The 57,671-nt window shown below is 46.7% G+C and carries 55 protein-coding genes, 2 tRNA genes, 1 rRNA gene and 1 pseudogene (1 of these 59 running past the window's edge); 14 read left to right on the top strand and 45 right to left on the bottom strand.

Annotation, left to right across the window (positions count from 1 at the left end; translation table 11 throughout):
• On the top strand, positions 1–721 hold the end of the coding sequence (locus ACVA6Q_RS15355) for an alanine/glycine:cation symporter family protein (protein ID WP_446648093.1). 827 nt of this gene lie to the left of the window's left edge; only the last 721 of its 1,548 coding nucleotides appear in the window; the start codon falls outside the window, past its left edge; its stop codon occupies positions 719–721.
• Positions 722–859: 138 nt separating this feature from the next.
• Here the strand turns inward: ACVA6Q_RS15355 and ACVA6Q_RS15350 are convergent, their stop codons facing one another.
• The 3 genes from ACVA6Q_RS15350 to guaB all read right to left on the bottom strand — a co-directional run bounded on the left by ACVA6Q_RS15350 (position 860) and on the right by guaB (position 4,832).
• Positions 860–1,453 (bottom strand): acetate uptake transporter, encoded by a 594-nt coding sequence (locus ACVA6Q_RS15350; protein ID WP_112460970.1) that lies wholly within the window; start codon positions 1,451–1,453, stop codon positions 860–862.
• A 209-nt stretch (positions 1,454–1,662) separates the two neighbouring features.
• Positions 1,663–3,216 carry a glutamine-hydrolyzing GMP synthase gene (gene guaA, locus ACVA6Q_RS15345; protein ID WP_418641729.1) on the bottom strand — a complete coding sequence of 518 codons (1,554 nt, stop codon included), beginning with the start codon at positions 3,214–3,216 and terminating at the stop codon, positions 1,663–1,665.
• 152 nt (positions 3,217–3,368) lie between these two features.
• Positions 3,369–4,832, bottom strand: a complete 1,464-nt coding sequence (guaB, locus tag ACVA6Q_RS15340) for an IMP dehydrogenase (protein WP_446648092.1) — start codon at positions 4,830–4,832, stop codon at positions 3,369–3,371.
• A 208-nt stretch (positions 4,833–5,040) separates the two neighbouring features.
• On the opposite strand from guaB, the gene xseA reads away from it, so the two are divergent.
• Positions 5,041–6,417: an exodeoxyribonuclease VII large subunit gene (xseA, locus tag ACVA6Q_RS15335; protein WP_446648091.1), complete on the top strand. Its 1,377-nt coding sequence runs from the start codon at positions 5,041–5,043 to the stop codon at positions 6,415–6,417.
• 15 nt (positions 6,418–6,432) lie between these two features.
• Here xseA and ACVA6Q_RS15330 read toward each other — a convergent pair whose 3' ends face one another.
• From ACVA6Q_RS15330 to trmJ, 21 genes are all read right to left on the bottom strand, one after another.
• Positions 6,433–6,663, bottom strand: coding sequence for a zinc ribbon domain-containing protein (locus ACVA6Q_RS15330; RefSeq protein WP_446648090.1), 231 nt, complete (start codon positions 6,661–6,663; stop codon positions 6,433–6,435).
• Positions 6,664–6,795: 132 nt separating this feature from the next.
• Positions 6,796–7,794 carry a sensor domain-containing diguanylate cyclase gene (locus ACVA6Q_RS15325; protein ID WP_446648167.1) on the bottom strand — a complete coding sequence of 333 codons (999 nt, stop codon included), beginning with the start codon at positions 7,792–7,794 and terminating at the stop codon, positions 6,796–6,798.
• A gap of 407 nt (positions 7,795–8,201) precedes the next feature.
• Positions 8,202–9,068: an alanyl-tRNA editing protein gene (locus tag ACVA6Q_RS15320; RefSeq protein WP_446648089.1), complete on the bottom strand. Its 867-nt coding sequence runs from the start codon at positions 9,066–9,068 to the stop codon at positions 8,202–8,204.
• 77 nt (positions 9,069–9,145) lie between these two features.
• Positions 9,146–10,630: a ribosome biogenesis GTPase Der gene (gene der / locus ACVA6Q_RS15315; protein ID WP_353497940.1), complete on the bottom strand. Its 1,485-nt coding sequence runs from the start codon at positions 10,628–10,630 to the stop codon at positions 9,146–9,148.
• Positions 10,631–10,805: 175 nt separating this feature from the next.
• Entirely contained in the window at positions 10,806–11,963 is a 1,158-nt protein-coding gene (gene bamB, locus ACVA6Q_RS15310; protein ID WP_353497939.1) for an outer membrane protein assembly factor BamB, read from the bottom strand.
• Positions 11,964–11,975: 12 nt separating this feature from the next.
• Complete coding sequence (locus tag ACVA6Q_RS15305; RefSeq protein WP_446648088.1) at positions 11,976–12,590, bottom strand: YfgM family protein; 615 nt, start codon at positions 12,588–12,590, stop codon at positions 11,976–11,978.
• Positions 12,591–12,669: 79 nt separating this feature from the next.
• Positions 12,670–13,938, bottom strand: coding sequence for a histidine--tRNA ligase (gene hisS, locus ACVA6Q_RS15300; protein ID WP_353497937.1), 1,269 nt, complete (start codon positions 13,936–13,938; stop codon positions 12,670–12,672).
• A 26-nt stretch (positions 13,939–13,964) separates the two neighbouring features.
• The gene (gene ispG / locus ACVA6Q_RS15295) at positions 13,965–15,089 is read right to left on the bottom strand and encodes a flavodoxin-dependent (E)-4-hydroxy-3-methylbut-2-enyl-diphosphate synthase (protein ID WP_353497936.1); all 1,125 of its coding nucleotides are present in this window, start codon (positions 15,087–15,089) and stop codon (positions 13,965–13,967) included.
• An 8-nt stretch (positions 15,090–15,097) separates the two neighbouring features.
• The gene (rodZ, locus tag ACVA6Q_RS15290; protein WP_446648087.1) at positions 15,098–16,039 is read right to left on the bottom strand and encodes a cytoskeleton protein RodZ; all 942 of its coding nucleotides are present in this window, start codon (positions 16,037–16,039) and stop codon (positions 15,098–15,100) included.
• A 514-nt stretch (positions 16,040–16,553) separates the two neighbouring features.
• Positions 16,554–17,681, bottom strand: coding sequence for a bifunctional tRNA (adenosine(37)-C2)-methyltransferase TrmG/ribosomal RNA large subunit methyltransferase RlmN (locus tag ACVA6Q_RS15285; protein ID WP_353497935.1), 1,128 nt, complete (start codon positions 17,679–17,681; stop codon positions 16,554–16,556).
• Between the two features lie 189 nt (positions 17,682–17,870).
• Positions 17,871–18,296, bottom strand: a complete 426-nt coding sequence (gene ndk, locus ACVA6Q_RS15280; RefSeq protein ID WP_042476257.1) for a nucleoside-diphosphate kinase — start codon at positions 18,294–18,296, stop codon at positions 17,871–17,873.
• Between the two features lie 52 nt (positions 18,297–18,348).
• Positions 18,349–19,644: an aminopeptidase PepB gene (gene pepB, locus ACVA6Q_RS15275; protein ID WP_353497934.1), complete on the bottom strand. Its 1,296-nt coding sequence runs from the start codon at positions 19,642–19,644 to the stop codon at positions 18,349–18,351.
• Positions 19,645–19,846: 202 nt separating this feature from the next.
• Positions 19,847–20,047 (bottom strand): Fe-S cluster assembly protein IscX, encoded by a 201-nt coding sequence (iscX, locus tag ACVA6Q_RS15270; protein WP_042476251.1) that lies wholly within the window; start codon positions 20,045–20,047, stop codon positions 19,847–19,849.
• Positions 20,048–20,062: 15 nt separating this feature from the next.
• The gene (gene fdx, locus ACVA6Q_RS15265; protein WP_006072576.1) at positions 20,063–20,401 is read right to left on the bottom strand and encodes an ISC system 2Fe-2S type ferredoxin; all 339 of its coding nucleotides are present in this window, start codon (positions 20,399–20,401) and stop codon (positions 20,063–20,065) included.
• 18 nt (positions 20,402–20,419) lie between these two features.
• On the bottom strand, positions 20,420–22,270 hold the full coding sequence (hscA, locus tag ACVA6Q_RS15260; RefSeq protein ID WP_446648086.1) for a Fe-S protein assembly chaperone HscA: 1,851 nt from the start codon (positions 22,268–22,270) through the stop codon (positions 20,420–20,422).
• Positions 22,271–22,293: 23 nt separating this feature from the next.
• Positions 22,294–22,809, bottom strand: coding sequence for a co-chaperone HscB (hscB, locus tag ACVA6Q_RS15255; RefSeq protein WP_446648085.1), 516 nt, complete (start codon positions 22,807–22,809; stop codon positions 22,294–22,296).
• A 56-nt stretch (positions 22,810–22,865) separates the two neighbouring features.
• Complete coding sequence (iscA, locus tag ACVA6Q_RS15250; protein WP_042476242.1) at positions 22,866–23,189, bottom strand: iron-sulfur cluster assembly protein IscA; 324 nt, start codon at positions 23,187–23,189, stop codon at positions 22,866–22,868.
• 73 nt (positions 23,190–23,262) lie between these two features.
• Positions 23,263–23,643 carry a Fe-S cluster assembly scaffold IscU gene (gene iscU / locus ACVA6Q_RS15245; RefSeq protein ID WP_042476238.1) on the bottom strand — a complete coding sequence of 127 codons (381 nt, stop codon included), beginning with the start codon at positions 23,641–23,643 and terminating at the stop codon, positions 23,263–23,265.
• 33 nt (positions 23,644–23,676) lie between these two features.
• The gene (locus ACVA6Q_RS15240; RefSeq protein ID WP_353497931.1) at positions 23,677–24,891 is read right to left on the bottom strand and encodes an IscS subfamily cysteine desulfurase; all 1,215 of its coding nucleotides are present in this window, start codon (positions 24,889–24,891) and stop codon (positions 23,677–23,679) included.
• Between the two features lie 28 nt (positions 24,892–24,919).
• Complete coding sequence (iscR, locus tag ACVA6Q_RS15235) at positions 24,920–25,426, bottom strand: Fe-S cluster assembly transcriptional regulator IscR (RefSeq protein ID WP_042476234.1); 507 nt, start codon at positions 25,424–25,426, stop codon at positions 24,920–24,922.
• A gap of 111 nt (positions 25,427–25,537) precedes the next feature.
• Positions 25,538–26,269: a tRNA (cytosine(32)/uridine(32)-2'-O)-methyltransferase TrmJ gene (gene trmJ / locus ACVA6Q_RS15230; protein WP_353498660.1), complete on the bottom strand. Its 732-nt coding sequence runs from the start codon at positions 26,267–26,269 to the stop codon at positions 25,538–25,540.
• A gap of 177 nt (positions 26,270–26,446) precedes the next feature.
• Here trmJ and suhB point away from each other — a divergent pair, with 177 nt between their 5' ends.
• Complete coding sequence (gene suhB, locus ACVA6Q_RS15225; protein ID WP_353497930.1) at positions 26,447–27,250, top strand: inositol-1-monophosphatase; 804 nt, start codon at positions 26,447–26,449, stop codon at positions 27,248–27,250.
• A 312-nt stretch (positions 27,251–27,562) separates the two neighbouring features.
• Here the strand turns inward: suhB and ACVA6Q_RS15220 are convergent.
• From ACVA6Q_RS15220 to queA, 8 genes and pseudogenes are all read right to left on the bottom strand, one after another.
• A pseudogene (locus ACVA6Q_RS15220) lies at positions 27,563–27,655 on the bottom strand (protein translocase subunit SecF); the annotation flags it as partial.
• A gap of 37 nt (positions 27,656–27,692) precedes the next feature.
• On the bottom strand, positions 27,693–28,034 hold the full coding sequence (locus ACVA6Q_RS15215; RefSeq protein ID WP_446648084.1) for a hypothetical protein: 342 nt from the start codon (positions 28,032–28,034) through the stop codon (positions 27,693–27,695).
• Positions 28,031–28,423 (bottom strand): DUF6973 domain-containing protein, encoded by a 393-nt coding sequence (locus ACVA6Q_RS15210; RefSeq protein ID WP_446648083.1) that lies wholly within the window; start codon positions 28,421–28,423, stop codon positions 28,031–28,033. Before ACVA6Q_RS15210 ends, ACVA6Q_RS15215 begins: the two co-directional genes overlap by 4 nt.
• 193 nt (positions 28,424–28,616) lie before the next feature.
• Positions 28,617–29,564 (bottom strand): protein translocase subunit SecF, encoded by a 948-nt coding sequence (secF, locus tag ACVA6Q_RS15205; protein WP_338163610.1) that lies wholly within the window; start codon positions 29,562–29,564, stop codon positions 28,617–28,619.
• A 9-nt stretch (positions 29,565–29,573) separates the two neighbouring features.
• Positions 29,574–31,430: a protein translocase subunit SecD gene (secD, locus tag ACVA6Q_RS15200; protein WP_353497926.1), complete on the bottom strand. Its 1,857-nt coding sequence runs from the start codon at positions 31,428–31,430 to the stop codon at positions 29,574–29,576.
• Positions 31,431–31,450: 20 nt separating this feature from the next.
• A complete protein-coding gene (yajC, locus tag ACVA6Q_RS15195; protein ID WP_353497925.1) occupies positions 31,451–31,780 on the bottom strand; it encodes a preprotein translocase subunit YajC in 330 nt (109 codons plus the stop codon).
• Between the two features lie 169 nt (positions 31,781–31,949).
• Entirely contained in the window at positions 31,950–33,095 is a 1,146-nt protein-coding gene (gene tgt / locus ACVA6Q_RS15190) for a tRNA guanosine(34) transglycosylase Tgt (RefSeq protein ID WP_353497924.1), read from the bottom strand.
• Positions 33,096–33,278: 183 nt separating this feature from the next.
• Positions 33,279–34,331, bottom strand: coding sequence for a tRNA preQ1(34) S-adenosylmethionine ribosyltransferase-isomerase QueA (queA, locus tag ACVA6Q_RS15185; protein WP_353498659.1), 1,053 nt, complete (start codon positions 34,329–34,331; stop codon positions 33,279–33,281).
• 255 nt (positions 34,332–34,586) lie between these two features.
• Here queA and ACVA6Q_RS15180 point away from each other — a divergent pair, with 255 nt between their 5' ends.
• Positions 34,587–35,057: a CBS domain-containing protein gene (locus tag ACVA6Q_RS15180; RefSeq protein ID WP_446648082.1), complete on the top strand. Its 471-nt coding sequence runs from the start codon at positions 34,587–34,589 to the stop codon at positions 35,055–35,057.
• Positions 35,058–35,725: 668 nt separating this feature from the next.
• Here the strand turns inward: ACVA6Q_RS15180 and ACVA6Q_RS15175 are convergent.
• Complete coding sequence (locus ACVA6Q_RS15175) at positions 35,726–36,631, bottom strand: hydrogen peroxide-inducible genes activator (RefSeq protein ID WP_418641732.1); 906 nt, start codon at positions 36,629–36,631, stop codon at positions 35,726–35,728.
• 187 nt (positions 36,632–36,818) lie between these two features.
• Here ACVA6Q_RS15175 and ACVA6Q_RS15170 point away from each other — a divergent pair, with 187 nt between their 5' ends.
• The 5 genes from ACVA6Q_RS15170 to ACVA6Q_RS15150 all read left to right on the top strand — a co-directional run bounded on the left by ACVA6Q_RS15170 (position 36,819) and on the right by ACVA6Q_RS15150 (position 40,714).
• Positions 36,819–37,427 (top strand): peroxiredoxin, encoded by a 609-nt coding sequence (locus ACVA6Q_RS15170; protein WP_042476179.1) that lies wholly within the window; start codon positions 36,819–36,821, stop codon positions 37,425–37,427.
• A 192-nt stretch (positions 37,428–37,619) separates the two neighbouring features.
• Complete coding sequence (locus ACVA6Q_RS15165; protein ID WP_446648081.1) at positions 37,620–38,369, top strand: copper homeostasis protein CutC; 750 nt, start codon at positions 37,620–37,622, stop codon at positions 38,367–38,369.
• 33 nt (positions 38,370–38,402) lie between these two features.
• Positions 38,403–39,191 (top strand): polyphosphate kinase 2, encoded by a 789-nt coding sequence (ppk2, locus tag ACVA6Q_RS15160; RefSeq protein ID WP_446648080.1) that lies wholly within the window; start codon positions 38,403–38,405, stop codon positions 39,189–39,191.
• Positions 39,184–40,125: a LysR substrate-binding domain-containing protein gene (locus ACVA6Q_RS15155; RefSeq protein ID WP_446648079.1), complete on the top strand. Its 942-nt coding sequence runs from the start codon at positions 39,184–39,186 to the stop codon at positions 40,123–40,125. The genes ppk2 and ACVA6Q_RS15155 overlap by 8 nt, the downstream gene beginning before the upstream one ends.
• 85 nt (positions 40,126–40,210) lie before the next feature.
• Positions 40,211–40,714: a hypothetical protein gene (locus ACVA6Q_RS15150; protein ID WP_446648078.1), complete on the top strand. Its 504-nt coding sequence runs from the start codon at positions 40,211–40,213 to the stop codon at positions 40,712–40,714.
• 20 nt (positions 40,715–40,734) lie between these two features.
• On the opposite strand, the gene phoU is transcribed toward ACVA6Q_RS15150, so the two are convergent.
• Genes phoU through ACVA6Q_RS15130 form a run of 4 tightly spaced genes read right to left on the bottom strand, consistent with a single transcriptional unit; the run spans position 40,735 to position 46,161 of the window.
• A complete protein-coding gene (gene phoU / locus ACVA6Q_RS15145; RefSeq protein ID WP_338163601.1) occupies positions 40,735–41,430 on the bottom strand; it encodes a phosphate signaling complex protein PhoU in 696 nt (231 codons plus the stop codon).
• A gap of 38 nt (positions 41,431–41,468) precedes the next feature.
• Positions 41,469–42,287, bottom strand: a complete 819-nt coding sequence (gene pstB / locus ACVA6Q_RS15140; protein WP_353497917.1) for a phosphate ABC transporter ATP-binding protein PstB — start codon at positions 42,285–42,287, stop codon at positions 41,469–41,471.
• A gap of 2 nt (positions 42,288–42,289) precedes the next feature.
• Complete coding sequence (gene pstA / locus ACVA6Q_RS15135; RefSeq protein WP_446648077.1) at positions 42,290–43,936, bottom strand: phosphate ABC transporter permease PstA; 1,647 nt, start codon at positions 43,934–43,936, stop codon at positions 42,290–42,292.
• A 20-nt stretch (positions 43,937–43,956) separates the two neighbouring features.
• Positions 43,957–46,161, bottom strand: coding sequence for an ABC transporter permease subunit (locus ACVA6Q_RS15130; protein ID WP_446648076.1), 2,205 nt, complete (start codon positions 46,159–46,161; stop codon positions 43,957–43,959).
• A 287-nt stretch (positions 46,162–46,448) separates the two neighbouring features.
• Here ACVA6Q_RS15130 and ppk1 point away from each other — a divergent pair, with 287 nt between their 5' ends.
• Together ppk1 and ppx are read left to right on the top strand one after the other, a co-directional pair.
• Positions 46,449–48,563: a polyphosphate kinase 1 gene (ppk1, locus tag ACVA6Q_RS15125; protein ID WP_446648075.1), complete on the top strand. Its 2,115-nt coding sequence runs from the start codon at positions 46,449–46,451 to the stop codon at positions 48,561–48,563.
• The gene (ppx, locus tag ACVA6Q_RS15120; protein WP_446648074.1) at positions 48,535–50,067 is read left to right on the top strand and encodes an exopolyphosphatase; all 1,533 of its coding nucleotides are present in this window, start codon (positions 48,535–48,537) and stop codon (positions 50,065–50,067) included. The genes ppk1 and ppx overlap by 29 nt, the downstream gene beginning before the upstream one ends.
• 80 nt (positions 50,068–50,147) lie before the next feature.
• Here the strand turns inward: ppx and ACVA6Q_RS15115 are convergent, their stop codons facing one another.
• The 3 genes from ACVA6Q_RS15115 to phoB are packed head-to-tail and all read right to left on the bottom strand — an operon-like array spanning position 50,148 to position 53,123.
• A complete protein-coding gene (locus ACVA6Q_RS15115) occupies positions 50,148–51,116 on the bottom strand; it encodes a PstS family phosphate ABC transporter substrate-binding protein (protein ID WP_446648073.1) in 969 nt (322 codons plus the stop codon).
• On the bottom strand, positions 51,116–52,414 hold the full coding sequence (phoR, locus tag ACVA6Q_RS15110; RefSeq protein ID WP_446648072.1) for a phosphate regulon sensor histidine kinase PhoR: 1,299 nt from the start codon (positions 52,412–52,414) through the stop codon (positions 51,116–51,118). Before phoR ends, ACVA6Q_RS15115 begins: the two co-directional genes overlap by 1 nt.
• Before the next feature lie 19 nt (positions 52,415–52,433).
• Positions 52,434–53,123, bottom strand: a complete 690-nt coding sequence (gene phoB / locus ACVA6Q_RS15105; RefSeq protein WP_042500693.1) for a phosphate regulon transcriptional regulator PhoB — start codon at positions 53,121–53,123, stop codon at positions 52,434–52,436.
• A gap of 194 nt (positions 53,124–53,317) precedes the next feature.
• Between phoB and rdgC the strand changes: the two genes are divergently transcribed.
• The 3 genes from rdgC (at position 53,318) to ACVA6Q_RS15090 (ending at position 56,028) form a co-directional block, all read left to right on the top strand.
• Entirely contained in the window at positions 53,318–54,226 is a 909-nt protein-coding gene (rdgC, locus tag ACVA6Q_RS15100; RefSeq protein ID WP_353497910.1) for a recombination-associated protein RdgC, read from the top strand.
• A gap of 162 nt (positions 54,227–54,388) precedes the next feature.
• Positions 54,389–55,771, top strand: a complete 1,383-nt coding sequence (trhP, locus tag ACVA6Q_RS15095) for a prephenate-dependent tRNA uridine(34) hydroxylase TrhP (RefSeq protein ID WP_353497909.1) — start codon at positions 54,389–54,391, stop codon at positions 55,769–55,771.
• A 2-nt stretch (positions 55,772–55,773) separates the two neighbouring features.
• Positions 55,774–56,028, top strand: coding sequence for a YfhL family 4Fe-4S dicluster ferredoxin (locus tag ACVA6Q_RS15090; RefSeq protein WP_042500690.1), 255 nt, complete (start codon positions 55,774–55,776; stop codon positions 56,026–56,028).
• A 32-nt stretch (positions 56,029–56,060) separates the two neighbouring features.
• On the opposite strand, the gene ACVA6Q_RS15085 is transcribed toward ACVA6Q_RS15090, so the two are convergent.
• The 5 genes from ACVA6Q_RS15085 to rrf form a co-directional block, all read right to left on the bottom strand.
• Entirely contained in the window at positions 56,061–56,369 is a 309-nt protein-coding gene (locus ACVA6Q_RS15085; RefSeq protein ID WP_112460995.1) for a hypothetical protein, read from the bottom strand.
• Between the two features lie 179 nt (positions 56,370–56,548).
• The gene (locus ACVA6Q_RS15080) at positions 56,549–56,884 is read right to left on the bottom strand and encodes a DUF1904 domain-containing protein (RefSeq protein WP_353497907.1); all 336 of its coding nucleotides are present in this window, start codon (positions 56,882–56,884) and stop codon (positions 56,549–56,551) included.
• A 280-nt stretch (positions 56,885–57,164) separates the two neighbouring features.
• Positions 57,165–57,241, bottom strand: a tRNA-Trp gene (locus ACVA6Q_RS15075).
• A gap of 36 nt (positions 57,242–57,277) precedes the next feature.
• Positions 57,278–57,354: transfer RNA gene (locus ACVA6Q_RS15070), tRNA-Asp, on the bottom strand.
• Between the two features lie 56 nt (positions 57,355–57,410).
• Positions 57,411–57,527 (bottom strand): 5S ribosomal RNA (gene rrf / locus ACVA6Q_RS15065).
• Positions 57,528–57,671 lie beyond the last annotated feature (144 nt).

Genomic DNA, 57,671 nt, shown 5'->3' with positions numbered 1-57,671 from the left:
AGGTCAAGGTACCGGCCCTCACGCTGCGGCAGCGGCAAACGTTGATCACCCAGCTCAGCAAGGTTTGGTTCAATCTTTCTCTATCTACATCGATACGTTGCTGGTTTGTTCTGCAACGGCGTTTATGATTCTTATCACCGGCGCATACAATGTACACGGTCCTGAGAGCACATTCCTCGTTCAAAACCTAGCGGAAACGGTTGGCGCTAATGGCCCTGCGTTCACTCAGCTAGCAATTGAAAGCACTATGCCAGGTGTGGGTAAACTGTTCATTGCATTCGCACTGTTCTTCTTCGCCTTTACCACTATCTTGGCGTACTACTACATTGCAGAAACCAACATTGCTTACATTCGTCGTACCTTTAAGGTAAGCGGTCTGATGTTCCTATTGAAGCTGGTTCTAATTACCTCTGTATTCTATGGAACCGTAAAGACAGCGAATATGGCTTGGGCAATGGGTGATGTGGGCGTAGGTCTCATGGCGTGGCTAAACATTGTTGGTATCTTGATTATCTTCTTCATCGCGAAACCAGCTATCGTTGCACTTAAAGATTACGAGAAGCAGCAAAAAGAAGGCGTTGAAGAGTATACGTTTAACCCAGTTGCTCTTGGTATCAAGAACGCAGATTACTGGGAAGGTCGATACGAGCGTAAGACAGGTAAAAAGCCTGAAGCGGCTCAGGCGGCGGATTCTGGGTCGACTCAGACGCAGACGTCATAATTAGATTTGGCGATCGCTTTGGGTAGATCCCTGCCTACGCAGGGATGACTGAAGTAGCCAATAAATCATGAGAAAAGAAAAGGGGTAGCTTAGCTACCCCTTTTATCATTCACTGTTCCCGAATGAATGAAACTTAAATTATGCTGCCACTTCGTGTGCTGAAGCTACTGGCGCTTTTTTCTCACCGATAGGCAAAATAGTGCGGCCGTACTCGTTGTTAAGTACTTGAGCCATTGCGAAGTAAATCGCGCTCGCACCACAGAAAATGCCTTCAAAGCCAGCGATGGTACCGATCAGTTCACTGCCGAAGAAATCACGTGCAGCAAGCAAGAAGAATAGAATGGTCAATGAACCAAATACCACTTGCTTAGCCACTGGGTAGCAAAGTGAGCCGATGAACATGAAACCAGTAAATACACCCCAAAGCAGTAAATACCAGCCCATAAACTTCGCAGGGCTTGCTGGAAGACCCATGTAAGGCATGACAATAATACCCACCAGCGTTAACCAGAATAGACCGTACGAAGTGAAAGCTGTGGTGCCGAATGTGTCACCACGTTTAAAGCACATCATGCCTACAAACACTTGGCTTAGACCGCCATAGAAAATACCCATAGCCAGGATCATCGAATCAATAGGAAAGAAACCTGCGTTGTGGATGTTAAGTAGAATGGTCGTCATACCAAAACCCATAAGGCCAAGCGGCGCTGGGTTAGCGAGTTTGTTAGACATTGTCAAAGAGCCTTAAATTCAAAATTAGTTACAAAGTTTGTAGGAAAATTTTAATTCAAAATACCAATGTTGAGCAGATCCATTATTTGCAATCTAAGTTTTACTAATTGCATATTAATGTTCAGTATTTTCCGACACGCATAAAAAAAGCCGACATGATGTCGGCTTTTTGCGATTTAATTTGTCTCAAACAGAAGACTTATCGAGGATTATTCCCACTCGATAGTTGCAGGTGGCTTACCAGAGATGTCGTAAACCACGCGCGAGATACCGCCTACTTCGTTGATGATACGGTTAGAAACCTTACCTAGGAAGTCGTATGGTAGGTGAGCCCAGTGAGCTGTCATGAAGTCGATAGTCTCAACAGCACGCAGAGAAACAACCCAGTCGTACTTACGGCCATCGCCCATTACACCTACAGAACGTACTGGTAGGAATACAGTGAACGCTTGAGATACCTTGTGGTAAAGGTCTGCATTGTGTAGCTCTTCAATGAAGATAGCGTCAGCACGGCGCAGTAGATCACAGTACTCTTTCTTGATCTCGCCAAGAACACGAACACCTAGACCAGGACCTGGGAACGGGTGACGATAAAGCATGTTGTATGGAAGACCTAGTTCTAGACCGATCTTACGCACTTCGTCTTTGAAAAGCTCGCGTAGCGGCTCAACAAGACCCATTTCCATATCATCAGGAAGACCGCCCACGTTGTGGTGAGACTTGATGACGTGTGCTTTACCAGTTTTCGACGCTGCAGATTCAATAACATCTGGGTAGATCGTACCCTGCGCTAGCCACTTCGCGTTCTCTAGCTTCTTCGACTCTTCGTCAAATACGTCTACGAATACATGACCGATTGTCTTGCGCTTTTCTTCTGGATCAGACTTGCCTTCAAGTGCAGTAAGGAAACGCTCTTCTGCGTCTACTTTGATGATGTTCAGACCGAACTTGTCGCCGAACATATCCATCACTTGCTCGCCTTCATTTAGACGCAGAAGACCATTGTCTACGAATACACAGGTCAATTTGTCACCGATAGCACGGTGAACAAGCATCGCTACTACTGATGAGTCAACACCGCCAGATAGACCAAGAATCACTTCATCGTCGCCCACTTGTTCTTTAATGCGAGCAACGGCGTCTTCGATGATAGAGCCAGGCGTCCACAGACGCTCACAGCCACAAGCACCAAGAACGAAGTTCTCTAGCATTTGCAGGCCTTGTTTAGTGTGTGTCACTTCTGGGTGGAACTGAACACCGTAGTATTTCTTCTCTTCGTTTGCCATTGCTGCGTACGGACAAGTATCCGTCTCACCAACTTTTACGAAGTCTGCTGGGATTTCAACAACTTTGTCGCCGTGGCTCATCCAAACATCTTGAGTTTCTTCAAGATCTTTAAAGATTGCAGAGTCACCAGATACTTTAACTTGTGCGTAGCCAAATTCACGCTCATCAGAGCCCGCTACTTTACCGCCAAGCTGCTCTGCCATGGTCTGCATGCCGTAGCACACACCAAGAACTGGCACACCTGAATCAAATACGTACTGAGGAGCACGTGGAGAGTTGTCTTCCGTAACGCTTTCTGGACCACCAGATAGGATGATACCGTCTGGGTTGAATTCACGAATATCCGCTTCTTCTACGTCCCAGCTCCATAGTTCACAGTAAACACCGATCTCACGAACGCGACGTGCTACTAGTTGTGTATATTGAGAACCGAAGTCTAGGATCAGAATTCGTTGGTCATGAATATTTTTCGTCATTTTGGGCAATCTTATCAGCTAAGTGTTGAAAACGGAGGCGAGTTTACCCGCCTCTTATCTTTGCTTCAAGGAAAAAAGCAAACGTTTACGTAGGATTTATGTCACTACGTTATCGCTATTAACCTAAGTGGTTAATTAACCTAAACGATTAATTAACCCAAACGGTAGTTAGGCGCTTCCTTGGTGATTTGAACATCGTGTACGTGAGATTCGTTTAGACCTGCACCAGAGATGCGAACGAATTCAGCTTTAGTACGCATGTCTTCAATAGTCGCAGAGCCAGTTAGACCCATGCTTGAACGAAGACCACCCATTTGCTGGTGAACGATCTCTTTCAGGCGACCTTTATAAGCGATACGACCTTCGATACCTTCAGGTACTAGCTTGTCTGCTGCATTGTCAGATTGGAAGTAACGGTCAGAAGAGCCTTGAGACATTGCGCCAAGAGAACCCATACCGCGGTAAGCTTTGTATGAACGGCCTTGGTAAAGAATAACTTCACCTGGTGCTTCTTCAGTACCAGCGAACATTGAACCAACCATGACACAAGATGCGCCAGCTACGATAGCTTTACAGATATCACCTGAGAAACGGATACCGCCATCAGCGATAACTGGGATGCCATATTCTTCCGCAGCGGCTGCCGCGTCTGAAATCGCCGTGATTTGAGGAACGCCAACACCGGTTACGATACGAGTTGTACAGATAGAGCCTGGGCCGATACCCACTTTAACTGCGCTTACGCCAGCTTCAATCAGTGCTTTAGCACCAGCAGCTGTTGCAACGTTACCGCCGATGATGTCTAGCTCTGGGTATGCTGCGCGAGTTTCGCGGATACGGTTTAGAACACCTTCTGAGTGACCATGTGAAGAGTCGATAAGTAGAACGTCAACACCTGCTTCAACAAGCGCTTTAACACGTTCTTCGTTACCAGCACCAGCACCAACCGCAGCGCCAACGCGTAGACGACCTTGCGCATCTTTACATGCGTTAGGCTTACGTTCTGCTTTGTGGAAGTCTTTTGCTGTAATCATACCGGTTAGTTGGAACTCGTCGTTCACAACCAGTACTTTTTCAACACGTGCACGGTGCATCTCTTCTTGTACTTCTTCACGAGAAGCACCTTCTTTAACAGAGGCTAGGCGCTCTTTTGGCGTCATTACTGCTTCTACTTTCTTAGAAAGATCAGTAACAAAGCGAACATCACGACCAGTGATGATGCCTACGAGTTCGTTGTTTTCAGCAACAACAGGGAAGCCTGCAAAGCCATGCTTATCAGTCAGCGCAACCACATCAGCAATAGATGCTTCTGGGCTAACCGTTACTGGATTAGTAACCACACCTGCTTCAAAGATTTTAACTAGACGAACCTGCTCAGCTTGTTGCTCGATAGACATGTTCTTGTGGATAAAGCCAATGCCACCTTCTTGGGCTAGCGCGATCGCAAGACGCGCTTCTGTCACTGTGTCCATAGACGCAGAGATCATTGGAATATTCAGAGTGATATTCTTGGTCAGCCGAGTGCGAAGATCAGCTGTGTTTGGGAGAACGGTGGAGTGAGCTGGAACGAGTAGTACATCATCGAACGTCAGCGCTTCTTTGGCAATTCTTAGCATTTGCAATATCTCACAATAGAGGAGTTTAAAGAAAAAATCCGCCCTTATCGTTTCGCATAATAAGGTGATTTGGATTAGATATTGCGGTGGGATTATACGCCCGACGAAATCGCTTGGCTACACATTTTTCTATTTTTTATTTGCAATTACCCCCTTGATATGTATTATATTGCCGCTAATTTCCATACTCACGCCTTTGAGATTAGCTGTGTCCCTATCCCCGCGATCTACTTCTCAGTCATCTTCTCCTAATCAGAACATTTACACGGTTTCTCGTCTGAATTCCGAAGTACGTTTATTACTAGAAAATGAAATGGGAATTGTATGGTTAGTCGGTGAAATCTCTAACTTTTCTGCACCTGTCTCTGGTCACTGGTACCTCACGCTAAAAGACTCACGCGCTCAAGTTAAGTGCGCCATGTTCCGTGGCAACAATCGTCGTGTCACCTTTAAGCCTACCAATGGCAATCAAGTTTTGGTGAAAGCACGTCTCTCTTTGTATGAGCCACGTGGCGACTACCAACTGATCATTGAGTCGATGCAGCCGGAAGGTGATGGCAGACTGCAGCAAGAATTTGAGAAGCTGAAGATGTCGCTGGCGGCTGAGGGATTATTCTCACAGTCACTAAAAAAGCCTCTGCCTTCACATCCTAAACGCGTAGGTATCATCACCTCTAAAACTGGTGCCGCACTGTTCGATATTCTTGATGTACTAAAAAGGCGCGATCCATCCCTCCCAGTCGTTATCTACCCAACAACGGTGCAAGGTGATATGGCAGCGATTGAGATCGCTCAAGCTATTGGCCGCGCCAACAGTCGTAACGAGTGTGATGTCTTGATTGTCGGTCGAGGTGGTGGCTCACTGGAAGATTTATGGTGCTTCAACCACGAAATCGTGGCGAGAACCATCGCTGCAAGTCAAATCCCTATCATTAGTGCAGTCGGACACGAAATTGATGTCACTATTGCCGATTATGTTGCCGATGTCCGTGCACCAACACCAAGCGCGGCAGCAGAGCTAGTCAGTAATGACACATCACACAAACATGAGTCACTAAAGAGTCGAGAGCAAAGGCTGCGCAATACTATGCAGATTTACCTTGCTCAGCAAAAACAGCAATTTTCTGAGCTGACACAAGCGTTAAACAGTCATCACCCAAAACATCAGCTGCAAAGACAGAGCCAACTTCTTGATGAGTTTGAATACCGTTTAAGTACAGCAATGAAGCAGCGCCTATCGCAAGAAGCTCTGCGTCTTAACAACAAGCAGCATCGATTGATGGCACTCTCTCCAGATCGTCAATTAGAAAAACAATCGAATCGATTAACACAGTTACAAACGCGGCTTAAGCAAGCGATACAAAAACAGCTCGATACCGCCAAGCATCAGTTTGCTGTAACGGCAGGAAAACTGGATACCGTCAGCCCACTCGCGACGCTGCAGCGCGGCTATTCGATTACTCAGGACGGTAATGGCCAAGTGATCACCAATGCCCACTCTGTCGAAGTCGGTAGTACCATAACGACGAAACTCGATAACGGTGTTATCGAGTCTCAGGTTATTCGTACACGGGATAACGGTTAATCTGGCCAGACTTGCCTAGTCAACAGTCTCAAAGACAAATTTCACTCGGGACTTTGACTTGAGCTCATTGCAGCCATTACAAAAGTAGCTTGCAGAGCCGCACGCCTGTAACTTCTCTAACTCCGCGTCGCAATCGGGACAAAAGCCGATCTTCTTATAGTGGCGTTGACAGTCACTACAGTGGTACTGACCATCCCAATCTAATTCTTGATGACACGCCGGACAGCTATTTTGTGGATTTGTCATGACTCAAACCTATATTAGCAATATTTAATATTATCATCATACGATTTTCATTGCAGAATCCGCATTGATGCGAATCAAAGTCACCTTTCAGTCTTTGCTCCGTCCAGATACTACAGACAGGCGAACCTAGTGCTAAGAAGCAAGCATCTGAGAATACGTTGTCATTGGCACGGTGCGTCGATTGCGTCGTTTAACTTTGTACATCTCAGCGTCCGCTTTACGGATCAACTTGTCCATCGGCAAATCAGAGCAACACTCTTTGGTAGCAAATCCAACGCTAACAGAGATATTAGTCTCCTCTAATGTCACTGGCTTATTCAATTCGCTACTCAGAGTCTCATAGAACTCTCGAGCCTCCTCTTCGCTTGGAAAACAACAAAACGCCAAAAACTCATCACCACCATAACGGCCGAGTACCGCTTGAGTTGGTAGTATCTCCTTGAGCTCTTTCGCCACCGCTTTAAGTACTTTGTCACCAAAATAATGACCATATTCGTCGTTCACGTGTTTAAACTTATCAATGTCGACAAAAAAGCAGCCAAGTATATTACCGTCGAAGCAATGACTCTTCTCGACTCTCTCAAGGAGCTCACGTCGATTTAAACAGTGTGTGAGAGGATCCATTTGAGCTTGGAAAGTAAGCTTATCTTCAAGTGCATACTTTTCAAGTGCCACCGAATACACTGCGGCCAGTGATTCTAACATTTCAACCTCAATGGCTTCCGGTGTCGCTGCGCTATTACTATAGAGAGCAAAAGTCCCTAAGCATTGTTGCTGCGTGGAAATGACGGGAACCGACCAACAGGCTCGAATGTCGGCAGAATCCGCCAACTCTATATACGGCTGCCAGTTACGATGTTGCGTCACATCATCAACGATCACTGAGCGCTTCAGAAAAGCAGCGGCGCCACAGGATCCAACCTTTTCACCAATGGCGAGACCATCGATCGCCTGAGTGTACGCAATAGGCAGATTGGGCGCTGCCACAGTGTGCAAACAATGGGTTTCTTCATCCATTGATAAAATTGAAACTCGTTTGTCCGGAAATAAGCGTTCTGTCAGCTTGACTATCCTTGACACTAACTGGGATTGGGGAAGTCCCAGTGCGAGATCCTTTAATAAGTTATTCATGCCCTTATGGGCATCGATCAGCAAGTCTTTGTTCATAGTTCGCGTCTTTTTGTTTACTGCTTTATCACTCTCGCAAAGCGGGTAGCAGACTGTTTATTATGCGCTTCGAGCACATACTAACACAGGGGACAGATAGATGAACTATTGACCAAAAGAATATTTGAACGTAATTTAACCTTTAAAGCCTTACATACACCGAACAAGGTGATCCCGTGAAAACGATCTTTATATGATCATCTTCAAAAGCCAGCTTGATCAGCGATCTGCTTAAAAAAGAACATTTATATAACCACACACCGAAAGCATAAGTTACATATCCTGCATTTCGATTTTAGGTAGCATAAAAACCCACAAGAAAAACAAAAAACCGACCAAATAAGAATTTAATAAAAAGATCGCATTTGCCATTATTGAATTACATCGGTGTGCATTTCGATATAACTCCCATCGATAGCACGCAGCACAACGTTGACTCTTGAAAACGCTTTTGTCGACGAAATGTGAGTTCCACCGCAAGGCATGACAACGTCTACACCGTCCAAATGACAATGCCAGTAACGAGAACTGGTCAAATATGGCCCCTCAAGCCTCATCTTTACATCACTTGGTACGCTTAGCCAATCTTGCAGCTGCTGATTAACCTTAGTTTCAATATCCGCGATCTCTTCCAACACTTGTGCGGTATTCAAGCCACGCTTTCGCAGCGTTTTACCCAGTCGATAGTTGTCAAAACAGCGATTTGGCGATACAAAGCTCTGCTCTTGAGCATAACTATTAAAATCATAGTGTCCTAAGCCGTCCTTTCGATCGGCATCTTTTCGCCAATAGGCTAACGCCAATACTTTGTTCAGGGCGAGTGAGGCAATATGACCGGCGCTGTGTCCTCGGCTCAGGCTTTGTTGATATTGCTTGTCTACTTGTAGAGTCACGCTTTGCTTCGCGGTCAGCTTGGCATCCTTTGCAATACGATGAACGACGACAAATACCCAACCTTCAGTATCACGCTTAACCGGAATCGACTCTGCAACGTAAAGAACGCCAGTGGCCACTTCAACTGCACCAACTAGACAATCGATAACCTCATAATCAACACCAATTGCCGACAATATGCCTTTATCTGCTGGATGATCCGGCCAGATATGGCTAACAGGATGAAAAGGCGTCTCTGCGACGACGACGTCACAATATTGTTCGGTTTGAGAGAGAAATTGGATCTGACTTTCCAGCGTCCAAACTTGATGGCAAAAGTGCACCTTAGTGGCTGTGATCATCAACCTTTCCTTACAACATGACTTTTATTGAACACAAAAAAACGCCCTCTTAATTCAGAGGGCGTTATTACGCTAATGCTTTATTTTTTAGGACGACCTTTCATCATAGTCATCAGGCGCTTACGCTTGCGCTCCTGAGAAAGTGTCATCTTGCTCGTTTTACCTTCGAACGGGTTGTCACTGCTCTGGAAGTTAATTCGAATTGGCGTACCCATGATTTCCAGTGAACGACGGTAGTAGTTCATTAGGTAGCGCTTGTACGAATCTGGCAGCTCGTTCACTAGGTTACCGTGAACAACAACGATTGGTGGGTTATAACCACCAGCGTGCGCATATTTGAGCTTCACGCGGCGACCACGAACCATAGGCGGTTGGTGATCTTCTGTTGCCATCTTCATGATACGAGTCAGCACTGATGTACCTACTCGTGTCGTAGCCGACTTGTACGCTTCTTGAACAGACTCGAATAAGTGACCAACACCTGTACCATGAAGCGCAGAGATAAAGTGAATACGTGCAAAGTCCACAAAGCCTAGACGACGGTCTAGCTCTTTTTTCACCTGCTCTTTCACGTCTGTATCCAAACCATCCCACTTGTTCACTGCTAGAACAATTGAGCGACCTGCGTTAAGGGCAAAACCTAGCAAGCTAAGATCTTGATCTGAGATATTCTCGCGAGCATCGATAACCACCAACACCACGTTGGCATCTTCAATCGCTTTTAGCGTTTGAACCACCGAGAACTTCTCAACCGTTTCATTGATACGTTTACGACGACGTACGCCTGCGGTATCAATCAGAACATATTCACGACCATCGCGCTCCATCGGGATATAGATGGAATCACGCGTCGTACCTGGCATGTCATAAACCACGACACGCTCTTCACCAAGAATACGGTTAGTCAGAGTTGATTTGCCGACGTTTGGACGACCAATGATAGCCAGTTTGATTGGCTGATCTTGAAGACGCTTATACTCAGCTTCCGCTTCTTCTTCGGTATAGTCGAGTTTCTCTTCTTCATCTTCGAACATGGTCAGATCTTCGATTTCACCTTCAGCTTCTGATAGGTGCTCAAAGAAAGGATCCAAGGCGCGGTCAAGCAGAGCGGTAACACCACGGCCATGAGCCGCAGCAATGTGATACATGTTTTCAACACCTAGCTGCCAAAACTCAGCGCTTGCAGCATCAGCATCAATACCATCTACCTTGTTAACAACAAGGAAAGCTGGCTTTTCAATTTTACGTAGGTGGTTAGCAATCGCTTCATCCGCAACGGTCAAACCCGCACGACCATCCACAAGGAATAGTACTACGTCAGCTTCTTCAATCGCAGCTAACGATTGTTCCGCCATTTTGGTTTCTACACCTTCTTCAGTGCCGTCAATACCACCAGTATCGATAACAATGAACTCATTCTCACCCAGTTGAGCTTGACCATATTTACGGTCGCGCGTTAGTCCCGGAAAGTCCGCTACCAAAGCATCACGCGTACGCGTCAGTCTATTAAACAGTGTCGACTTACCCACATTTGGGCGTCCAACTAGGGCAACAACAGGTAACATATTAACCTCTACACTTAATTTCTTATTGTAGTTATAGGTAAAAATGATTTCGTTTTCCTATAACCACAACGCATTCTATCTGTCCGAGCTCGAAAAGATCCTTTTGCTTCGCAGCAATAAAACGGCTCCTAACTGAAAATCAGCCAGGAGCCGTTTGTGAATTATATCACGCTTTCTAGTTAATGGTGAGTTTCTTTATTTCACCGTCGCGATTGATGATCACGTAGCCGCCAGGTACCAATGTTGGGCCCACCGCCATGCCGCTGTCATTCGTCATTTGCTGTGCTACAAACTCGCCAGTTTGACGATCTAGCCAATGCAGATAACCAAGACTGTCACCCACCACAATGTAACCATCGACAATCACAGGAGCTGTCAACTGACGGTTCTCAAGCTGGCTGTTCTCCCAAAGCTCTGTACCACTACGCGCATCAACGGCAATAACGTGATCCGTTTCTGAGATCAAAAACAGGCTGCGGTTGTCTGTTGCCATGTCTGTGGCAGAAGAGTAGTTACGCTTCCAAATTGGATTACCCGAACGCAAATCAATCGAAATTAACTGACCATTGAAGCCCACAGTGTACAGCGTGCCACCCAAGATAATTGGTGACGAATCAACATCCACCAAGCGGTCAATCTCGGTCGCACCTTTTGGCGTACCCACAGGCTGCTGCCAAATCAGCTGACCACGATCAATGATGGCTGCCGCCAATCGACCATTCGCGGTACCCCAGAACACACCACCAGAAACCGTCACTGGTGCGCTATCACCTCGCAGTGTTAAGTTCGGCACATCGGTACTGATTGCCCAGCGCTCTTCACCACTTGTTTGTTCTAGTGCCGTCAATACGCCTTGACTGGTGTGTACCATAACAAGGCTGGAATCCGCTACAGGCATCGCCAGAACTTCACCGTTCACTTCTGCTCGCCAAAGCTCTTCACCCGTGTTGACGTCAAGGGCAATCACTTCGCCATTTTCACTGCCAATGTAAAGCTTTTGATAGGCTGCAGCGATGCCACCTGAAAGTCGAGCCGTCACCTCGCCGGTGATATCCACCTGCCAAAGGGTTTTGCCCGTTTCCGGATCCATAGCTTTCACTTCACCTTCACGGCTGGCAACAAACAACTTGTCATACGCGTAGACAGGAGACAGTTTTGAGAAGAAACTTCCAACGCCATCGCCAATACTCGAAGACCACTCCGAGCTAGGAGTAAACTCACTTTGCACTGTCGGTAGCGGTGCCATAATGATGGTGTCTTCTTCACTCGAACACCCTGCAAGTACACCTAATACCGAGATAGAAAGTAATACCTTTTTAACGAGTCTATTCATCGGCTATAGCCCTTACTTGGCAAGATCATCCAATTTTAGCTGTAGCGCTTGGCTAGCATCTTGTGCTTGCTGCGCTTCGGTGTAAGCGGTATACGCCGCATCACGGTCGCCTTCGCGAATCGCAATGTCACCACGAAGTTCTGCCACGCGACCAGCCCAGGCTGTATCAGTGATTTTATCAAGTTCAGCGCGAGCACCCGCATTGTCGCCTGACTCAATCATTAGACGTGCAATACGGTAAGTCACTAAAGGAGTAATCGCCGCATCTTTCGTAGTGCTTTGAGCCCACTGAAGCTGCGTCAAAGCATCTTCAAAGTTGCCCGCTTCTACTTGTGCTTTTGCCAATTGCATGGCCGCTAAAACCGCGTATTCGCTGTCTTTGCTGGTATCGATAAACGCTTGTACATCTGCACTTGAATCTGCGCCTTTCGCTACAATTGACTCAACCGCTTTGCTGTACTGTTCTGATGCTGCTTCCTGAGCTTGGACAACGGAATCTTGATAATAACGCCAGCCAAATAAACCACCTAGACCAACAACAACGCCAAGCACAACGGCTTTGCCGTTCTCTTTCCACCAGTCTTTGATCGCTTCAACTTGTTGTTCTTCAGAATCGTAGAGTTCCACTTCCTGTCCTCTTAAAAGAAATCGTTACCTAAACGAATAGGCAGCTGAAACCTCGCTGCCTATTGTCTTGGGTTTAAACTTAAATAATATCTGCTAATTTAGCGGCTAACTCGGTTTGAGCAACAGTTTCTTGCTCTCCGCCCTGCAAATCTTTGACGACGACCGTATTCTCAGCCACTTCAGTCTCACCAAGCACAAGTGCATAAACCGCGCCTACTTTGTCCGCGCGTTTGAATTGTTTCTTGAAGTTACCACCACCAAAGTGGTTCATCACTCGAATACCAGGGATTGCTTCACGAAGACTTTCGGCAAGCTTCATACCAGCCATCATAGTCCCTTCGCCGGCCGTAACGACATAAGCATCAACGCTACGACGAACGTCGGTCAGTTCAAGCGTTTCCATCATCAGTACAAGACGCTCAAGACCCATAGCGAAACCAACTGCTGGTGTTGCTTTGCCGCCAAGCTGTTCAACAAGGCCGTCGTAGCGGCCACCGCCACAAACTGTACCTTGTGCTCCTAGGCTTTCAGTGATCCACTCAAAAACAGTACGGTTGTAGTAATCTAGGCCACGAACCAAACGTTGGTTAACCGTATATTCGATACCTGCCGCGTCAAGAAGTTCACACAGACCTGCAAAATGTGCTTTCGACTCTTCATCTAGATAGTCAGAAAGCTCAGGCGCGTCCACCAAGATCGCTTGAACGTCTGGGTTCTTGCTATCCAATACGCGTAGCGGGTTAGTATGCATGCGACGTTTGCTGTCTTCATCCAACACATCAACGTGCTGCTCTAGGTGAGCAATCAGTGCCGTACGGTAGTTAGCACGCGCTTCTAGAGAACCAATAGAGTTCAGCTCTAGACGAACATGCTTGTCGATACCCAGCTCACGCCAAAGACGTGCTGTCATCATGATAAGTTCAGCGTCAACGTCAGGGCCGTTTAGACCAAATACTTCCACACCACATTGGTGGAATTGACGGTAGCGACCTTTTTGCGGACGCTCGTGACGAAACATTGGACCCATGTACCACAAGCGCTGCTCTTGGTTGTAAAGCAAACCGTTTTCAATACCTGCACGAACACAGCCAGCTGTACCTTCTGGGCGCAGTGTTAGGCTATCGCCGTTGCGGTCTTCAAAGGTGTACATCTCTTTCTCTACCACGTCGGTCACTTCACCGATAGCGCGGCTGAATAGATGGGTCATCTCAACGATTGGCATACGTACTTCGTTGTAGCCATATGCGCTGACCACATGCTTCACTGTATTCTCAACTTTTTGCCAAAGTGGAGATTGTGTTGGGAGGCAGTCGTTCATGCCTCGGATTGCTTGAATAGTTTTTGCCACAGTTTAATACCGTAATTTCGTTGAGATTATTTGTCTTCTACTTCATTTACTTCGATGCGATTTGCGGAATCTAGCATCGATGCTTTAGCTCGAATTCTTGCTTCGAGCTGATTAACGAGGTCATCGTTATCAAAGCGCTCTTTCTGACGTTTACCGTCTTCATAAAAAGCACTCTTTTTGTTACTGCCGGCTAGGCCAAGATGAGACACTTCGGCTTCACCTGGACCATTAACCACACAGCCAATGATCGATACGTCCATTGGTGTGATCACATCTTCCAATCGCTCTTCTAGTGCGTTGACGGTGCTAATCACGTCGAACTCTTGGCGTGAACAGCTTGGGCAAGCAATAAAGTTGATGCCGCGAGAACGGATACGCAGTGATTTCAAAATATCGAAACCCACTTTAATTTCTTCTACTGGGTTCGCAGCCAGAGAAATACGCAGCGTGTCACCGATACCTTCTGCTAACAGCATGCCAAGGCCAACCGATGATTTCACCGAGCCCGCACGAGCACCACCCGCTTCCGTAATACCTAGGTGAAGCGGTTGGTCGATTTTCTTAGCCAGTAGGCGGTAAGAGTCCACCGCCAGGAATACGTCTGACGCCTTTACGCTCACTTTGAACTGGTCAAAGTTAAGACGATCAAGAATGTCGACGTGACGCATTGCAGATTCAACTAAAGCCTCTGGCGTAGGTTCGCCATATTTCATCTGGATCTCTTTTTCCAGAGAGCCACCATTGACACCAATACGAATTGGAATGTTCTTATCGCGAGCACAGTCAACAACCGAACGAATACGCTCTTCATTACCAATGTTGCCTGGGTTGATACGCAAACAGTCAACGCCGTATTCAGCGACTTTCAGCGCGATACGGTAGTCGAAGTGAATATCAGCGACCAGCGGAATAGAAACCTGCTTTTTGATCTCACGGAAGGCTTCCGCCGCATCCATGGTAGGAACAGAGACACGAACGATGTCAGCGCCTACGTTTTCCAAAGCTTTGATTTGAGCAACCGTCGCGGCTACATCGGTCGTGCGCGTGTTCGTCATTGACTGAACGGCGATAGGTGCGCCATCGCCGATAGGTACATCGCCCACATAAATACGCGTAGAGGGACGACGTTTAATTGGTGATTCGTGATGCATAGTGTTTTCTAAGGTAAGGTGAATCGAGCTACTTTGCCTGAAGTATACCCAGAAAGGTCGACAGGTTCACTCGCTAATGTCATAGAAACCTTCTCAGGCGCACCTAAAATAACTTTGAAAGGCGCTTTGCCCTCCAGACTTAGGTTATCTCCCGCTTTTTTAATGCCGGTCGATACCGTTTTGCCATCAGCGTCTTTCACTTGGATCCAGCAATCACCAGAGAACGACATCGTCAGATTTGTCAGCCCATTAGCAGGCTTTGGCTCCGCTACAGCAGGTTCAGCTTGCTCCACTACCTCAGCAACTTCTACTTCAGCAGGCGCTTCAGTTTGGCTAGCTTCAGGTGCTTCAATTTGTGGCTCTTCAGGTGTGGCAACGATCGCTGACACATCGAGCGTCTTCACTTCTGGCTCATTGGCAACAAGCTCTGCCTCAAGTGTGGCGATTTTTTCAGTTGCTGGGGCTTCCACTTCAAATGCAGGATCATTGCTTGAAGTGTCCGCGATTTCAGACAAGGTATCTTTTTGTTGGTTTTGCAGCCACCAAACCGAAGAAATACCGATAATGACCACACCAATACCCCAAGTGAGCTTCATGATGCGGCTATCGTGTCTTTCTTTATTGGTTTTTTTCGAAAAACTCTGCATGGGCTGTTCGGAGTGCTGGGCTGCACTGTGATTTTCGATGGTGCCGAGCACCTCTTGTTCGTCAATACCTACGGCTTTTGCGTAAGATCGTAAGTAGCCACGCGTAAACGTTGCAACTTGTTCACCATCGAACTCGTTCGATTCTATTTTCTGAATGATCGCGACACGCAAACGCAAGCGATCGGCGATTTGTTTCTGCGTCAGACCCAATGCCTCACGCTTTTGCTTTAGAATGGTACCGGCAAGTATCACTTGCTCGGCTTGCGGTGACTGTTCTGTGGCGTTATTTTGCTCAGTACTCATTGATGTTGTACTTCTTATTGGTTGTCACTTCGACACAACACGCTTCGTTCGTTATTTTTAATTGGTGTTCGTGATCTTAGTTTGGTAAATCGCTCGCACTAGCTGTTCAATACAGCATAGTCCCAAATGGCCAACTGCGGCACTTCTCTGTTTGTAAAGCGCTCGATTTTATTATGATTTCTGTCTGACTGATTGAGTTAGCCAGCATCATCTCGATTGGAACTGCTCATCATAGTCGATTCTCCACGCGAGTTAAAATGTCCAGAGTAAAAACAGCGCAAATAGTGACAATTTTGATTAAAAATTAACACGACTCATATTTTTCTGGCGACATTTCGTAGTATTTGATTAACGAAAACTATATTTGTTCCGTTATTGTTCAATTATTTATCTAGAAAATGTGGCAAAGATCAGAGTTTGTGAGATGAATTGAAGCGGCTATTTTTACTCACCTCTGGATACAACAAAGCCAAGTCGAAACTTGGCTTTGAATAACACAATCTGAGTACGCGAATTATACGGCTTTAACCGGTATTGCTTGCTGGCCTTTTTGAGCCGCAATTTGCTGCGTACGTTTGGTACGGTCAATCACATCACCGACAAGCTGACCACAAGCGGCATCGATATCATCACCACGAGTCTTACGAACCGTCACAGTATAATCATACTGCATTAGAGTTTTCATAAAGCGGTCGATACGCGAGTTGCTCGGCTTTTTATATGGAGAGCCTGGGTACGGGTTGAACGGGATCAGGTTGATCTTCGCCGGCGTATCTTTAAGAAGCTCCGCTAGTTCGCGTGCGTGATCCATATCGTCATTCACATGGTCAAGCAACACATACTCAACCGTTACCTTGCCACGGTTCGCGTTGGAAGACGCAATGTAGCGACGAACAGATGCCAGAAAGTCTTGGATATCCCAGCGATCGTTAATTGGCATGATTTCGCTACGAAGCTTGTCGTTTGGCGCGTGCAGAGAGATCGCTAGCGCAACGTCAATTTGACCCGTCATCTGATCCAGACCAGAGACAACACCTGAGGTTGATACCGTTACACGACGCTTAGACAGACCAAAACCCAGATCATCAAGCATCAGTTCAAGTGCTGGCATTAGGTTTTTCATGTTAAGCAGCGGCTCACCCATACCCATCATTACCACGTTGGTGATTGGGCGACGACCCGTCTCTTTTTCAAGACCGACTTCGCGCGCAGCACGCCACACCTGACCAATGATTTCCGATACTTTTAGGTTGCGGTTAAAGCCTTGCTGAGCCGTTGAGCAGAACTTACATTCCAACGCACAACCCACCTGCGAAGAAACACACAACGTCGCGCGATCATCATCAGGAATATAAACGGTTTCTACGTCTTGATCGCCAACACGCATTGCCCATTTAATGGTGCCATCAGAAGAGTGCTGAGCTTCAGATACGGTTGGCGCTTTGATTTCCGCCAAACGAATCAGCTTCTCACGCAGTTTCTTATTGATGTTGGTCATCTTCTCGAAGTCGTCGACACCAAAATGATAGATCCACTTCATTATCTGATCAGCACGGAAGGCTTTTTCGCCCAGTTCCTCTTGGAAAAACTGACGCATGCCCTTGCGATCAAAATCGAGTAGATTGACTTTTTGTGTGGTCATGGTGCCTCTTCGATGACGGTAAATGGTATTAAGGGCGCGAATTGTACAGGCTTTAGCCCCCTACAACAAGCGTTACAAAACCCTAAAATATTAAGGTGTTCATTTCCAAGTGAACATTTTTTGCACAACAAAAGCATCAGGTAATAAAAAAGGAGGCAACGCCTCCTTTTTACTCATAACTGCACTCAATTAACGAGGACAAATTTCTGACTGTGGAAAGAAAAACTCAATCTCACGTGCTGCTGATTCTGGGCTATCTGAACCATGTACTGAGTTATGACGCATGCTCAGCGCGTAGTCTGCACGGATAGTGCCACAAGCAGCTTCTTCTGGGTTAGTTTTGCCCATCAGCTCACGGTAACGACAAATCGCATCTTCACCTTCAAGTACTTGAACCATGATTGGGCCAGAGGTCATAAATGCACGAAGATCATCGAAAAACGGTTTACCTTCATGCTCAGCGTAAAAGCCTTTTGCTTGCTCGTCGGTAAGATGAACCATCTTAGCTGCGATGATAGACAGACCTGCTTTTTCAATACGGTGATAGATCTCACCAATCAAATTACGCTTAACTGCATCCGGTTTAACGATAGAGAATGTTCTTTCTAGGGCCATTGGTGTTCCTTTTCTTTCGTGTTGTTCTTTTATTAGTAATAATTTTCTTGAATTACTTGTTAGCCTGCTCCGTTAGCAAACGAGCGAGTGTGCGCACACCCATGCCGGTTGCACCAGCAGACCATTTGTCAGTTCCCGACTTACGGTAAGTACCAGCACAATCGAAGTGCAACCAACCTTTCTTATAGTCTTCCACAAAGTAAGACAGGAATGCCGCCGCCGTGCTTGCGCCCGGAGAGTAGTCACCACTGCTGATGTTCGACAAATCAGCAAAGTTCGATGGCAGCATGCCGCGATGGAAGTCTGCCAATGGTAGAGGCCATAAGCCTTCCTTCTCTTGGTTCGCATTCGTTAGCGCTTGATGCGTTAGCTCGTCATCAAATGACATGATGGCGTGGTAATCATTGCCAAGTGCGTTTTTAGCTGCGCCTGTAAGTGTCGCACAGTCGATAATAAGCTCTGGGTTTTGTTCGCTAGCGTAGATAAGACCATCAGCCAATACCAAACGGCCTTCTGCGTCGGTATTCATGATTTCTACCGTCTTACCATTTTTATAGGTAATTACGTCACCTAACTTAAGCGCGCGACCCGATACCATGTTTTCAGCACAGCAGAGGATCAGTTTTACACGCTTGTTTAGGCCACGCATGATTGCAAGACCGAGACCACCAGTAATGGTGCCCGCACCGCCCATATCTGCTTTCATTGCCGTCATAAAGTTCGACGGTTTTAGACTGTAGCCACCTGAATCAAAGGTAATACCCTTACCCACTAAACAAGCAAATACTGGCGCGTTTTCATCACCAGTCGGGTTGTAGTCCAGTTGTAGCATCGCAGAGGTGCGCTCAGAGCCACGACCAACAGCAAAAATGCCTTCCCAACCCTCAGTTAGTAGATCTTTGTCTTTAACGATGCGGTAAGTCACATGCTTTGGATCTGCTGACTTAATGAATTCTGCCGCCATTGTTGCCAGTTGACGCGGTGCGACTTCTTCTGCGCTTTTATTAATGATGTCACGCGTCCAATCAGACGCCTTGATGCGCGCGTCTAGCTCTTTCTTATCTTGCTCGTTTAGTTCAGCAAGCTCAACTTGAGTGCTTTTCTTAGAATTACGGTAACCTTGATAAAACGCCCAAGAAGACTCTAAATCCCAACCTTCGCCTGCAAGTGTGGCGTTTGAAATGCCTTGTGAATCTAACTTGCGAGCCGCGCGTTGGATCGCGCCAAGATCGTGACCTTCACCGATGTGGATTGTCGCACCTTGCTCCGAGAATGAAATGATAGCCTTTTCGCCCCATTGTGGCGCTGCCGCTTCTTGGCTAATAAATACCGACATTGTGCTAGACATGGTCTCTCCTTGTCTTAAATCTAATTATTGCAGCTTGCCGATTGAGTTCAGCTGCTGTGTCGCATTCTGTGTATCAAATGATGTTATCACTATGTAGAGACAATACCAATGACTGCACCATGGGAATTAATAACAATGTAACATGGTGCGACAAAAAAACGGGCCAAAGGCCCGTTTTTGTAAAACTAACTAGTGAGTCTGTTTAATCGTACTCATCCATCCAGCATAAAATCACAGCTTCGAGGATTTTTTCATTTGAGCGATTAGGATCGTCATCAAAGTCTTCCAAGTCCGTAATCCATTTATGCAAATCTGTGAAACGAACCGTTTTTGGGTCGGTTTCTGGGAATTGATCGCACAGCTCGATAGCGATATCACGAGAGTCAGTCCATTTTAAGCTCATGAATCCTCCAGTTAATTAGTGATCTTCAGATGCGTGGTTTAGGGTGTACTTTGGAATCTCTACCACAAGATCTTCATCCGCAACGACCGCTTGGCAACCTAGACGCGACTCAGGCTCTAAACCCCATGCTTTATCAAGCATATCGTCTTCAAGTTCTTCACTCTCTTCTAGTGAATCAAACCCTTCACGGATGATGACGTGACAAGTGGTACATGCACACGACTTTTCACAAGCGTGCTCAATTCCAATACCGTTCTTTAGCGCTACGTCTAATACAGTTTCGCCTTCATTTGCCTCTAACACTGCGCCTTCTGGGCAGAGATCTTCATGGGGCAGAACAACAATTTTTGGCATGACTACTTAGTCCTCGATCTAAATGTTATCAACTGATTGACCCGCCAATGCTTCACGGATGGATTTGTCCATTCGACGTGACGCAAACTCTTGGCTCGCTTTATCAGTGTCTTTAATACCTTGTTCAATAGCATCGGCGTCATCGCCATTGCGAAGTTCAATCAGAGCTTCAATCGCTGTAACCAATGCCTGTTTTTCTTCTTCGTTTAGAAGTGTATCACCGTCCGCTTGCATCGCAGCGATAAGACCTTCAATCACTCGATCAGCTTCAACACGCTGCTCGGCCAATGCACGCGCTAACATGTCATCTTTGGCATAAGTCATCGAGTCTTTGAGCATGTTGGTCACTTCATCATCGCTGAGACCGTAAGATGGTTTCACCTGGATTTCCGACTGAACACCCGTGCTCTTCTCCATCGCTGTAACAGACAGTAGACCGTCCGCATCAACTTGGTACGTCACTCGAATGTGTGCGGCACCTGCCGCCATAGGAGGAATACCTTTGAGCGAGAAACGAGCCAATGAACGGCAATCGTCCACCATTTCACGCTCACCTTGCACTATGTGCACAAACATCGCCGTTTGACCGTCTTTGAATGTGGTAAATTCTTGGGCACGTGCCACGGGAATCGTAGTGTTGCGTGGAACGATCTTCTCGACCAAACCACCCATGGTTTCAATACCCAATGACAGTGGAAGAACGTCCAACAGCAGCATCTCAGAGTCGGGCTTGTTACCTGCAAGAATGTCCGCTTGAATCGCCGCACCAATTGCGACAACTTCATCTGGGTTGATGTTGGTCAGTGGCGTTTTACCAAAGAAGTCACCAACCATTTCACGAACCAATGGTGTACGAGTTGAACCGCCAACCATGACAACTTCTAGAACATCTTCTGCATCAACTTCAGCATCTTTCAATGCACGGCGACATGAAAGCAGGGTCTTTTTCACAAGCGGACGAATTAGCTCTTCAAACTGAGCCTTCGTCAGTTCACCCTGCCAGCCGAGAACGTTTACCGTCGCAACGTCATTTTGGCTCAGATCGATTTTGGCCTGTGTAGCTGCGTCCAATAGTTCACGTTGCTCATGAGCATTAAGCTCAGACTTGCCAGCTTGCTGCTGCAAGTAATCTGCAACGAGGTGGTCAAAGTCATCGCCGCCCAGTGCGGAATCACCGCCAGTCGCCAGCACTTCAAATACACCGCGCGATAAACGCAGGATAGAGATATCGAAGGTACCACCACCTAGGTCATACACTGCAATCACGCCTTCTTGGCCACTGTCTAGCCCATAAGCAATAGCTGCAGCAGTCGGTTCATTAAGAAGACGCAATACATGCATACCCGCTAGGTTTGCAGCATCTTTGGTGCCTTGACGCTGAGCATCATCGAAATACGCCGGAACCGTAATCACCACGCCAGCCAACTCGCCACCAAGAGAGTCTTCTGCGCGCTTGCCAAGTGTTTTAAGAATGTCAGAAGAGACTTGAATCGGGTTCTTTGCGCCACCTGCGGTTTGCAGAACGGGCAAACCATTATCACTTTCTGTCAGTGAATATGGCATTGACGGGTAACGAGTCTGCACGTCTGCAAGTGAACGGCCGAGTAGACGCTTCACAGAAATGATGGTGTTAACAGGATCAAGTGCTGCGTTATCACGAGCTTCAATACCGACAGTGATACTGTCATCCGCATAGCGAACCGCTGATGGGAGGATCTTATTGCCGTTGGCATCTGGTAATGTCGCGGCTTCACCACTTCTTACTGTCGCGACAAGGGAGTTGGTCGTACCTAGGTCGATGCCCGCTGCCAGTTTATGTTCGTGTGGCGCGGAGCTTTGACCCGGCTCTGCGATTTGAAGTAATGCCATTCAAATATCCTTGGGAGCTTCCATTAACCAAGCAGCTTATCTTCTAGCTGTTCTATTTCTCTTTGCAACTTGGCGATAAATTTTAGTTTTCTAACGCTATCAGCAGCGACAGGCCATTCAGCTTGCGAAAGCTGACCTTCTACTTCTGATAACTGTACCTTGAACATTTTGCTGACCTTAGCTTCAAAGTCAAAAAGTTCTGATTCAGGGTCACTTGAAGACGCGAGATCTTCCAATTCTTCTCGAAGTTCCATCTGCTCCATTAAGAACAATGGATCTTGCAATGTCTGCTGCTCAGCGCGAATATCAACACCGTTCTCCGCCAACAGATATTCGGCGCGAGAGATAGGCTTTTTCAGCACTTCATAGGCATCATTAATCTGCGCAGCCTTCTGCACTGCAAGTAAGCGGTCGCGCTCAGAGGCAGTGGCGAAGTTGTCTGGGTGAAAGCGTTTTTGCAGTTCTCGGAACTGAGAAGAAAGAAGGCTACCGTCCAACTGAAACTGAACAGGTAGCCCAAATAATTCGAAATGGTTCATAGCATTGACTCGCAATTAATGAGCTTGGCCGATACAACAGCCAAGCTCGTCAAAGGTTAAACATTAAAGCTTTCACCACAACCACACTCGCCTTTCGCATTTGGGTTGTTGAACTCAAAACCTTCGTTCAAGCCTTCTTTTACATAATCGAGCTCTGTGCCATCTAGATAAACCAAGCTCTTAGCATCGATGATCACTTTCACACCTGAGTGCTCAAACACTGAATCACCTTCATCCAGATCATCAACGAACTCAAGAACGTAAGCCATACCAGAGCAACCCGTGGTCTTTACACCTAAGCGTAGTCCAATACCTTTGCCGCGATTATCTAAAAATGTCTTAACTCGGCTCGCTGCTGCGTCTGTCATTGAGATGGCCATACTACAACCTTTGTTCGTTTCTCTTGATGATACTGTATTTAATAAAGCTAAAGGGCTCGGTTATCCAAGCAGTTTAGTCGTGCTTTTTCTTGTAGTCTGCAACCGCTGCTTTGATTGCATCTTCAGCAAGAATTGAGCAGTGTACTTTCACTGGTGGCAACTCTAGCTCTTCTGCAATTTCAGCATTCTTGATAGCTGCTGCTTCATCGATCGATTTGCCTTTAACCCACTCAGTAACCAGTGAGCTTGACGCGATCGCTGAACCACAGCCGTAGGTCTTAAACTTAGCATCTTCGATGATACCTTCTGGTGTCACCTTGATCTGCAGTTTCATTACGTCACCACAAGCTGGTGCGCCAACCATACCACTTCCCACAGCCGGATCATTCTTATCAAATGAACCTACGTTGCGTGGGTTCTCATAGTGGTCAATTACTTTTTCACTATACGCCATAATAACTTCCTCGAATCCTCTACTTCCGTGAGATTAGTGGTGTGCCCACTCAACCGTGTCTAGGTCAATCCCTTCTTTATACATATCCCATAGAGGAGACATGTCACGTAATTTGTTTACTGCTGTTCTGATCTGCTCAATCGCAAAGTCGATGTCTTCTTCTGTGGTGAAACGACCAAATGAGAAGCGAACCGAGCTGTGTGCTAGCTCATCGTTAAGGCCAAGTGCACGCAGCACATATGAAGGCTCTAGACTTGCTGATGTACATGCAGAACCAGAAGATACTGCCAAGTCTTTAAGCGACATTAGTAGCGACTCACCCTCAACGAACGCAAAGCTTACGTTTAGGTTGTGTGGAACACGCTGCTCTAGGTCACCATTGACTGTCACGGCTTCAAGATCTTTAACGCCGTTCAGTAGACGGTCACGCAATGCTTTTGCGTGGTCGTAGTCTTTCTGCATATCTTGCTTAGCGATAGCAAAGGCTTCTCCCATACCCACGATCTGGTGCGTAGGTAATGTGCCAGAGCGGAAACCACGCTCATGACCGCCACCGTGCATTTGCGCTTCTAGACGAATACGTGGCTTACGACGCACGTAAAGCGCACCAATACCTTTAGGGCCGTATGCTTTGTGAGCAGACATTGAAATCAGATCAACCTTCATTTCTTGAACGTCGATAGGCAGTTTGCCTGCAGATTGCGCTGCGTCTACGTGGAATACGATTTTCTTGCTACGGCAAAGTTCGCCGATAGCTGTAATGTCTTGTACAACACCGATTTCGTTGTTTACGTGCATGATTGACACAAGCACTGTGTCTTCACGCATCGCCGCTTCTAGTTTAGCTAGGTCAACAATACCGTTTGATTCTGGCTCAAGGTAGGTCACTTCGAAGCCTTCACGCTCAAGCTGACGGCATGGGTCAAGAACTGCTTTGTGCTCAGTCTTAACCGTGATGATGTGCTTACCTTTCTTGCTGTAGAAGTGCGCTGCACCTTTGATAGCAAGGTTGTCAGATTCAGTAGCGCCAGACGTAAATACGACTTCGCGAGGGTCTGCGTTCAACAGATCAGCGATCTGTTCACGAGCGTTATCTACTGCTTCTTCTGCTTGCCAACCAAAACGGTGAGAACGTGACGCTGGGTTACCAAAGGTACCGTCCATCGTCATGTATTGAACCATTTTTTCTGCAACCCTTGGATCGACAGGGCAAGTGGCAGAGTAGTCTAGATAAATAGGCAGTTTCATTCTTTACTCCAATGTATAAGCGACACTACTACGAGCGAACATTGATTCCGATGGGTGCGGTGCTTGTACTTTTTCTTGAGAACCCATGATTTACCGCGAGATCTACGTCTTGTCGGTCTGAAATTTCTAATACTTCGTTATCTACCATCAGCTCACCAAGAGTGATGTTGTTTAGGAAGTCACTGATGCGAGAGCTTAAATCTCTCCACAGTGTATGTGTAAGGCAACGTGTACCACCCTGGCAATCTCCTTTGCCAGCGCATTTTGTTGCATCAACGGACTCATCAACTGCAGCGATGACAGTACCGATTGAAATCTCGTTGGCTTCTGCGCCTAAGCGGTAACCACCACCTGGACCACGAACACTCGCCACCAAGCCCGCTTTGCGAAGTTTGGAGAACAGCTGTTCTAGATAAGACAAAGAGATACCTTGACGTTCTGAGATGTCAGCTAGAGGTACTGGGCTTTGCTGTGAGTGCAGTGCGACATCAAGCATCGCTGTTACTGCATATCTTCCTTTTGATGTAAGTCTCATATCACACTATCCACATTGATTATGTGGCATAAATATTTTCATACCTGAGTATTTTAGTCAAGTATTTAATTGACTAAAATACTCAGGTATTTAACCCAACAAAAGAAATGGTTATTCTTTAACCCCTATCGCTTTTTCAACTGAGGTTAAAATACCGCGCAACGTATTGATTTCCGTGGTTTCAGGACGTGCTCGACTAAACATTCTTCGCAACTTATTCATGACAAGCCCCGGCTTCTCCTTCGAGATAAACTGGGTATCCATAATGACTTTTTCAAGGTGTTGGTAGAATAATTCCAGTTCTTTGTGACGCGGATAATCGACTTCACTTGGCTCTGAGTACTGCTGAGCTTCTCGCTCTAAATGCGCAACTCTTACTTCATAGCTCAGTGTTTGCACCGCCATAGCAAGATTGAGCGAACTGTATTCTGGGTTTGCGGGAATACACGTATGATAATGACACAGCTGCAGCTCGTCATTGGTTAAGCCGGTGCGCTCGCGCCCAAATACCAATGCCACCGCATGCTTTTCGCCTTCGACCGCAAACTTTTTACCGCACTCACGTGGTTCAATCATTGGCCAATCAAGAGTACGAGAGCGTGCACTTGAGCCAACTACTAGGCCGCAATCTTCCACCGCTTCTTCTAAAGTCGAAACGACTTTTGCACCTAACGCGATATCACTCGCACCCGCTGCCAACGCAACCGCCTGCGAGTCTACCTCACATTGAGGGTCCACAAGCACCATCTGGCTTAGTCCCATTACCTTCATCGCTCGAGCTGCCGAGCCGATATTTCCAGAATGAGAAGTCCCCACCAGGACGATTTTTACGTTGTCTAGCATTGTCACGTTGCACTCATTTTACACAATCGCAGAATGGTAACATAATCTTGACTAAAGTAGTCAGGATCTTTCTATTCATAAAATTAACAGCACAAAAAATAACCACTTCCCTTTTGCCAAATCTTTGGTATACTTCGCGCCGCTTTTTGTTCTTTAACATCCGTTGGGAAAATTCGTATGCATCCAATGCTAAACATCGCTATACGCGCTGCGCGTAAAGCGGGCAACCATATTGCTAAATCACTAGAAAACACTGACAAGATTGAGTCAGTACAGAAAGGCACTAATGACTTTGTTACTAACGTAGACAAAGACGCCGAAGCAATCATCATCAGCACTATCCAAGCTTCATACCCAGACCACAGCATCATTGCTGAAGAGGGTGGACTCATTGAAGGTAAAGATAGTGACGTACAATGGATCATCGACCCACTGGATGGCACTAATAACTTCGTTCGAGGCATCCCTACTTTCGCTGTATCTATTGCAGTTCGCATCAAAGGTAAAACAGAAGTAGCGTGTGTTTACGACCCAATGGTTAACGAGCTTTTCACTGCACAACGTGGTGCTGGCGCTCAGCTTAACAATGCACGTATCCGTGTAACTCAGCTTAAAGATATCAAAGGTACTGTTATCGGTACTGGCTTCCCATTCAAGCAGAAGCAACATTCTGAAAGCTACTTCAAGATCATGTCTTCTATGTTCAACGAGTGCTCTGACTTCCGTCGTGCTGGCTCTGCAGCTCTAGACCTATGTTACGTTGCAGCGGGTCGTCTAGACGGTTACTTCGAGCTTGGTCTAAAACCATGGGACATGGCGGCAGGCGAACTGATTGCTCGTGAAGCTGGCGCTATCGTGACTGACTTCTCTGGCGGTACTGAGTACATGAAGTCTGGTAACGTTGTTGCTTCAAGCGCTCGCGGCGTGAAAGCGATGCTAAAACACATCCGTGAAAACGGTAACGAAGCTATCCTTAAGTAATTCTTTAGAGCTTAAGTAGTTCCGCAAAAGAAAGCACAGCCCGTCACAGCTGAATTTGAAATCCCGACCTATGGTCGGGATTTTTTTGTTTAGTGCCAACGAAGTTACGTGTTTTCACTAAGAATCATTTTTCCTGGATAAAAGAAAAGCCACTCCGAAGAGTGGCTTTTTTGTGCTTGTCGCTTACATGTGTGTCATTCCTGCGTAGGCAGGAATCTATTCGAGGCTTGGTGATCGCTGTGAGTAGATCCCTGCGTACGCAGGCGCACGGCTAGTGGGATGACGGGATCACTGCACTCGGACAGAAATACCCTAAGGCATCTCATCAAACTCAGCGCCTTCTTTTTCAATCTGTGGCGGCATTAGGTGCTCTCTCTGGATGCCCTATTTCAGAGCTAGCGCAGATGTTTAGTAAATAGGAGAGCTCAGAAACCAAAGTAATTTAGTCCATACATCCTTCAGGCTCTAATAACACTTCTGAGACCTTTTTTGTCGAGCGATCAATCACAAATGCAACTAGACAATCTTGGCTTTCGCTCAAGCGGTATGCGGGAAACTCATCATATAAATAGTACGCGTCAGGCTGACCCAATTTATCAATAATTTCACTACTATCTAGAGTCATGGCAGATTGCTTGTAAAAATCCTCTAGCATGCTGTAGCGTTGGTCCGGATAACTTTTCCAAATATTGCTATCAAATGAGCGTTCAGAGTTAGTAAAAGTAACTTCCTCACTACAGGCTGATATCAATAACGTGACTATGAGTAATGTTAGTTTTTTCATTCTCTAAGCACCTTCAATCGCCCAACCAAAAGAGCCGTGTGACAGTAGTGCGACAACTTTTCATCACCTGCTCTTGATAAACCAATCCTCAGCCCTACAAGATTATTATGAAGATCCATATTCTTCTCTGAAGCGTCGTTGTCCTCAGAGCTTTCATGTGCTGATGTAAACTCTAAAGCATTCTTATAACCAATATCTCTCGCCAAAATCGCTGACCAAAAACAATGTCTAAAAGCATCGCTTTTGTCATTGCGCCTGTTAAAACCAAATCGAACTTTAGTTTCCTCATAAGCAATATCTTTAGACCTAGCTATAGCAACTACATGATGAGGATGATTTTTCAGGTAAAGTTTCTCGTCTTCTGTGAGTCTTTCGTACTGTTGTAGCATTACATAACCTCCTTCTTCCAGTCCAAAATAGAGAAGCTAATACAATACTCTTGTAATAAAGTTAGGTTGAAAAATCTCTTTTAAACGTTCGTTATTGGAAAGACATCGAATGGCTTTGTAATTGAGTAAAAACCCTCGTTACAAAAACGGCCCTGCAAATGCAGAGCCGTTTCATCAAATCCAACAATTTGCCTTATGGCATCTCATCAAACTCAGCGCCTTCTTTTTCAATCTGTGGCGGCATTAGGTGCTCTTTCTGGATACCCAGTTTCAGAGCCAACGCAGATGCTACGTAGATAGAAGAGTAAGTACCGACCGTGATACCCAGTAGCAATGCAGTCGCAAAGCCGTGGATCATCGCACCACCTTGAGTAAACAGTGCAATAACTACGAACAAGGTAGTACCAGACGTAATCAAGGTACGGCTTAGCGTTTGCGTGATGGAGCTGTTCATGATGTCAGCTGGCTCACCCTTACGCATCTTGCGGAAGTTCTCACGGATACGGTCAAATACAACGATGGTATCGTTGAGTGAGTAACCGACAACGGTTAGAAGTGCTGCGACAATCGTCAAATCAACTTCAATCTGCATAAGCGAGAAGATGCCCAACGTGATGATAACGTCGTGTGCAAGCGCGAGCACCGCACCCGCCGCCAAACGCCATTCAAATCGCACTGAGACGTATATCAAGATACAGATAAGCGATACAAGGATCGCAAGACCACCCGCTTCTGTAAGCTCATCACCGACGTTTGGACCTACGAACTCGATACGACGCATTTCAACGTCTTCACCCGTGCCGACGCGAATGGCATCTAGGATCTGGTTGCCCAGCGCCTCTGCCTGCATGTCATCACGAGGACGCAGACGAACCATAACATCGCGAGCAGAACCGAAATTCTGTACCGTGGCATCGCCAAAGCCTTTCGCATCTAGTGCTGAACGGACTTCCTCAAGGTTTGCTGGCTGTTCAAAGCCTACCTCGATAAGTGTACCGCCAGTAAAGTCTAGACCCCAGTTAAGCCACTTCGTCGACAGTGTAAAAATAGCTGCACCGATCATCACAATGGATAGAACGAACGCAACTTTTGACCAACGCATAAAGTCGATCGTTTTGTCTGCTTTCATTATCTGAAACATAACTAACCCTTAGATCGACAATTTGTTGATACGCTTACCGCCATAAACCAGGTTCACGAGACAACGTGTACCGATGATGGCTGTAAACATAGAAGTAATAATACCGATAGATAGTGTTACCGCGAAGCCTTTGATCGCACCTGTACCCACAGCAAATAGAATAATCGCTGTAATCAAGGTGGTGATGTTCGCATCGGCGATGGTACTGAAAGCGTTAGCATAGCCTTGGTGAATCGCCTGCTGAGGGTTACGCCCATCTTTCAGTTCTTCACGTATCCGTTCAAAGATCAGAACGTTCGCATCCACCGCCATACCAACCGTCAGTACGATACCAGCGATACCTGGCAGCGTCATCGTCGCACCTGGAATCATCGACATAACACCAACGATAAGAACAATGTTCGCCATCAACGCCATGTTGGCAAACAGACCAAATCGACGGTAGTAAACCAGCGTAAATAGCATCACGGCAATCATACCTGTGATACACGCTTTGATACCCATATCGATGTTTTGCTGACCCATTGATGGACCGATAGTACGTTCTTCAACAATAGAAATCGGCGCAATCAGAGCACCTGCACGAAGCAGTAGCGCTAAGTTGTGGGCTTCAGCAGCAGAATCGATACCTGTGATACGGAAGTTACGACCAAGTGCAGACTGAATTGTCGCTTGGTTGATCACTTCTTCATGCTTATCAAGGATAACTTTGCCTTCTGGCGTACGCTTGCCGCTGTCTTTATATTCAGCGAAAACCGTTGCCATTAGCTTACCGATGTTCTGACGTGAGAACGCTGCCATCTTGTTACCACCTTCGCTGTCTAGCGAGATGTTAACTTGTGGGCGACCATATTCGTCTGCGCTAGAGCTTGCATCAGTAATGCTGGCACCACCTAGGATAACGCGCTTCTTAAGCACAACCGGACGACCGTCACGATCAAGCTTAATCTCACTACCCGCTGGCGCACGACCACTTGCTGCGGCAGCCAAGTCAGCCGAACTGTCTACTTCACGGAACTCTAGTGTTGCTGTTGCACCCAAAATTTCTTTCGCGCGCGCAGTGTCTTGAACACCTGGTAGCTCAACCACGATGCGGCTCGCACCCTGACGCTGAACCAGTGGCTCTGCCACACCCAGTTCGTTTACACGATTGCGTAGGATAGTGATGTTCTGCTCTACAGCGTAGTTACGGATTTCTTGAAGGCGAGTTTCTTTGAATCGAGCGACCAAAGCAAAGCGGCCGTTTGAGTCAGAATCGAAGAAGTCCATATCTGGGTATTTTGCTTCCAGTACTGTCTTCGCCTCTGCAAGTTGCTCAGCATCACGAAGTAATACTTCTACGCCATCTTTGCCTGCAGGTCTGATAGAGCGATAACGAATACGCTCCTCACGAAGATCACTACGGAAGCCCTCTTCTTGCTGACCAACCAACTTTTCCATAGCAGCGTCCATATCCACTTCCATCAAGAAGTGAACACCACCACGAAGGTCGAGACCGAGTTTCATTGGCGCAGCGCCAATCGACTCTAGCCAGTTTGGAGTAGCAGGAGCAAGGTTAAGTGCAACAATAGAGTCTTTGCCTAATGCTTCACTGATAATGTCGCGAGCACTGATCTGAGTATCAGTATCATTGAAACGAACAAGAATGGAGCCATTTTCTAGAGCAATGGACTTACGAGAGAGTTGCTCTTCTTCAAGAGCTTTAGTGACAGTATCCAGCGTCGACATATCAACAGAGGCGCCACGCGCCCCTGTAATTTGAATAGCCGGATCTTCACCGTATAGATTGGGAAGTGCGTATAACGCCGCTGCCGCAATGGCGAATATCACCATCAGGTACTTCCACAAAGGGTAACGATTTAGCACAGCGAGATCCTATAGCTGTTTTATAGAGACTTCAGCGTACCTTTTGGTAGCACTGCAGTAATGAAGTCTTTCTTGATAACTACTTCATTGTTGTCGTTTAATGCGATAGCAATGTAGTCGTTGTCTTCAGCGATTTTAGTGATTTTACCAATTAGACCGCCGTTAGTTAGGACTTCGTCGCCCTTACCCATAGAAGCCATTAGGTTTTTGTGCTCTTTTGCACGCTTCGCTTGTGGGCGGTAAATCATGAAGTAAAAAATTACCGCGAACATGCCTAGCATGATTAGCATTTCGAAACCGCCACCTTGTGGTGCTGCTTCAGCTGCGTGAGCTGCAGAGATCAAACTCATCGGAGAACATCCTCTTTAATGTAAATACATATCCAAAATTGGGCTATCCCCCTATCTTTTCAAGAAGCAAACGGTAACTCAATGTTTCTTATTCGCTTAGAGGCACAAAAAGTGTGACCTAGAGCTAGGATTTGTTACCTATTGCAGGGATAGCCGACTATTTAGCCAACTATTGAGCGTCGACCTTCATATCTAGTGGTGGCACTTCGCGGTTGCGACGTGCGTAAAACTCTTCCACAAACTGCTCAAAACGGTCTTCATCAATTGCCTTACGGATGCTTTCCATCAGCATTTGATAGTGACGCAGGTTGTGAATGGTGTTTAGACGTGCACCCAAGATTTCGTTACAGCGATCTAGGTGATGTAGATACGCTTTTGAGTAATTTTTACAAGTGTAGCAATCACAGTTCTCGTCTAGAGGACCTGTGTCAGTTTTGTTTGTCGCGTTACGAATCTTAATCACACCGCCAGTCACGAACAAGTGACCGTTACGTGCGTTACGCGTTGGCATCACACAGTCAAACATGTCGATACCACGACGAACACCTTCAACTAAGTCTTCAGGTTTACCTACACCCATTAGGTAACGAGGCTTATCTTCAGGAAGCTTAGGGGTTGTGAATTCAAGAACGCGGTGCATCTCTTCTTTTGGTTCACCAACAGCAAGACCACCAACCGCGTAGCCATCGAAACCGATGTCAGTCAGACCTTTCACCGACACATCACGCAAGTCTTCGTATACGCTACCCTGAACGATACCGAACAGCGAGTTTTCGTTGTCTAACTTGTCGAAGTGATCACGAGAGCGCTGCGCCCAACGTAGTGACATTTCCATCGACTTCTTCGCTTCTGCGTGAGTCGCTGGGTATGGCGTACACTCGTCAAAGATCATCACCACATCAGAGCCAAGATCTTTTTGGATTTCCATAGATTTTTCTGCATCCATGAAAATACGGTCACCGTTTACAGGGTTACGGAAATGCACACCCTCTTCTGTGATTTTGCGGATATCACCAAGACTGAATACCTGGAAGCCACCAGAGTCAGTTAGGATAGGACCATGCCAGTTCATAAAGTCGTGCAAGTCACCGTGCATCTTCATGATCTCTTGACCTGGGCGAAGCCATAGGTGGAAAGTATTACCAAGAAGAATTTCGGCACCTGTGCCGCGTACTTCTTCAGGTGTCATACCTTTAACGGTACCGTATGTACCTACTGGCATAAATGCCGGAGTTTGTACTGTACCGCGTTCAAACGTCAACTGACCACGACGCGCATGGCCATCTTTTTTCTTAAGTTCGTATTGTAATTTCACGAAGCCTCCAAATTGCCAGAGACACAGTCTGACTCAATCTTAAAACGCACTAACAAGCGTAGCTTGCCGCACTTAGATCCGCTCACCTAACATAGTTCGTTGGGCGAAAGGTTTTGGTGTTCCCTACCGTATTCCACTGAGTCCTTGAGTGAAATAAAAACTGTCGCTCGCTACAGGCGTCAACTACGCCGTTTTCTTGGTAATGAACATCGCATCACCGTAGCTAAAGAAGCGATATTTTTGCTCTACCGCATGAAGGTAGGCATTCATAACATTGTCGTAGCCAGCAAACGCACTCACCAGCATGATCAGCGTTGATTCTGGTAGGTGGAAATTGGTCACGAGACAATCCACCAGCTGATACTCATAGCCAGGGAAGATGAAAATCTCGGTATCACCAAAGAAAGGCACCAGCTCAGTACCATTTTTCAGTGCATCTTGCGCCGCACTCTCGAGTGAACGTACCGAGGTGGTACCCACTGCAATAATGCGGCCGCCGTTCGCTTTAGTCTCTGCAATCACATCCACCACCTCTTGAGGCACTTCTACATATTCAGCATGCATGTGGTGGTCATGGATATTTTCAACGCGAACAGGCTGGAATGTACCTGCGCCAACATGAAGCGTCACATACGCAAAGTTGGCGCCTTTCGCTTTAATTTGCTCGAGAACACTATCGTCAAAGTGAAGACCAGCAGTAGGCGCCGCAACCGCACCGGGTTTTTCGTTATAAACCGTTTGGTAACGTTCTTTGTCGGCATCTTCATCTGGACGATCGATGTATGGCGGCAATGGCATGTGACCAACATCGTTTAGGATCTCAAGCACTGTCTTATCTGACTGCATTTCAATTTCAAACAAGGCATCGTGACGCGCCGTCATGATCGCTTGGTATTCGTCGTTTTCACCCAAAAACAGCTCGGTACCTGGTTTTGGTGATTTTGAACAACGTACGTGCGCAAGAACGCGCTTGTCATCAAGCATACGCTCTACCAATACTTCTAGCTTACCGCCAGAAGCTTTGCGACCAAACATACGTGCCGGGATCACGCGCGTGTTATTGAACACAAGAAGGTCGCCAGGCTGAACTTGGCTGACGATATCAGTGAAGTTTCCATCTACAACTTCACCCGTGTTACCGGTCAATTGAAGCAGTCGGCTTGAGCTACGCTCTGCCTTTGGGTAACGAGCAATCAGCTCATCAGGTAATTCGAAGTGAAAATCTGAAACTTGCATAACACCAATCTTCTTTATTAAGCGACTAAAACGGCGAAAAAATTCGCAGCCGCATAGTATAAAGTGACCCGTTGGAATAGCAAGCTGAACCGACGTTTGCGACCAGTTAACCAGTGAATTACCACGCGCCATTTAAACCCTTTTATCAATAGGGATATTTTGTGAGTTAAACGGCAAAAAACGATGTTAATCTCAGATTTAATCGGTGAAAAAACCTATAGTTAAAGTACACAAACAGAACGAGTTGGAGGCCATATGATTAAGGTCCAAGACATGATGACTCGCAACCCTCACACCCTATTGCGGTCTCACTCATTAGCCGACGCCAAACACACGATGGAAGCGCTCGATATCCGCCACATTCCAATCGTCGATGCAGAACGTCATTTACTAGGTATTGTTTCACAGCGTGACGTTCTCGCGGCGCAAGAGTCCATATTGCAGAAAATACCTAGCGATCAATCTTACACACTGTCGACACCGCTTAGTGAAGTGATGCGCACCAACATTATGACCGCAGAACCACGAGCGGGTTTGAAAGAAAGCGCCCTATATATGCAAAAACATAAGGTCGGATGCTTACCTGTAGTACATAACAAGCAGTTGGTCGGCATTATCACGGACAGTGACTTTGTCGCGATTGCAATCAACCTTTTAGAGCTTCAAGAAGATAGTGAACCAGAAGAGATTCAACCGGAAAATGATAGCGAAAGCGTCAGCCCGTAAAGCATTACTTAGGGTTGGGGAATTGTAGAAAAAAGAAGCGGCTGACGCCGCTCAAATCTACCGACATTCTGTGGTCTTATTCGACCACAAGGGGCAGTGCTCAAAACAGGTTTAGTATCAGTTTTCATTTGTAGCTTTTAAACAACAGGTGATGAACTGTCGTTTTTCCAGCTTGGCGAATTAGCAAGCCAACTCTTTGATGGCTCAGTATACAAAGTGCTGATTTCTCATTGCCTTAAAAACCTCAAAACCGTCTATTTACATTACCGCAACCCACTTTAGAGTTGCAACTCTAAAGTGGGTGTTTTTGCGAATTCGATAGTTTCCTCTTTCTGTATCAAACTCGCTATTTCAAGTCATTTTCGTTGTGAGTTACGTAAATTAATTTCAAAAAGAACATTGTGAAATGTTGTATGTATAAACCAGCCAACGACGAGAGCCCTCCTATCCACTTAGCTAGACTAGCATCGACAAAGCCAACAACACTTTTTCAAAATGTCACAGTGTAAAATTCACATGGTCAACTCACTGAAATGATTGAAAACTAATTCAACGCCGACATGATTCACGGTTCGAAAATAATTCCAATCTCCAGTTATAAATACTAAAAAAGGCACCTAAACTGGTGCCTTTCACTAGTACATATCGATCGGTTTCTACAAAACTGGCTACAACAACTCAGAAACCACATCTGCAAGCTGCAAAAACGAATCTCTTCGCGAGGAGCTTGGTCGCCATACCAAACCAATATCGCGATGAGCCTGTTGACCTGGCGGCTCAATCACGATGAGATTTTGGTTCTCAAGCAAACCGTGCTCAATCGCCATTTGTGGAATGAACGTGGTTCCCAAACCGTTAGCCACCATTTGTACTAGGGTATGTAAACTCGTAGCGCTAAATGGGTTGATCTTCTCTTTTTCAGTGAGCTTACACGCTGAAACCGCATGTTCAGTCAGGCAGTGCTCGTTCTCTAACAAAAAGACCGACTCATCAGGCAAATCATCATATTTGATTGGCACCCGAATACTGTCGGCTTGGTTACGGCTAATGACCATCTTAAATGGGTCGTGGCCGACAATGCAGCTTTCCATCGTGCCAATATCCATTGGCAGCGCAAGGATGAGCACGTCCAACTCACCGTGGCGCAGCGCCGCCAGCAAATTAGCTGTAGTATCTTCTCTTAATAGTAAGTTGAGCTGCGGGTAGCGGGCATTGATCTCTTGTACCAAATCACACAATAAGAAAGGGGCGATCGTTGGAATACAGCCGAGTTTTAACTGACCTTGCATCACGTCACCTTGGCAGAGGTTACCCAGCTCAATCAGATCCTGGCCTTTAGCCAGCAGCTCACGGCCTTGAGACACTACCATCTCGCCTGCTTGAGTAAAGACTAATGGGCTTTTCTTGTCTTTCTTTTCGTAAAGTGGACAACCAATAAGCTCTTCAAGATTTTGGATTCCCTTACTCAAGGTCGATTGACTGACAAAACAGCGCTCAGCTGCCTCGCTAAAGTGCCGGGTTTCATGAAGTGTAACCAGGTAATGAAGCTGCTTTAAACTTGGCCATTTATTCATTTCAACTGCCTGTTTTTGAACCAATATCAAAAAAGGAATCGACCGTGTGGCTTCATCGCTTTTTTCGATGGAATTAATCTAATATTTTCGCTTTTTTCAATACTACAATGTGTACTATAGTTTGTCTCGTACAAACACGGACCAAACCGAAATGGTTTGAAATTATCCCTATTTAGGAGCAAAAAAAATGGTACTAGTTGGTCGTCAAGCCCCAGACTTTACTGCAGCAGCTGTTCTAGGCAACGGTGACATCGTTGAGAACTTCAACTTCGCTGAGTTCACTAAAGGTAAGAAAGCGGTTGTTTTCTTCTACCCACTAGACTTCACATTCGTTTGCCCATCTGAGCTGATTGCATTCGACAACCGTCTAGCTGATTTCCAAGCTAAAGGTTGTGAAGTTATCGGTATTTCTATCGATTCTCAGTTCTCTCACAACGCATGGCGTAACACTGCTATCGAAGATGGCGGTATCGGTCAAGTGAAATACCCACTAGTTGCTGATGTTAAGCACGAAATCTGCAAAGCGTACGACGTTGAGCACCCAGAAGCAGGTGTTGCTTTCCGTGGTTCTTTCCTAATCGACGAAGACGGTCTTGTACGTCACCAAGTTGTTAACGACCTACCACTAGGCCGTAACATCGACGAAATGCTACGCATGGTTGACGCTCTAAACTTCCACCAGAAGCACGGCGAAGTTTGCCCTGCACAATGGGAAGAAGGCAAAGCAGGTATGGACGCATCTCCGAAAGGTGTTGCAGCGTTCCTATCTGAGCACGCAGAAGACCTATCTAAGTAATTCGACCCTTCACCCTGCGCTCAAACCAGGGGTGATGGTTGGACAAATATAAAGCGAAAAACGCACGCCAATCATTGAAGAAGAAACGAGTTAGCCAAAAAACGAAGCCCGAGTCACCGACTCGGGCTTTTTTTATTTTCAGATTTCTTGGTCAGCGATATATTGATAGCAGTCTTTCTATTGAGAATTAAAATGAGCTACCAACTTGAAGTCTGTATCGACAATATCGAGTCACTCGCTTATGCCATCGCTGGCGGCGCTACCCGCATTGAACTGTGTTCATCACTTGCTTTAGGCGGCCTTACTCCAAACGCAGGATTAATCAAACAAGCCGTTCAGTCGTCTAGCATTCCCATCTACGTCATGATTCGACCTCGCCAAGGCGACTTCCTGTATGACTGTGATGACGTCGAAATCATGGCAGAAGACATTCGTACAGCTGCAAAATATGGCGTGCAAGGGGTAGTGCTTGGACTTTTAGACAAAGACGGGCACATCGACATGCCGCGTTCAATTCGCCTAGTGAAACTGGCACATGAGCTGGCTCTTGGCGTTACTTTCCACCGTGCATTTGATCAATGCAAAAAACCAGAACAGGCGCTTGAAGATGTGATTGCACTGGGATGTGAGCGAATACTCACTTCTGGGTTGGCATCCAATGCGCTAGACGGCGCATCAAAGTTAGCTGAGCTGGTTAAACAAGCGGATGGCCGCATATCTCTCATGGCCGGAGCGGGTGTTTGCGCCGATAACGTCGCCACCATCATAACCACCAGCCAAGTGCAGGAAGTACACCTGTCAGGCAAATCTTCTCGCAACAGCAAAATGCACTTTATCGCCAACGAGGCCAAAATGGGGGCAGGCGATATTGATGATTTTGCCATCCCAGTTACCAGTAGCGACAAGATCCGCTCAGTAACTAAGGTGCTAAACTCTCTATAAAACAAACACAAAGAAAATCGGAGAAGGACTTCTATGGGCAAGAAAAGCAAAATGGACAAAAAGCACTATGAAAGTGAACTCGCTCGATTGCAGATCGAGCTGGTTAAGCTACAAGAGTGGGTCAAACAAGAAGGGCTTAAAGTCGTTGTAGTATTTGAAGGTCGTGATGCTGCGGGAAAAGGTGGCGTCATTAAGCGCATTACTGAAAAGCTCAATCCTCGCGTTTGTCGTATTGCTGCCCTACCCGCTCCAACAGAAAAAGAGAAAACCCAATGGTATTTTCAGCGCTATGTCACTCACCTACCTGCGGCAGGTGAAATCGTGCTGTTTGACCGCAGCTGGTACAACCGCGCTGGCGTTGAGAAAGTCATGGGGTTTTGCAGCGATGAGCAGTACCAAGAGTTCTTACGCTCTTGCCCTGAGTTTGAACGCATGCTGGTTCGCTCCGGTATTATTCTTCTCAAATACTGGTTCTCTGTGTCCGATGAAGAACAAGAAAAGCGCTTTTTAGAGCGTGTAAATACTCCGATTAAGCGTTGGAAATTCAGTCCTATGGATTTGGAGTCTCGCAACCGCTGGGCAGAGTACTCGCAGGCCAAAGACACCATGTTTTCTTACACAGATACCAAGCAATGCCCATGGTGGGTAGTCCCCTCCGATGATAAAAAACGCGCTCGATTAAACTGCATTACTCACCTGCTCGGCCAAATAGATTACCAAGAAGTCGCCTACCCAGAGATTGACTTGCCAGAAATCAACAAAGAAGGCTATATGCGAACACCTATTGAAGAACAATCTTTTGTGCCGGATAACTATGACTGAATCAACGCAACTGTTTAGTCGACTCGACCTAAATCTGTTAAAAACCTTTCGTATTTTGCTGCAAGAGCGCAATACCCGTAAGGCAGCGGAACGGCTTTACGTCACGCAGCCTGCAGTTAGCCAAGCTCTACAAAAACTTCGTACCGTGTTTGAAGATGAACTGTTTGTCAAAGTCCAAGGCGGCCTTGAGCCAACACCCTTTGCTTTAGATCTTGAGGATAAAATCGCACCATTTGTTGATGGTTTAGAAGCAGCGCTCAATCAGCTGGAGGAGTTTGATCCAGCGATACTTACAGGGACGATACGTATCGCGTTAGCTCCGATCGTCATGACAAGCCTTGCGGGTGCGTTATTTACTGCTTTTAGGCAGCAAGCGCCACTGCTAAATTTGGAGCTACTCAGCTGGAATCAAACCACGGCGGAGCAAATTCGCAATGGAGAGGTGTTTTACGGCGTGCATTACGATCTTGAACATCTGTCTAAAGAGCTGGCTCGTGAACCTCTGTTTGATTTAGAAGCGCGCATTATCGTACGTCAAGACCACCCCATTACTAAACCACTCATCACGCCTAAAGACTCCGTCGGTTACGAGCTGGCTTCACTTATCTCCCCGGGATGGAATGATCACTTCACCTATGCCAGCCAAATCCTAGAGCGACAAGGCTACACACCTAAAGTGGGATTTCGCTCAGAGATGCTGTTAGCACTTATCGATGTGATTGAATCTACTGATATGCTACTTCCGCATTCTAATTTGTTTCCGATCCACAATTACTCCCAATTACGCTCACTCAAAGTGGAAATAGATGGGCAGATTTATACCAAGCGCCTATTTGGCTACTTGCACAACAAAAACCGCCACTCTGCAAAAGCAAAATGGATAGAATCCATCATCGAAGAAAAATTGCCGCAGCAAGCCAATAAGCACAGCTAATTAAAGCTATTAGTGGCGCTACTTAGTCAGTATAAACAGGAGCCGCTACCATCGGCGCTCCTCCTGTTTGCGATTAGATATGACCATGAAAAAGCTGCTACTACCCATCCTTGCTACCTTGCCCCTCACCGCCATAGCGTCGGAAGCTCAAGCGCAAAGCATCCATCTGTCTCCAGATGTCAAAATTGGTGCTTTTAACGGTGCTGGCGTTCAGCTTGGTGTCGCTGATGCTCTAGGAATGGATGCGGTTTATGTAAGCTATGCGCGCAAGTATTACGATACCGACCGCTATGACGAGACCATCGACTCTTATCGTCTAGGCCTACAGCATATGTTTGGCGATCGTGAGAACTATGGACTGCAAGCAGAGATCGGCCTCGCCAACTATCGTGGCGAGAAGCGCACCAACAGTGAGTTGCTTAATCGCAGTGCTAACGGACTTAGCATCAGTGCGGGTTACGTGTACATGCTAAATCCAAGCTTTGGTCTAAGAACCGGCTTTGATTATGACGTGTTCGGTGCGAGCAACACCTTCATATCTATGGGCTCGCACTTCTCATTAAGCTTTGGCGTGGTTGGTCGCTTCTAACTCGAAACGGAGGCGACAGATTACAAAATGTCCTTGATGGCCTTCTCATCTAAGTGGCGTACATCTTTCCCTTTCACGAAGTAGATAATGTACTCACAGATATTTTGACAGCGATCGCCGACACGCTCGATAGCACGTGCTGACCACATGACCTGAAGAATGTTAGGGATGTTCTTTGGGTCTTCCATCATATAGGTCATCAACTGACGGATCACCGCTTCGTATTCCGCGTCTAACTTATCATCCAGCTTGTAGACTTCTGCCGCCGCATCAACGTCCATGCGAGCAAACGCGTCAAGTACTTGATGCAGCATAGCAATGGCTTGTCGGCATAACGGCTCCAAAGAAACATGGAACTTTTGGTGCTTAGTTGAAGGCTGCTCTATGGCTACACGCGCGATACGGGTTGCCACATCACCAATGCGCTCTAAATCCGTTATGGTTTTGATAATGGCCATCACCAAACGAAGATCTTTGGCGGTGGGCTGACGCTTGGCAATGATACGCGTGCACGCTTCATCGATAGACACTTCCATTGCATTGACTTTGTGATCGTCTCTTACCACTTTTCGGGCAAGCTCAATATCGTCTTTATGCAGAGCCTGCATTGCAAACGACAGCTGTTGCTCAACCAAGCCTCCCATGGTCAAAACGTGGGTACGAATAGACTCAAGCTCGGCGTTGAATTGACCTGAGATATGACGACCAAAATGCATGTGTGAAAATTTCCTGTTGTAACCCTAAAGCCTGTCAATCAGCCGTAGCGGCCCGTAATGTAGTCTTCGGTTTGTTTTTCTATCGGTGAAGTAAATATAGTATCTGTATCGGCGTACTCTACCAGTTTTCCAAGATGAATGAACGCGGTATGGTCACTCACTCGCGCCGCTTGCTGCATATTATGGGTCACGATCACAACCGTGTACTTGGTTTTCAGGTCGTTAATCAGCTCTTCGATAGTTAGCGTGGAAATGGGGTCGAGCGCCGATGTCGGCTCATCCAGCAGTAATACCTCAGGCTCAATGGCGATAGCACGGGCAATGACCAATCGCTGCTGTTGACCGCCTGATAGACCGAAGGCGTTTTCATGTAAGCGATCTTTTACCTCATCCCACAGCGCTGCTGCTCGCAAAGAGCGCTCAACCGCATCATCGAGGTTACGACTGTTTTTGATGCCTTGCAGCCTGAGTCCATACACGACATTTTCATAAATGGATTTAGGAAAAGGATTCGGGCGCTGAAACACCATGCCTACGCGGCGGCGCAGCGTCGCCACATCGACTTTAGGATGATAGACATTGCCACCATGAAGCTTCACTTTACCTTCAACCGTGCACCCTTCAATCAAATCATTCATTCGATTAATACAGCGCAGCAAGGTCGATTTACCACAACCTGACGGGCCGATAAACGCCGTAACTTGTCCTTTGGGAATACGCATCGATACATCATCCAATGCCTGCTTATTACCGTAGTACAAGTTCAAGTTTTCAATAGCAATGGCAGTTTGCTCATCACTTAGGTTGTTCACATCTAAAGGCGTTGGATAGCCCAGAGTCTGGTTGATAGAAAACATGGTTAATCTTGTCCTAGTGTGCGGTATTTTTCACGCAGGTTATTACGTATCGCTATTGCCGTTAAGTTTAGCCCAACCACAACGGTAACCAGCAAGAACGAGGTTGCGTAAACCAATGGTCTCGCTGCTTCAATGTTGGATGTCTGGAAACCCACATCGTAAATATGAAAACCGAGATGCATAAACTTACGCTCAAGGTGTAAAAACGGAAACTGTGAGTCCACCGGTAGACTTGATGCCAATTTTACCACGCCTACCAGCATTAATGGTGCCACCTCACCCGCCGCGCGAGCAACCGCTAAGATTAAGCCGGTAATGATGGCAGGGCTTGCCATAGGTAATACGATTCGCCACAGGGTCTCCGACTGCGTAGCACCAAGTGCAAGTGAGCCATGACGAGCAGACGTTGGAATACGATTTAAACCCTCTTCTGTCGCCACAATCACCACCGGTAGCGTCAAAATTGCAAGGGTCAGCGATGACCATAGCAGGCCTGGCGTTCCAAACGTTGGCGCCGGCAACCGCTCGGCATAAAACAAAGAATCGATAGAGCCGCCGATGGTATAAACGAAAAAGCCTAATCCAAATACACCATAAACAATCGACGGTACACCTGCCAAGTTGATAACCCCGACCCGTATCATGCGCGTCAGCAAATTGTTCTCAGCGTACTCATGCAAATACACCGCCACCAGCACCCCAAGCGGCATCACCATGACCGACATGATAATCACCAGCAGTACGGTGCCAAAAATAGCAGGGAACACGCCGCCTTCGGAGTTCGATTCACGCGGATCATCCGATAAGAACTTCCAAACCTGATGTCCCCAATGAGAAAGCTTATCGGCGTAGCTCATTTGATTCGGATACCAAAAATCCAACACGCGATTGAGGCCGATTTCTAATCGCTCGCCGCGCATATCTTCGACAACCAAAGTTTTGCTCGCCAACTCAGCCCTTAGCTCGTCAAGCTCAATGTCAGTTTGGCTCAGTTGCTCCCGGATGATCGCATTTTGCTGCTGATAGCGAAGCGTTAACTCTTCCGTCAGCACGCCATTCAAGCTATCACGGCGCTGCTTCAAACGCAGAGCTTCAAGTTGGTGATTCAATCCTTTTAATCGGCGTTCGGTAATGCCGTCAATGCGATCGCGGATCAGCGCTATCTGTTGAAGCTCAAACGTTAACGTCTCGGCTATCGCCGTTTGTTGCAGCCCCTCTACACCTTTAAGATCAAGGACACGGCCGAAGAAGTTTCCGCCACGAGTACGTTCAATCACCACCAGATCCGCTGGAGTCTGAGCATCACGAAGCTGTGATGAAAGCAGAGACACAAAGTCGATGCCATACAAATCTCGGTTGGCCACTTTGATGCTATAGCGCTCTACCTTACCCTGCTCTAGGATGTCAGTTGGTAGCAACGACTGTGCGTTAGGAATATTGTAAGTGGGTACCCAAGTCTTTGAATAGACTTGCCCAATTAATGCCCCGCCTTGGTCATCTTGCCACTGATAGAGCGGCGCTGGCCAAAAGTAGGTCAGCCCTCGCCAACCGATAAGCAGCAATAAACCAAGCACGGAAATCAAGCTGATGCTGACCGCACCACCAGTGAGCCAAACCCAAGGTGACCCAGATTTGAACCACTTAAACATGCTCCGGCTCCCCTATACAATTAAAGCGCACTGTATTTCTCCCGGAGTCGTTGTCTCACCCACTCCGCTAGCGAGTTCACTACAAAGGTAAAACTAAACAAGATAAGCGCCATCAGGAACAGCAAGCGGTAGTGACTGCTACCAACCTCAGATTCAGGCAACTCGACAGCCATAGTGGCCGATAGCGTTCTCATACCTTCGAAAATATTCCAATCGAGGATCGGCGTATTACCCGTTGCCATCAGCACGATCATCGTCTCGCCAACGGCGCGCCCTAGTCCCATCATGACCGCAGAGAAAATGCCTGGGCTGGCGGTAAGCAGCACTACATAGATCAGTGTTTGCCACTGTGTCGCTCCCAGCGCTAGCGAGCCATCAGACAGGTGTTTGGGAACTGAGAAAATGGCATCTTCGGCAATGGTAAAAATAGTTGGGATAACCGCAAAGCCCATAGCAAAGCCCACCACTAAAGCATTGCGCTGATCGAAATCAATTCCATGTGTCGCGAGAAATACTCTTGCATCACCATTGAACAACATCACTTCCATATCACTAGAGAACGTCATTGCCAAATAGATGGCAATCAAGATGACAGGTATGAGGGTGAAAGGATGTAAGCCGCTTGGCAGCTTTGATGTGTACGCTTTAGGGATGGCGTACCACACCGCGCCAGACAACAAAGAGAGCAGCGGTAATGCCACCAGCAACAGCAAAATCGCCGGTAAATGCGTTTCCACGATAGGGGCGAACCAAAGTCCTGCCAAAAAGCCAATAATGACGGTTGGCAACGCTTCCATTAGCTCGATCGTCGGCTTAACCACGCGGCGCATTTTCGACGACATAAAGTACGCGGTGTAGATGGCGCCAAACACAGCGATCGGCACAGAAAACAGCATCGCAAATAGAGCTGCCTTTATGGTACCAAACGCAATCGGAACCAGACTGTATTTGGCTTCAAAATCATCGGAAGCGGCGGTGGTTTGCCAAATAAATTCCGGCTCAGGGTAGCTTTCGTACCACACCTTTTGCCACAGTGCACTCAGCGAAATCTCTTGGTGCTCATTAGGTAGATAGGCGCGGTACATTGCACCCTCAGACAACACTAGCGCGTAATGGCCATTGTTGGACAAGGCGAAATCACGCACGTCTGAACTAGGCACTGGGCTCTCGGAAACGAGCTTTTCGCTCGTGGTATAGAGACTTTGCAACTGAAAGCTGTTTGACGCTGATTCAGAAGTCTGTGGACTCGCAAGCAGTACGTTGAAGCCCTTACTCGTAGCCTCTGCCGTCAAAAACGCGATATCAGCATCAAACTGAAATGAGCGAATCGGCGTAAGTTTACGCTCGCCTTCAGTCAATACATCAAACCATTGCCAAACCTGCTGATTGTCATATTGCACCAGCAGCGAATATGCCCCAGACAACAAATGTACACCACTGACGTTGGCACCATTCGGCGCCGATAAGTCAACCACCTCACGCGCGTATAGCGAATGTCCATCGCGGTTAATCACCACCAGCTGATTGCCGGAGCGAACATATAAGGTGCGACCATCTGGCGTAACGACCAACTCTTTTGCGCCCTCAATCGTGGTTGGTAAGGTAGCAAAAGAGAACTCACCACTGCTTGATTCCGTGGCGTGGCGTGAATACCTAGCTTGCAGCATGCCGCGCTCATCGATACTAGCAATGACAGTTTCACCTTTATTGACCACTGCATTGACCAGATTCGCGTTAGGTAGCGAGATCCATTGCTCCTCATCAAGATCAGGAACAATCAACTGTGCATCACCACTACTTTGATCCAGTTGTAATTTAGGTTTTAGCGCGGCGTAACGACCTTTACCATCCACCGCTAGCAGTATTTTTTCATCGACGGCCTGCAAGCGCACAATGTTATCTGGCAAACGATGTGAAGTCTGTTCACCCGTAACAAGCGACTGTTGGATATAACCACCATCGGCAAAAAAGAATAAGCCGTCATGACCACTATCGCTGACTAAGGTTAAAACTGGCGTTTCTGCAATATCAGAGCTGATCGCGGGCTGCCATGTGACCTCGTTATCGGAAAATAGAGGCAGTGTGACATAAGCTAAGTAGACGAAGATGAAGATAAGCCCAGCGAGTACACTCAAGCCACCAAATGAGACGATCCAACGCACCAAACGATCTTTGATCAGACGTTTTCTATCTTTGGTATGAAGTGAAAAATTGGCCGTTGCCATAATCTACTAATGTTCTCTTATGATGCAGTTTGAGTGTTATCAGGCGTTTGCCTTCAAGGACGAGAGGCAAGTGAACAGCATGCACGAATTGCCTCAACATAATATTTCGTTTAGATGACAGTTATATTACATAGCATCTAAGGTGCTGAAAATAATGAAATGTGTCGCGTTGCACGCTTTTTGAAATAAAAATGTCATATACAATCTCTAAGGTTCACGACAAGATTCATCTTACATTCCGCTTTGCTGCTTCCCAGTAGTGAGCCCAAACGTCGGTGGTTGAGTACATGAGCGCAGAAAAACTCTATATAGAAAAAGAACTTAGTTGGTTATCGTTTAATGAGCGCGTGTTGCAAGAAGCCGCGGATAAAACAGTTCCACTGGTCGAAAGGATCCGTTTTTTGGGGATCTTTTCCAACAACTTGGATGAGTTCTATAAAGTTCGTTTTTCAGACGTCAAACGTCGTATTTTGATCAACCAAGACCGCGGCGTTAATGACAACTCTAAACACCTGCTTGGGAAGATGCAAAGCAAGGCGCTCAAACTTAACCAGCGCTTTGATGAACTGTATAGCGAGCTGATCATGGAGATGGCTCGCCGACGCATTTTCCTCGTCAATGAAACTCAGCTTGATGACACCCAGCAGAAGTGGATTAAAAAGTACTTTAAAAAAGAAGTGCTGCCGCACATCACCCCACTTATGCTCAAAGACGACATTGATGTTTTACAGTTTCTGAAAGATGAGTACGCGTATATCGTCGTCGACCTTAAAACCAACGACAGTTCTCAATATGCGATCTTAGAGATCCCAACCGATCACCTACCTCGCTTTGTCATGGTGCCGGAGCAAAAAGGCAAACGCCGTAAGACCATCATCCTGCTTGATAACATTATCCGCTACTGCCTTGATGAACTCTTTCGTGGTTTCTTCGACTACGACGAGCTCAACGGTTATGCAATGAAAATGACCCGTGATGCAGAATACGATTTAAGCCATGAGGTTGAACACAGCCTGTTAGAGCAGATGTCAGAAGGGGTAAGCCAGCGTTTAACGGCAATGCCGGTACGCTTTGTTTACGAGCGCGATATGCCAGAAGAAATGTTAACCACGCTGTGTGACAAGCTGGGTATCTCGAACTACGACAGTTTGATCCCGGGCAGCCGCTATCACAATTTCAAAGACTTTATCGGCTTCCCTAATGTCGGTCGTGATTATCTAGAAAATAAGCCCCTGCCGCCAATGCGCTGCGCTGATTTTGACGGCTATGACAACACCTTCGATGCCATCCGCGCTCAAGATATTCTGCTCTACTATCCATACCACACGTTTGAGCACATTACGGAATTGGTGCGCCAAGCCTCGTTCGACCCTAAAGTGCTGAGCATTAAGATTAACATCTATCGTGTTGCCAAAGACTCACGTTTGATGAACTCTCTGATTGATGCCATGCACAATGGCAAGAGCGTGACTGTGGTGGTAGAACTGCAAGCTCGCTTCGATGAAGAGGCCAACATTGAGTGGTCAAAAGTACTGACCGAGAACGGCGTCCACGTAATTTTCGGTGCGCCGGGCTTGAAAATCCACTCTAAGCTGCTGCTGATAAGTCGACGCGAGGAAGGAGAAATCGTTCGTTACGCTCACGTAGGGACAGGGAACTTCCACGAGAGAACGGCACGGATCTATACCGACTTTTCGCTGCTCACTGCGGATCAAGAGATCACCAATGAGGTGCGCAATGTGTTCGGTTATATCGAAAATCCTTATCGTCCGGTCAGGTTTAACCAACTGATTGTCTCACCGCGTAACTCTCGTAAGCAGCTCTATCGCTTAATTGATACCGAGATCGCCAACGCACAAATCGGCAAAAGAGCGGCGTTGACGCTCAAAGTAAACAACCTTGTCGACAAAGGTCTGGTGAGTAAACTGTATGAAGCAAGCAGCGCAGGCGTAAAAATCAATATGATCATCCGTGGTATGTGCTCACTGGTACCAGGAATTGAAGGTGTCAGTGATAACATCAAAATTATCAGTATTGTCGATCGCTTTTTAGAACATCCTCGCGTTATTATTGCTCATAACGATGGTGATCCACAGGTGTACATCTCCTCTGCAGATTGGATGACGCGAAACATCGACCACCGAATTGAAGTGGCTGCACCTGTGCGAGATGAACGCTTAAAGCAACGTATTATCGATATCATCAACATCCACTTTACCGATACGGTAAAGGCTCGTTGGATTGATAAAGAGATGAGCAACACCTATGTTCCTCGTGGTAATCGCAAGAAAGTTCGTTCACAAATTGCTATTTACGACTATCTTAAACAGGTAGAGAAGCAAACTAGAAAACGCAAACAAAAACTAGAACATAATGAGTCAAACCACGGACACGAACACTAAAGATCAACCGACGAATGACGTTATCACCAAAGATGTGGCAGCGATTGACCTTGGGTCAAACAGCTTCCACATGGTGGTCGCCAAAGTCGTCGACCAAGACTTGCAACTAGTCAGCAGGCACAAGCAACGCGTCAGACTGGCTTCCGGTTTGGATGAGCATGGAAACTTAGATGACGCCGCAGTGGAGCGAGGCCTGGAGTGCCTCGCGATGTTTGCCGAACGTCTACAAGGCTTCGAGGTCGACAATGTTCGTATTGCCGCAACCCATACTCTTCGTATCGCAGCCAATGCCCATGTCTTTTTGCAAAAAGCCCGTGATGTTCTGCCCTTCCCCATCGAAGTCATTCCTGGTGAAGAAGAAGCGCGTCTTATCTATGCCGGTGTTGCTCACACGCAAACCGAGTCCAACTCAAAATTAGTCGTTGATATTGGTGGTGGTAGTACCGAACTTATTATTGGAAAGGCGTTTGAGCCTGTGCTGCTTAACAGTACTCAAATGGGCTGCGTCAGTTATACCAATAAGTACTTCGCCAACGGTAAGCTTTCGTCTAAGAACTTCACCAAAGCCATTCTCTCGGCCAGACAACGCCTTGAAGCTTTGACGCCGCGTTACAAAAAGAAAGGCTGGGAAGTGTCGCTCGGCTCCTCTGGCACCATCAAAGCCATCAAAGAGGTGCTCGTTGGGATTGGCTATGAAGATGGCATCATCAATAATAAGCGACTTTATAAGCTCATCGACAAACTGTGTGAGTTCGACAGCATCGATGATATCGCACTGCAAGGACTAACCCCTGAGCGCAAACCTGTGTTTGCGGCAGGCGTTGCCATTCTCACCGCTATCTTCGAGAGTCTTAAAATCAAAGAGATGCACTTTTCTTCTGGTGCGCTGCGTGAAGGCTTACTATATGAAATGGAAGAACGTTTTGAGCGCTCTGATATTCGTATGCGCACTGCTGAGAACTTAGCCAAAAAACACTTTGTCGATCTTGAGCACGCCGCGCGAGTGCGAGGTCAAGCACACGAGTTTTTGAATCAAGTGCACGAGTCGCTGGGGCTTAAAAAGAAAAGTGAATTGTTCAGCTTATTGGAATGGAGCGCTCTGCTTCACGAAGTTGGACTGAGTATTAGTTATCAAGCCTTCCACCGGCACTCGAGTTATATTCTCAACCATACTAATATGCCTGGCTTTAACAGCGAACAGCAGTTGGTGCTCGCCACCTTGGCCCGCTTTCAGCGCAAAGCGCTTAAACTGCAAGAGCTGCCTGAGTTTACCCTCTTCAAGAAAAAGCACATTGTCGGTCTCATTGGTATTTTGCGTTTGGCGATCATCGTTAATGGCCAGCGCAATGAGGAGCTGTTGCCACTTGAGCTTTCCATCGACGATGAGACTTGGACACTTACCAGCACCCAAAGCGACTGGCTAGAGCAAAACAAGCTGCTGCAAGCGGATTTACAAACCGAACAAATCTACTGGGAGTCAGCAGGCTGGAATCTGGTGTTCTAAACGCTTGGATTTTACTGACTACCAAAAACGAAAAAAAGCGGCAAATAGGCCGCTTTTTGCTTATCCGTTAGGGCATCAGCTTATTCGATGCTCAGCCCTACCTTAGCCAGTTCACCTTTGGCAAACTCAAGACTCACCGGAACATAGCCATCTTTCTGGACGATCCTCTGCCCTTCTCGAGAGTAGATATAACGAATATAAGCCTCTTCAATCGGCGAGAGCGCGCGGTTGGGATCTTTATTTACGTACACATAGAGAAAGCGCGATAGTGGATAGTGCCCAGACTGAACATTCTCCTGAGTCGGCAGTACGTATTGCTCCCCATGATTGGCAATAGGCACAAGTTTAGCACCTGATACCTGATAACCAATCCCAGAGTAACCTATGGTGTTAATCGATGAAGCGACCGACTGCACCACAGAGGCAGAACCCGGCTGCTCATTAACATTACGTCTAAAGTCACCGCCACATAGTGCTTTATCCTTAAAGTAGCCGTAGGTACCGGAGACAGAGTTGCGCCCAAAGATTTGAATCGCACGTTCATTCCAAGGTGTTTCAATACCAAGCTGCTCCCAAGTTTGCAGATAGTCAGCCCCCCCACAGCGAAGGGTTGATGAGAAAATTGCATCAAGCTGCTTAAAGTTAAGTCCTTCAATCGGGTTGTCGAGGTGAACAAACAACCCAATTGCATCGATAGCGACTTTAAGCGCTGTTGGCTTATAACCATACTGGCGCTCAAAGGCTTCAATTTCACGCGAGCGCATTTCTCGGCTCATAGGGCCAAACTGCGCTGTCCCTTCGGTCAATGCCGGTGGCGCCGTCGACGAGCCAGAAGCTTGGATCTGCGGGTTCACATTTGGGTAAAGATATTTGAATTCTTCGAGCCATAATGTGGTCATGCCGGAGAGCGTATCTGAACCTACAGAAGAGAGGTTACCCGATACGCCAGAGAGCTTACTGTACTTGGGAAGTTCCTGTGCCAAAGCAGTGCCCGACAACAATGCACATAACGTTAATCCCTTAGCGACGCGCGCTACTAACGTCGTCATCACTGAACCACCAATCGCTCAGGTAAAATGAACGAGAACTTACTACCCACAGCTACTTCAGAGTGAATTTCCAAGTGTGAGTCGTGATGCGATAGAGCGTGTTTTACAATCGCTAAGCCGAGTCCACTTCCGCCAGTATCACGAGAGCGCGCCTTATCGACACGATAAAAGCGCTCCGTCAATCTGTGCAAATGCTGCGCTTCAATACCATCACCGGTATCTTCAACCTCTAGATGTGCACCTTGAGAAGACTGATACCAACGCACTTTGACATTCGCCCCTGGTGGAGTGTATTTCACTGCGTTGTAAACCAGATTTGAAATCGCGCTGCGCAGTTGATCATCATCACCAAATACGCGCAAGCTATTGTCGACATCGAAGCTGATCTTATGCTGTTCGTCACCACTTAAACTTACCGCTTCTTTTTCTAACACCTCAAGCATTGCGGGAACATTAACGACCTCATCAAGCTCGTGCATGGGTGCGGCTTCAATTTTCGATAGCGTCAACAGTTGGTTAACCAAACTATTCATGCGGTTGAGCTGCTCAGTCATGACACCGTGCGCTTTAGTCCACATAGGACCGACAACCATATCTGGGTCTTCGGTCATCTCTAAGTAACCTTGCAACACCGTCATTGGCGTACGAAGCTCATGAGAAACGTTAGCAAAGAAGTTACGACGCATGCCTTCAAGCTGTTTCAGCTGGCTGACATCACGCACTACCATCAAGTGTTCACCTTCTGTGTACGGCACAATACGCAGTTCGAGCATCCGCTCAACGTTTAGAGGTGAGCGCATCTCTAACGGTTCGGAGAAATCTTGCTTACTAATGTATTTGATAAAATCAGGCGTGCGGATCAAATTGGAGATAGGCTGCCCCGAATCATCAGGCCAACGGAATCCTAATAGATGTTGAGCGAGCTTGTTACACCAAACGATATTGCCTTCACTTCTAAATACAACGACGGCATCGGGAAGCGATTCCGCACCGTTTTTAAAGCGGCGGATAAGGTTTGTTAGCTCTTTGCGCTTGCGACGCTGCCTTTGCTGAAGGCGATAGATGCCGTTAAATAACGACTCCCAATTTCCGGTACCGGATGGCGGGGTAAGGCGCTTTTCATCCCACAGCCAAGCAGACAAACGCAGCTGATTATGTAGGTGCCATATCAACTGCAAAACCGTGGCAACCAGAAGCAACCACGGCATGTATCCAAATATCCACCCAACGACAATCCATGGGGTGTAAAAAAAAGCCAGCTCCCAGGCCAGCTTTTTCCAGGTTAACCTTTCAACCATTTACCTCTCCAGTTCGATGCTAGCCCTTGGTTGAGAAACGGTAGCCAGCGCCTCGAACGGTTTGAATCAATTTATCATGACCTGCTGATTCAAGAGCTTTACGTAGGCGACGAATGTGTACATCGACGGTACGGTCTTCAACGTAAACGTTGGTGCCCCATACATTGTTTAGTAGCTGCTCACGGCTGTAGACGCGCTCTTGGTGAGTCATAAAGAAGTGCAGCATCTTAAACTCGGTTGGCCCCATATCAAGAGGCTGGTCATTCGCGGTAACGCGGTGAGAGACTGGGTCTAGCTTAAGACCTTGTACATCAATCACATCTTCGAGTGCTGTTGGTGTCACGCGACGAATCACCGCCTTAAGGCGAGCAACCAGCTCTTTTGGTGAAAATGGTTTAGTGATGTAGTCGTCCGCACCCACTTCTAGGCCGCGCACTTTATCTTCTTCTTCACCACGAGCAGTAAGCATCACAACAGGGATATTGCGAGTCAGCTCTTCGCGTTTCATGTGCTTGATAAAATTAATGCCAGAACCGCCAGGTAGCATCCAGTCTAGTAGAACAAGATCTGGGAAAGGTTCAGCCAGTTTGTTAACTGCCGTATCGTAATCTTCAGCTTCTACAGCTTGGTAGCCTTTCTGCTCTAATACGAAACACAGCATTTCGCGAATTGGTGCTTCATCCTCGACCACCAGGATCCTTCTAGACATATCTGAATAACCTTTTGGAATCTAATCAACTTCATGCATTATCAAGAATTATTATGACACTTTTGTGACCATTGAAAACAATTTTTAATATAACTTTCGCACAAGATCTATTGCGATAATCGAGATTTAAGCTAGGACAATTTAAGCAAAATTGCCTATTATGTGCAGCTGTCTATTCTAAAGGTGAGAGTAATATGTGGTTTAAAAACTGTTTGGTCTATCGATTCAACAAGGAACTTGAGTTTAATGCAGATAAGCTAGAGCAGCAGCTTGAAGAGTTTCGCTTTACTCCTTGTGGTAGCCAAGACAAACAGAAGTTTGGCTGGGTAACGGCACTGGGTAAGCATGGCGATATGATGACCCATGTTTCTGAAAACCGAATTCTACTGTGCGCCAAAAAAGAAGAGAAAATGCTACCTGCATCGGTTATCAAAGACTCTCTAGCTAGCAAAGTAGACGCACTTGAGACTCAAGAAGGTCGCCCTCTTAAGAAGAAAGAGAAAGACGATCTCAAAGACGAAATCATCATTGACCTTCTGCCACGTGCATTTAGCCGCAGCAATCTTACTCACCTTCTTATCATGCCGAAAGAAGGCTTTGTGATTGTTGATGCCAGTAGCTACAAAAAAGCTGAAGACGTGATTGCGCTACTGCGTAAGACCATGGGTAGCCTTCCTGTTATTCCAGCATTCCCAGAACAGCCAATTGAGAACACGCTAACCGAATGGGTAAAAACCAACGAAGCACCAACAGGTTTTAACCTTCTTGATGAAGCTGAGTTGAAATCAGTCCTAGAAGACGGCGGCGTTATACGCTGTAAGAAACAAGAGCTGTCTAGCGACGAAATCCTTGGTCACATTGAAGCCAACAAGTTTGTGACTAAACTTTCGCTCAACTGGCAAGATCGTATCGAGTTTATATTAGCCGATGACGGCAGTATCAAACGCTTGAAATTCAGTGACGAGCTGAAGGATCAAAACGATGATATCCCACGTGAAGATGCTGCTGCGCGTATTGACGCTGACTTCTCTCTTCTATGTGGTGAATTTGGTGCCTTCTTACCTAACTTATACGACGCGTTAGGCGGCCTACCTAAGCAATAACCCCTTCTCTATCAAGCTCGCTTCTCAGCCCTAACTGTTGCTCTTGAGCAGCGAGCCTGATTCAAAACTTGGAAATCTCCCCATACTAGCGTAAAATTTGCGCCCCTTAGTGCCATTAGGTGGCACAACACTGACTTGTAATCAGATTAGAGATATAAAGCAATGTTTACTCCAGAACTTCTGTCACCAGCTGGCAGCCTCAAAAACATGCGTTACGCATTCGCATACGGCGCAGATGCAGTTTACGCGGGTCAACCTCGTTACAGCCTTCGTGTTCGTAACAACGAGTTTAACCACGAAAACCTAAAAATCGGTATCGATGAAGCGCACGCTCAAGGTAAAAAGCTATATGTGGTATGCAATATTCAACCACATAACTCAAAGCTAAAGACGTTCATCCGTGACCTTAAGCCGGTAGTCGAAATGGGTCCAGACGCCCTAATCATGTCTGACCCAGGCCTTATCATGATGGTTCGTGAAGCCTTCCCAGATATGCCTATTCACCTATCGGTACAGGCGAACGCAGTAAACTGGGCGACGGTTAAATTCTGGGCTGCGAATGGCGTCGAGCGCGTAATCGTCTCTCGTGAGCTATCACTAGAAGAGATCCAAGAGATCCGTGAACATTGCCCTGAAACTGAACTAGAAGTGTTCGTACACGGTGCACTTTGCATGGCATACTCTGGTCGTTGTCTACTGTCTGGCTACATCAACAAGCGCGACCCAAACCAAGGCACATGTACTAACGCATGTCGTTGGGAGTACAAAGTTGAGAAAGCAACAGAAAACGATGCAGGTCAAATCGTAGAAGAGTTCACACCAGAAGCTCAAGCTGTTGAAGTCGTTGACGAGCGCCCAGAGACCACAATTGGTCGCGGTAAACCAATTGACGACGTTGTACTGCTCTCTGAAAGCCACCGCCCTGAAGACAAAATGGCGGCGTTTGAGGACGAGCATGGTACGTACATCATGAACTCAAAAGACCTACGTGCGGTTCAGCATGTAGAGCGTTTGACGAAGATGGGCGTTCACTCGCTTAAGATTGAAGGTCGTACTAAGTCTTTTTACTACTGTGCTCGTACTGCACAAGTGTATCGAAAAGCGATCGACGACGCCGTTGCAGGTAAGCCATTCGATGAGTCACTAATGGGTACGCTAGAAAGCCTAGCTCACCGTGGTTACACTGAAGGTTTCCTACGTCGCCACACACACGACAGCTACCAGAACTACGATTACGGCTACTCTGTATCAGACTCTCAGCAATTTGTTGGCGAATTTACTGGTAAACGTCGTGGTCAATTGGCAGAAGTAGAAGTGAAGAACAAGTTTATCGTTGGCGACAGCCTTGAGCTGATGACACCAAAAGGCAACGTTGTCTTCAACCTAGAAGTGATGGAAAACCGCAAGTCAGAAAGCATTGATGACGCGAAAGGTAACGGCCACTTTGTCTTTATTCCAGTACCAGAGGAATTGGATCTGGACTACGCACTACTTATGCGTAACCTAAACTCAGGACAAGATACACGTAACCCAACGGGTAAGTAATCATGGCGCTGCTCATTACTGACAAGTGCATTAACTGCGATATGTGTGACCCGGAATGCCCAAATGGCGCTATTACAATGGGCAGTGAGATTTTTGAGATCGATCCTGCGCTGTGTACTGAGTGCAAAGGCCATTACGAGAAACCAACTTGTCAATCGGTATGCCCAATCACGAAATGCATCATCACCGATCCCAATCATGTGGAAACGGATGAAGAGCTGTTAGAAAAGTTCGTGATTATTCAAGGCATGGCCTAAACGTAAAAAGCCTCCCAATGGAGGCTTTTTTATTACCCAGACTTTTCGATTGGGAACACATTGCAGTACAACTCTTTCTCGTACTGTATCTCCAGCTTTTTGCGCCAGTTTTCCGCAGAGTTTATGGGAATCAAATAGAATTTCTCTCTGCTTGTATCAGTCACAAAGGCAATGCCATGTTGCATCAATTCGTAGTGAATGTCGTTTACAAACCCTAACGTAAAGCTTTGCCTACCAGATAATTGATTAATGTCTTCTCTGGTTAGGATCACTCCGTCTTTTTCCGTCGCGAACCTCTCTCTTAGCCATCGGGCAAACTGCCTTGATGATATCATTGTCATAACAGTAGTCCTTACCCAAAATCATAGGGGAACACCCCCTATAAAGCAGCAGAACAGCCCTAAGTAAGAAAACAATAAAACCTAGAAAACAACGACTAATCCACTGAAGTACTGATAACAATAGTCAACAACTAGCCACTTCACCAGTCGCATTTGTGAGAGCGATACCAATCAGTTAGTTAACCGTAATGGCTACCATTATCGTAATAGCTTGCAGGCTCAAGTGCGACGAATATGACTGCAACATCGAGCTCTTTGCCCAGAGCAGAGCGGATCTGTTCAGTAATAACAACAGCAACCTTATCCTTCACCTCCTGCCCACGATCAAACCACAGCACTTCCACAAACGGATAAGCGTGACTTAACTTACCATCGAAGTAAAACGTTGAGCTAACGTGTTCAATAGTGAAGTCTTCTCTTGGGCAATCCATAAGCGGTTGAAGCTCGTCAACTAATGGGCTAGAAAGAGTTTTGACTATCTCTGACTCCAGAGCTCTAAAACGTAAATGGGGCATAATCATATCCATATATGTAATGATGATTATGAGTATATCAGTGAACTATAAGATTCGAGAATATAGGAGTGCGGAAACAAAAAAACTCTGACCTAAGTCAGAGCCTTTGAATACTACAGATGTAAAAAAGCCTCGTCGAAAGACGAGGCTTTAAAGATGGCAGGGGTGGACTGGGCCGGCATTCCGGAGATTCGACCGGGCTGGCGACCCAGCTCCCAACACATTGCTTTGAAAAAGCAAAAACGAAAAAGGCTCCGACCTAAGTCAGAGCCTTTGAATATGGCAGGGGTGGAGAGATTCGAACTCCCAACACGCGGATTTGGAATCCGCTGCTCTGCCAATTGGAGCTACACCCCTGTAGTTATTTTTAAGACTTAACTTTGTCTAAATAAGTGGCGGAGTGGACGGGACTCGAACCCGCGACCCCCGGCGTGACAGGCCGGTATTCTAACCAACTGAACTACCACTCCGCAGTGGTCTATTTAAAGTCTTATCTAAATCGTGCTTTAAACAGATAATGTTCAAAGCCTGGCGATGTCCTACTCTCACATGGGGAAACCCCACACTACCATCGGCGCTATTGCGTTTCACTTCTGAGTTCGGCATGGAAATCAGGTGGGTCCACAATGCTATGGTCGCCAAGCAAATTCTTAATTCGGAAAGCTGTTAATGCGTTCTCTACACATTCAATTTGTTCTTGCTTTGAGTCCATCAAAACCCTTTGGGTGTTGTATGGTTAAGCCTCACGGGCAATTAGTACAGGTTAGCTCAACGCCTCACAACGCTT

It is taken from the genome of Vibrio sp. DNB22_10_4 (assembly GCF_052879755.1).
This window is presented reverse-complemented; position numbering and strand designations above follow the sequence as displayed.

Coding starts and splice junctions, on each gene's coding strand:
- ACVA6Q_RS15130 (WP_446648076.1), bottom strand. CDS start 46,161: ATGGCAACGGCCAATTTTTCACTTCATACCAAAGATAGAAAACGTCTG.
- pepB (WP_353497934.1), bottom strand. CDS start 19,644: ATGTCTAGCACAATGTCGGTATTTATTAGCCAAGAAGCGGCAGCGCCA.
- ACVA6Q_RS15165 (WP_446648081.1), top strand. CDS start 37,620: ATGAGCTACCAACTTGAAGTCTGTATCGACAATATCGAGTCACTCGCT.
- ppk1 (WP_446648075.1), top strand. CDS start 46,449: ATGAGCGCAGAAAAACTCTATATAGAAAAAGAACTTAGTTGGTTATCG.
- hscA (WP_446648086.1), bottom strand. CDS start 22,270: ATGGCATTACTTCAAATCGCAGAGCCGGGTCAAAGCTCCGCGCCACAC.
- phoR (WP_446648072.1), bottom strand. CDS start 52,414: ATGGTTGAAAGGTTAACCTGGAAAAAGCTGGCCTGGGAGCTGGCTTTT.
- ACVA6Q_RS15170 (WP_042476179.1), top strand. CDS start 36,819: ATGGTACTAGTTGGTCGTCAAGCCCCAGACTTTACTGCAGCAGCTGTT.
- guaA (WP_418641729.1), bottom strand. CDS start 3,216: ATGACGAAAAATATTCATGACCAACGAATTCTGATCCTAGACTTCGGT.
- ACVA6Q_RS15180 (WP_446648082.1), top strand. CDS start 34,587: ATGATTAAGGTCCAAGACATGATGACTCGCAACCCTCACACCCTATTG.
- rdgC (WP_353497910.1), top strand. CDS start 53,318: ATGTGGTTTAAAAACTGTTTGGTCTATCGATTCAACAAGGAACTTGAG.
- ACVA6Q_RS15210 (WP_446648083.1), bottom strand. CDS start 28,423: ATGCTACAACAGTACGAAAGACTCACAGAAGACGAGAAACTTTACCTG.
- der (WP_353497940.1), bottom strand. CDS start 10,630: ATGTTACCTGTTGTTGCCCTAGTTGGACGCCCAAATGTGGGTAAGTCG.
- ACVA6Q_RS15155 (WP_446648079.1), top strand. CDS start 39,184: ATGACTGAATCAACGCAACTGTTTAGTCGACTCGACCTAAATCTGTTA.
- guaB (WP_446648092.1), bottom strand. CDS start 4,832: ATGCTAAGAATTGCCAAAGAAGCGCTGACGTTCGATGATGTACTACTC.
- ACVA6Q_RS15350 (WP_112460970.1), bottom strand. CDS start 1,453: ATGTCTAACAAACTCGCTAACCCAGCGCCGCTTGGCCTTATGGGTTTT.
- ACVA6Q_RS15330 (WP_446648090.1), bottom strand. CDS start 6,663: ATGACAAATCCACAAAATAGCTGTCCGGCGTGTCATCAAGAATTAGAT.
- iscA (WP_042476242.1), bottom strand. CDS start 23,189: ATGGCCATCTCAATGACAGACGCAGCAGCGAGCCGAGTTAAGACATTT.
- ACVA6Q_RS15080 (WP_353497907.1), bottom strand. CDS start 56,884: ATGCCCCATTTACGTTTTAGAGCTCTGGAGTCAGAGATAGTCAAAACT.
- bamB (WP_353497939.1), bottom strand. CDS start 11,963: ATGAATAGACTCGTTAAAAAGGTATTACTTTCTATCTCGGTATTAGGT.
- iscR (WP_042476234.1), bottom strand. CDS start 25,426: ATGAGACTTACATCAAAAGGAAGATATGCAGTAACAGCGATGCTTGAT.
- ACVA6Q_RS15150 (WP_446648078.1), top strand. CDS start 40,211: ATGAAAAAGCTGCTACTACCCATCCTTGCTACCTTGCCCCTCACCGCC.
- ACVA6Q_RS15115 (WP_446648073.1), bottom strand. CDS start 51,116: ATGACGACGTTAGTAGCGCGCGTCGCTAAGGGATTAACGTTATGTGCA.
- trhP (WP_353497909.1), top strand. CDS start 54,389: ATGTTTACTCCAGAACTTCTGTCACCAGCTGGCAGCCTCAAAAACATG.
- pstA (WP_446648077.1), bottom strand. CDS start 43,936: ATGTTTAAGTGGTTCAAATCTGGGTCACCTTGGGTTTGGCTCACTGGT.
- ppx (WP_446648074.1), top strand. CDS start 48,535: ATGAGTCAAACCACGGACACGAACACTAAAGATCAACCGACGAATGAC.
- ispG (WP_353497936.1), bottom strand. CDS start 15,089: ATGCATCACGAATCACCAATTAAACGTCGTCCCTCTACGCGTATTTAT.
- pstB (WP_353497917.1), bottom strand. CDS start 42,287: ATGTTTTCTATCAACCAGACTCTGGGCTATCCAACGCCTTTAGATGTG.
- ACVA6Q_RS15215 (WP_446648084.1), bottom strand. CDS start 28,034: ATGAAAAAACTAACATTACTCATAGTCACGTTATTGATATCAGCCTGT.
- ndk (WP_042476257.1), bottom strand. CDS start 18,296: ATGGCCCTAGAAAGAACATTCTCTATCGTTAAACCGGATGCAGTTAAG.
- phoB (WP_042500693.1), bottom strand. CDS start 53,123: ATGTCTAGAAGGATCCTGGTGGTCGAGGATGAAGCACCAATTCGCGAA.
- queA (WP_353498659.1), bottom strand. CDS start 34,331: ATGCAAGTTTCAGATTTTCACTTCGAATTACCTGATGAGCTGATTGCT.
- ppk2 (WP_446648080.1), top strand. CDS start 38,403: ATGGGCAAGAAAAGCAAAATGGACAAAAAGCACTATGAAAGTGAACTC.
- ACVA6Q_RS15085 (WP_112460995.1), bottom strand. CDS start 56,369: ATGACAATGATATCATCAAGGCAGTTTGCCCGATGGCTAAGAGAGAGG.
- suhB (WP_353497930.1), top strand. CDS start 26,447: ATGCATCCAATGCTAAACATCGCTATACGCGCTGCGCGTAAAGCGGGC.
- iscU (WP_042476238.1), bottom strand. CDS start 23,643: ATGGCGTATAGTGAAAAAGTAATTGACCACTATGAGAACCCACGCAAC.
- ACVA6Q_RS15325 (WP_446648167.1), bottom strand. CDS start 7,794: ATGAATAACTTATTAAAGGATCTCGCACTGGGACTTCCCCAATCCCAG.
- secF (WP_338163610.1), bottom strand. CDS start 29,564: ATGTTTCAGATAATGAAAGCAGACAAAACGATCGACTTTATGCGTTGG.
- phoU (WP_338163601.1), bottom strand. CDS start 41,430: ATGCATTTTGGTCGTCATATCTCAGGTCAATTCAACGCCGAGCTTGAG.
- ACVA6Q_RS15090 (WP_042500690.1), top strand. CDS start 55,774: ATGGCGCTGCTCATTACTGACAAGTGCATTAACTGCGATATGTGTGAC.
- fdx (WP_006072576.1), bottom strand. CDS start 20,401: ATGCCAAAAATTGTTGTTCTGCCCCATGAAGATCTCTGCCCAGAAGGC.
- yajC (WP_353497925.1), bottom strand. CDS start 31,780: ATGAGTTTGATCTCTGCAGCTCACGCAGCTGAAGCAGCACCACAAGGT.
- ACVA6Q_RS15240 (WP_353497931.1), bottom strand. CDS start 24,891: ATGAAACTGCCTATTTATCTAGACTACTCTGCCACTTGCCCTGTCGAT.
- ACVA6Q_RS15175 (WP_418641732.1), bottom strand. CDS start 36,631: ATGAATAAATGGCCAAGTTTAAAGCAGCTTCATTACCTGGTTACACTT.
- hscB (WP_446648085.1), bottom strand. CDS start 22,809: ATGAACCATTTCGAATTATTTGGGCTACCTGTTCAGTTTCAGTTGGAC.
- rodZ (WP_446648087.1), bottom strand. CDS start 16,039: ATGAGTACTGAGCAAAATAACGCCACAGAACAGTCACCGCAAGCCGAG.
- iscX (WP_042476251.1), bottom strand. CDS start 20,047: ATGAGCTTAAAATGGACTGACTCTCGTGATATCGCTATCGAGCTGTGC.
- ACVA6Q_RS15285 (WP_353497935.1), bottom strand. CDS start 17,681: ATGACCACACAAAAAGTCAATCTACTCGATTTTGATCGCAAGGGCATG.
- trmJ (WP_353498660.1), bottom strand. CDS start 26,269: ATGCTAGACAACGTAAAAATCGTCCTGGTGGGGACTTCTCATTCTGGA.